Here is a 55,671-nt window from a genome sequence, read left to right on the forward strand (position 1 = left end):
AAACGCCCGGTCCCATTCCGAACCCGGAAGCTAAGCCCTCCAGCGCCGATGGTACTGCACTCGACAGGGTGTGGGAGAGTAGGACACCGCCGAACACAACTTCCCAGAACACCCCCAGACCACCCGGTCCGGGGGTGTTCTGCATTTCGAAACCACCAGACACCGCGCCGTCTCGCACACGATCGCACCCCGGACACCTACCATTTCCCACGCACTCGGCGAACGCGCGCGCATTCGCGGAACGGCGACCACCACCGCAGCCGGCATCAGCCTCCACCCGACCCGATGAGCTCACACCCACAGGGGGGCAAACGCGCGCGCAGTCGCCATCCGCGCGCAGAATCTCAGGCCGATCACTGACCATTTCCCGCGCACCTGACGAAGGCGCGCGCATTTGCCATCCGCCGAGGGCTGAACCCAGTACCCCGTATCGCGCCCCGGCCTGTCTTTGTGGGCTCCCACAGGATTGTGTGGCACAGTCGATGTCGATGAAACTCGCCGTCGTTCAGAAGCGTGTCAGCAGAATCCTGCTCGATTTCGATCTGAGTATCGAATTCGACAACGGTGCCAGCATGGCCTTCAGCGAGGTGATGATCGACGGACTCACTGTCGACGAGGACAATCAGTTCGAGGGTCTACGAGCGCTCGCGACACTGCACGGTCTCATATGCGACGACGCAGACTACGACGAATCCGGTGTTCTCCGTCTTACGTTCGAGGGCCGGCAGACAGTGGTGGCCAGTCCGCGAGACGAGGTCGAATCCTGGGAGTACACGGCTGCGGACGGCTCGACAGTGGTGTGTGGACCGGGCGGGGCCGTCGAGTCGTGGCCCGCACCCGAGCATCCAAAATCGGTGGCCCCGGCCGTCGAGGGGCTTCCTTCCATCGGTGCCACCGTGGTTCGGCTCTCGACCGGCGACGACCCTGCCGTCGAATTCTCGGATGGCACCAAGCTGTTGTTCGACCTCTCCCTCGACGCCGGGTACCTCGTGTTGCGGGAAAGTGTGACGTCGAGTTCTCTCGCCGACAGCGTCGCTGCTACACAAGAAGATTGGGTCGTCGAACTGTCCTCGGGGCACGTGATCTTCTACCGACCGCGCACTACGTAGGGTCTACCGAACTGGGTCTCGACACCGGGTGAGTACAGGACCGAGTCCGGTCGCCGGGTACTGACACCGGGTAGGCCTGCCGCTGCCACGAGCTCGTCCGAGCAGTGGGTGAGTTCTGCGTCGACCAAGGGCCAGTGCCGGTGCACGTTCGGGACGTACAGCAGGCGACCGGCCAGTGAGGTGTGCAATCCCCAACGCGCGGTGAGGAACACAGCGAGCGGATCCTCGGACAGGTCGCGTGATCCTCTGACGACGCCGAAGTCGGTGGTTGCGCCGCGGTGCGGGGGAGCGAGCCGTTTGCTGCGGTAGCCGATCGTGGTGCTGTCGTCGGCGATATCGATCGATGACCAGCGGTACGGAATGCGAGCAGCGTTGGTGCCCAGCACGACTGCGAGTCTGGTTGCTTCCAGGGATCGGAACACGACGCCGCGTCGCCCCTCCGCGTCGACCGAGTACAGCCGAACGTTGATCTCACCGAAGGTGCCGAAGTACGGCACGGGGTGACGGTAACCGAGGCCAGCACCGACCATGTGGAAGCCGATCAGCCCAACCCACGACGAGCCGTCGTATTCGTCGGGTACGCACCCTCGGGGCAACAGCGGGGCGACGTCGGAACTCGGAACCCGCCAGTGTAGAAAGACCAGCCGTTCCCATCGCTGATCCATCACGATCGGACGAGGCAGTAGCGGTGGCCGCGGCCAGAGGCGTCGGGCATCGTCTCGGTTCATGATCCGAGCGTAGGCGCGAGGCGTCAGGTGGCAGTGAATCGGGCGTGCACGCTCGCCGAGATGGTGATTTTCTCCGGCTTGAGTGCAAATCCGGCAGGCGCTGATTTCGCGGCGAACATACGTGCCGAGGATTCCGGTCCACCGCTCTCCGCGAACCCTGGCAGCAGACCGGGATCGGCCACCGCGACAGCGTGCACGCCCGATCGTCCCAGGCTCGACGCGTAGGCCTCGGCCTTCGAGACGGCGTCGCGCACAGCGAGTTCCCTGACGGACAAGGTGTGAGCGGTTCTGCTGGATTCGGTGAGGTCCCAATCGAAATGGTCGATCGACACTCCCTCGAGTGCTGAGGCTGCGTAGACGAACGCGTCCACCAGATCGAGCTGGCTGAACTGCACTTCCACTGACGCCTCGGCTTGATAGACGTACGGCAGTTGCTCTCCGTCGTGGTTGAACGGGCGGTGGCGCGAGTGGCGCACCTGGTCCACCGACCATCGATCGATGGGTCCCCCGTCACTGTTGTAGAGCGGCTCGACCAGTCTGGTGAGCTCCCGGACGAGTTGCTGAGCAGGCTCGGATGCGGACTCTGCAGTGCGACCGTCGGTGCGGACGGTCAGCGCGAGTGTGCACTGTTCGGGTGGGTAGGTGGCTGCGCCGTGACCGACGACGGTGATGTCGAGTGCTTCGGGGCTCATGACACTCAGTGTTGCATCCGGGTCGGGCGGTTTTACCGAACCTGAACACTGCTGGCCGACGCGTCGAGGGAGGAGGACAATCACGAACATGCTTCCCGTTCTCGATCTAGGTCTGGCCGACCACGACCCCCGCGCGTTCCAGTTGTCGCTGCGCGAAGCAGCTCACGGGTCCGGCTTCTTCTATCTCGTCGGACACGGGATCGAGATCGAACGAATGCACGAGGTACTGCGCCTCGCGCGAGAGTTCTTCGCCGTGCCGGACGATGTGAAGGAGGGAATCAGTCAGCTGAAGAGCCCGCATTTCCGCGGCTACTCCCGGGTGGGCGGCGAGCTGACCAACGGCCGGGTGGATTGGCGAGAGCAGATCGACATAGGTCCCGAACGCCCGGCGATCGAGGGAGCCGAAGGTTACTGGAACCTCCAGGGCCCCAACCTGTGGCCGTCGCAGCCGGCCGGGTTCAGAGAGACGTTCGAGCAGTGGGAGCAGTCCGTGTCGGGTCTCGGGCTCCGGTTGCTCCGGCACTGGGCGCAGTCATTGGGTGCGCCCGAGAACGTGTTCGACGACGCTTTTGCCACTGCGCCCGCGACGCTGATGAAAGTCGTGCGTTACCCGGGCACTGCTGATCACTCGCAGGGCGTCGGAGCGCACAAGGACTCCGGGGTGCTGACGTTGCTGCTCGTCGAACCGGACTCGGCCGGTCTGCAAGTGGAGACGACCGCCGATACGTGGATCGACGTACCGCCGCTGGACGGCGCATTCATCGTCAACATCGGCGAGCTGTTGGAGGTTGCGACCGGCGGCTACCTACGTGCGACGCGTCATCGGGTGGTCGCGCCGGGACCCGACACCGACCGGATATCGGTGCCACACTTTCTGAGCCCGGCCCTCGATGCCGTCGTACCGGTGATCGAACTGCCGCCCGAATTGGCGCGGCAGTCACGAGGAGTCGAGAACGATCCTGCCAACCCCATCTACAGCACCTACGGCGAAAACGCGTGGAAGTCCCGTACGCGAGCACATCCCGACGTGGCACAGTTGCACCACGGCATCGTTTCGGCCGGTCGGCAGTCTGCCTACTGATTCCTACTGTGGCCCTGACGTGATGCGCGAAACTGCGCCCATGCTCCGGTGCACCACAACGCCCATACGATCAGCAGTGGCTGGAACAGCAACCGGATCCCTCGGGCCGTATCTGAGTCGAGGCCGAACGCGTCGGTGTGCGTGACGAACTGCGAAATGTTGCCGGGAAAGACCGCGACGAAGAACGCCGCGACCACCCAACCGATGACCGGTGCGCGGGCGGTCCAGAACAGCAACGCCATCCCGAGCGCGATCTCGACGACACCCGACGCCAGGACGACGAAGTCGGTACTGATCGGAACCCAGGTCGGCACCTGGGCGGCGAAGGTGCTCCTCGCCCAGAAGAGATGACTGAGTCCGGCGAAGACGAGGAACGCTCCCAGTACTACTCGTCCGATGGTGCGAGAAATCGATTTCGTCATGGCGTCATGAGACACCACGGGCACACTGAGCACTATGACCGGGAGTACACCGACCGACCCAGCACGGCACCGATGGGTACTGCACGTCGACCTCGATCAGTTCATCGCTGCCGTCGAAGTGCTCCGCAACCCGGACCTGGCGGGCAAAGCCGTCGTGGTCGGCGGTAGAGGAGATCCGACCGAGCGTGGGGTGGTGTCGACGGCCTCGTACGAGGCGCGTGCGAAGGGCGTCGGATCCGGAATGCCACTACGCGTCGCCGCGAAGAAGATCCCGGACGCAGTCTTCCTCCCCGTGGACAAGCCGGCGTACGACGAGGCCTCGGCACTGGTGATGGACACTCTGCGGTCGTTGGGATTCGTGGTCGAGGTGATCGGATGGGACGAGGCGTTTCTCGGTGTGGAGACCGACGACCCCGAGGGCGTGGCAAAGACCGTCCACGACGCGGTGTTCGACGCGGCGGGGCTGCATTGCTCGGTCGGCATCGGGGACAACAAGTTACGAGCCAAGATCGCCACCGATTTCGACAAGCCTCAGGGCATCTACCGGCTTACGCAGGACAACTGGTTCGAGGTGATGGGCGATCGCGGTACCGATGCGCTGTGGGGGATCGGCAAGAAGATCTCGAAGAGGCTGACCGCCCTCGGCATCTCGACAGTCCGAGAACTGGCCGATGCCGAGGACGCGGACCTCGCCGCAGCGTTCGGACCGAAGATCGGTCCGTGGCTCGGTACCAAAGGGCGAGGTATCGACCTCGCACCGGTGACGTCCGAGCCGTGGGTCGCACGGTCGCACAGCCGTGAGGTCACGTTCCAGACCAACGTCGCCGATTGGGCGATCGTCCGAGACGAGGTCGCCGCGTTGACGTCGAAGGTGCTGGCAGACATCGAAGCCGAGAACCGGCCGGCCGTGCGAGCGGCATTGAAGATCCGCTACGCGCCGTTCGAGACCCATACCGTCAGTGCACCGATCATCGGAGCGCCCACCTTCGATCCGGCGATCCTGACCTCGGCCGCGGTGGCGCTCGTCGACCGCCTCGACCATACGAGAGAGGTTCGACTGATCGGCGTCCGGCTGGAAATGACTCCGCCGCAACCTCTCTGACTACTTGCGGCCCGCCGCCCAGCGCAGTCCCCAACCGTACTTCTTGTCGAGGTCGGCTTGGCTGCCCTGGATGTACTCGACTTCGCGGGTGACCGTGATACCGGCAGAAGTGTTCTCCAACAATGCGATCGAGCAGATTCGCGCGGAGTTCTCGGCCGAGTCGAGGCGTACCTCGACCTGTGGTCCGCTGGTGGGGTACAGCGTCACCACCCCGTCCACTGCTGCCCAGTTCGGCGCGCCGTCGTAGATCATCGCGAAGATCAGGATTCGAGCGAACTTCTCGGGATGGGCGAGGTTGATGTGCATGTTCTCGCCGCCGCTGACCGAACCGGAGCGATCGTCGCCGTCGAGCGCGATGAACGGGGCATCCTGCAGTGAACCGAAGCTGTTCCCGAGTGCCTGGACGACGCCCTTGGAACCGTCACGCAGTTCGTAGAGGCAGCCGAGGTCGAGATCGACACCGCCGGAGCCGTACGACGCCGCGCCCAACTTGGCCAGGAAGCCCTTCTTCTTCGGCTGTGCCGCAGGTGCGCCGGTCGACCAGTTCAGGTTGACCCGCATCGAACCCTGCTTTTCGCCGGACTTGGTGAGGCTGATCGTCGGCGACGCCTTGGACAGCGTCACTTTGCTCAGACTGACCGGAGCACCGGCCTGCGACGCCGAGGATTGCCCGGACGAGGGCTTGCGGGTGTAGTCGATGGCCATGGTTGTGCCTTCCGGAACGGTCGGTTACCGGATCGAGTGTCCGGTTTGGGCGGTGTGTCGACAATAACCGCCTGTCCGATCATCTCGATGATCGCATCGCTGCGTACGACAATTCGTCTACGGTCGAGGCACGTTACGCAGGTTCGACTTGGCCATTCGCATTGCCTCGCCGACGCCGCCGTTGAGCACAACCTTGCTCATCGCGAGCGCGAATCCCTTGATCTGCTCGCCGGTGATGGTCGGCGGGACGGACAGTGCCAGCGGATCGGTGATCAGTTGCACCAGCGCCGGTCCGTCGACCGCGAACGCGGTCTCGAGTGCGCCGCGGATGTCCTCGGGCTGCTCGACGCGTTGTGCGTGGATACCCGCGGCGGCGGCGATGCCGGTGTAATCGACCTGGGGCACGTCGACGCCGAAGTCGGGCAGACCGTCGACGAGCATCTCGGCCTTGACCATGCCGAGCGTGGAATTGTCGAACAACACGATCTTGACGGGCAGCTTGTACATCGCGACGGTCAAGAGTTCGGAGAGCAGCATCGAGAACCCGCCGTCGCCGGAGATCGACACGACCTGGCGGCCCGGATTGGCGAACTGCGCTCCGATGGCGTGCGGCAGGGCATTGGCCATGGAACCGTGCAGCATCGACGCGACGAATGCCCTTCTGCCGGTGGGGTTGATGTAGCGCGCGGTCCACACGTTGCACATGCCGGTGTCGGTGGTGAACACGGCGTCGTCGGCGGCGAGGTCGTCGAGCACCGAGGCAGCGTACTCGGGGTGGATCGGAACGAGCTTCTCGGCGTTGCGGGTGTACGCGCCGACGGTCTTCCCCATCAGGTCGTTGTGCTTGTCCACCCACTTCTCCACGTAGCGGCGGTCGGTCTTGCGAGTGATCAATGGCTGCAACGCATTCAGTGTTGCCCGAACATCACCGTGGATCGGGTACTGCACCGAGGTTCGACGCCCCAGCTTCGTGGGATCGATGTCGATCTGCGCGGTCGTGACGTCCTCGGGCAGGAACTGCTGATACGGAAAGTCGGTGCCGAGCAGGATGAGCAGATCCGCGTCGTGAATTCCTGCATGGGCCGCGCCGTAGCCCAGCAACCCTGTCATGCCGACGTCGTACGGGTTGTCGTACTGGATGAATTCCTTGCCGCGCAACGAATGTCCGACGGGGGCGCCGATGGTGTCGGCGAACGCGACCACCTCGTCGTGGGCACCCTTGACTCCGTAGCCGGCGAAGATGGCGACCTTCTCGGCATTGTTGATGGCGTCGGCCAGTTTCTGGATGTCCGCCGCAGGCGGGGTGACGACCGGTGTGGAGGGAATGGCTATCGGGTCCATCGATCCGGCGGCCGACAATTCGGCGATGTCGCCGGGGAGCGTCAGCACCGACACCCCACCACCGGTGATGGCGGCATTGATCGCCGCTCGGAACACCCGGGGTGCCTGCGCGGCGGTGGAGACGAATTCGTTGTAGAGCGAGCATTCACCGAAGAGGCGATCGGGGTGCGTCTCCTGGAAGTACCCCGAGCCGATCTCGCTGCTGGGAATGTGCGACGCGATCGCCAGAACCGGTGCGCCGGAACGGTGTGCGTCGTACAGACCGTTGATCAGATGCAGATTTCCGGGTCCGCACGAACCCGCACAGACGGCGAGTGTGCCGGTGGTCTGCGCGTCGGCAGACGCCGCGAACGCCGCGGCCTCCTCGTGTCGTACGTGAATCCAGTCGATACCGCCCTTGGCCGATCCGCCGGTGCGACGCACTGCGTCGACCACAGGATTGAGACTGTCGCCGACGATGCCGTAGATGCGTTGTACGCCGGCGTCGACGAGTCCTCGAACGAGCTGATCGGCCACTGTGGTGGGCATTTCACTGTCTCCTCAAAATTCGGTGACGCACCGATATGCCTCGGCTGCGCCTTCTCGACGCCTTCCCTGCACCGAGGGTCTGCCAAACATAGAAGTGCACGCAACGGAGGGTCGTCAAGGTGAACCTGCTGGTGAAGGCCCTCTACGATCTCCGTCACGTCGGGATGTTCCAGGCAGCACCCAGAGATGACTGCGGCTACCCGCCGACCGGCGAGAAGTGGCTGGGTGCAGTTCGTCCCGGAACCGTGGAGTCGCGGACGACCAGCGTCGGCGTGAGTGCCACCGAGGACACCGGCAGTCCGTGGGTGACGGCCAACAGCATTTCGGCTGCGCGTGTGCCGATTTCGCGGTGCGGGCTGTGCACTGTCGTCAAGGGCACCGTCAGCTCGCTGCAGATCGAGATGTCGTTGTAGCCGACGACCGCAACGTCGCGTCCCGGCTGCAATTCCGCTTCGCGCAGGACGCCGAGAACTCCGATGGCACTGAAATCGTTGGTCGCGAAGATCGCCGTCGGCGGTGTCGGCAATGCCAGAAGTGCTGTGGCCCCGCGTCGTCCGGCCTCGGGATCGAAGCCCTCTTCCCGTACGTACTCGTCCGGAACGTCGATGCCTGCATCGCGGAGGGCAGCTCGGCAGCCCTCCAATCGGTCGATTCCGGTGCTGGCCCACGCCGGGCCGGACACGATCCCCACTCGGGTGTGGCCGAGTCTGGCCAAGTGCTCACCGGCGAGGTAACCGCCCCGATGGTCGTCGCACGTCACCGAGGTCATCCCCGGGTATCTACGGCTGATGAGCACGAACTTGATTCCTCGGCGGTGCAGGTCCTCGAGGTTCTCGCTGTCGAGGCGAGCGTCCCCGAAGATGAGGCCGTCGACGTTGCGGCCGAGCAGCAGATCGATGCGTCGACGCTGCTGAATCGGATCGTCGTGGGTGTTGGCGACGAAGGTCTCGTACCCGGCACGGTTCGCTGTTTCCTCGATGGCGTCGTACATCGCCGAGAGCACCACGTCGGTCAATCGCGGGACGAGTACACCGAACGCGGTGGACTTCTTGGTGGTCAAGCTCGCCGCGTTGGGGTTGGGGACGTAGTCCATCTCGCGGGCCAGCTCGAACAATCGCAGGTCTCCTGCGCTGGCACCGGCCGGGTCGAGCGCAACGCGTCGCAGAGCTCGCGAAACGGTCGAGACATGAACTCCCGCAGCAGCTGCGACCGTTTTTAGCGTGACGCTTCCCGACGTAGTGCTGTCCACTGGCGGTTCCCCTCGATCCTCCGTCGGCGCTGCCCCGACCCCTGATGACCCCTAAGCTAGCACCGTGCGCAATCGTTTGCGCAACAAGTTGCCCTCGAGGAACGGACATTCGATGACAGGTTTGGGTGGTCTCAATCCGTCGCCGACGTCGCTCACGCTCGGCCTGGTTCAGCAGCAGATTCCGCTGATCACGAGCATGGACGATGTGAACGCGACGACCGATCGTGTGTGCAGGCAGTTACACGAGGCGAAGGCCGGCTTCTCGGCGCTCGACCTCGTGGTGTTCCCCGAGTACTCGCTGCACGGTCTGCGCAAGTCGTCGTGGGCGTCCGACGAGGTGATGTGTGACATGGACGGTCCGCAGGTGGAGCGATTGCGCGACGCGTGCCGTGAGTCGGCAGTGTGGGGGTGTTTCAGCATCATGGAACGTAACCCCGGCGGAGCGCCGTTCAACTCCGGAATCATCGTCGACGACCGAGGTGACATCGCGCTGTACGTCCGCAAACTGCATCCCTGGACGCCCAAGGAGCCGTGGGAGCCCGGTGACATCGGCCTACCGGTCTGCCCAGGTCCCAAGGGGTCGGTGCTGTCGCTGTTGATCTGCCACGACGGAATGTTTCCCGAGATGGCGCGGGAGGCGAGCTACCGCGGTGCCAACGTGCTGCTGCGCACGGCCGGGTACAAGTTTCCGCTGCGGCAGTCCTGGCGTATCACCAACGAGGCCAATGCTTTTCACAACCTGGCGTACACCGCGTCGGTGTGTCTGGCGGGGGAGGACGGCAACGGCATCCCGTCGATGGGCGAGGCGATGGTGTGCGACTACGAAGGAACGATCGTCGAGCGCGGCGATTCGACACCCGATCGGGTGGTGACCGTGTCGATCGAGCCGGCCAGGGCGGATGCGGCACGTCGCGAGTGGGGAGTGGAGAACAACATCTATCAACTGGGTCATCGTGGGTACACCGCACTCGATGGAGGGGCGCGCGATTGCCCGTACACCTACGTTCGCGACCTCGCCGACGGAACCTACCGAGTGCCGTGGGAGGACGAGGTTCGCATCGTCGACGGGACCCCGGAGGGGTACGGACCCCCGCGTCGGCTCGGCAGCGCAACCGATTCCGCGCGGGCCGGTCTGCGCGGGGAGTAAGGCGGAGGTTACGCGACCCGTGCCCGTGTAACGGTGCCATTAATTGGTTCCGGATTTGTCGCCCAAAGCTCGACATCGACCGAGAAACCCCTCTATCGTCGGAGCAACGCAATCGGTTGCACGACCGGTTGCACAGCAAGCGAAAGAAGGCTCGTTTCGATGACTTCCCAGGTAGGCGACTCTCTGGAGCTCACGGATCGCACCCGCCACGACATCGAATCGATGTCGTCGGGGGATGTGTACAAACTGCTGTCCTGCGCGGTGCAGCCTCGTCCGATCGCATGGATCTCGACCGTTTCCGGCGACGGCGTCCGCAACCTGGCACCGTTCAGCTTCTTCAACGTCGCGTCGCGCAATCCGGCAACGCTGATGATCTCCATCGGTGAACGCATCGGGTTCCCCGGTGAGTTCAAGGACACACTGGTCAACATTCGCGACACGGGCGAATTCGTCGTCAACATTCCGTCCGCAGACACCGTGGATGCGGTGACCGCGAGTTTCGCCACCGTCGATGCGGAGGTCGACGAATTCGAGCTCTCGCACATGACCGCGGTGCCGTCGGTGTCGGTCGAGGCCCCGTCGGTGCTCGAATCCCTGGTCTCTCTCGAATGCCGCACGATGCAGGAAATTGCACTCGGCACGGACACTCTGGTGTTGGGGACCGTGACGGCGGTGACCAGTAGGCCTGGCCTGCTCACTGCCGACCTGCACGTCGATACTCTCGAACACCGTTTTCTCGGCAGGCTGGCGGGCCCGTTCTATACCACCGACATGAACCGGGTGGCGCAGTGACCGCCTCGGCACGGCTGCGCGGCGTCGACACCGAGTCGGTTGTCGATACGTTCGATATCGCTGTGGTGCAGACCGGTTCGCGAATCGGAGCCTGGCAGCAGAACATCGACGCGGTGCGCGCAGAGGTGCAGGCTCTCGCCGCGAGCGGGTCGAAGGTGATCGTTCTGCCCGAATTGTTCGCCAGTGGTTACGATCTCGACGGCATCGAAACCATGGCAGAGTCCGTACCCGGTCGAACGTCGACCGCACTCGGAGCGCTGGCCGCCGAGACCGACACGGTTCTGGTGACGGCCATCGCGTTTCGTGATGCCGACGGAACCGTCTTCGACAGCTCGCTCGTCGTGGGCCCGGGCGGCCTGATCGCTCTGGGACACAAGCGCTTTCTGTGGGACCGAGAGAAATCGGTGTTCACTCCTGGCGCTGAGAGCGGACTGCTGGTCAGCACTCCGTTCGGCACCATCGGCGTCGTGATCTGCTACGAGGCAGGGTTCCCCGAGACGGTCCGAGACCTCGTCCAGCGAGGAGCCGATGTGATCGCCGTACCGTCGGCCTTCGGGCACGTCCGTTTGCACGTGTGGAAGCTGCTCACCCGCTCCCGCGCACTCGAGAACGGCGTCGTCGTCGCGGCCGCCGGACTCACCGGACAAACCGGCGACGGCCCACGGTTCGCGGGCCACAGCGTCATCGTCGGACCACAGGGGCGCACCATCGTCGAGATGGACGAGAGCGTCGGATCGGTGTCGGCAACAGTGACTCGCCGCGAGTTGCTCGACGCACGCGACGAAGTCCCCTATCTGAAAGACCTTGCCCAACTGGGCGGTATCACCGAGACACGAACGACCGAGAACGATCACGAGAGGAACCGAGATGTTCGATCTGCGATCAGCTGATCTGTTGCGCGCCTTCACCCGTCAGCTCGAGCTGTGCAAAGTTCGGCCCGGAGAGCAGGTGGTCATTCTGGCGGAACCGTCGAGCCGCGGTGATTACGTGTCGGCTGCGTTCGGGGCGGCTCAGAGTTTGGGCGCACAGGTACTCTCGGCCACCGTTCCCGGCGGCAGTCCGGCACCGATGCCGAGCACCCACACCGGTGCGGGCCCCGGTCTGGTGTCGGTCATGAACAGTTCGGTCGCACAGGACATGCTCAAGGGAGCCGACCTGGTGGTCGATCTGACCAGCGAGGGCTTCATCCACGCGCCCATCCAGCAGGAGATCCTGGCCGCAGGAACGCGCATCATCTTCGTGTGCGACGCCCCGGACGTGCTCATCAGGAACATGCCGCAGGACGGAGACAAGGAACGGGTGCAGGCCGGCGTCGATCTGATCCGCAACGGTTCGACCATGCGCATCACCAACGAGGCCGGCACCGATCTCACCGTGCAACTGAGCAATTCGCAGCCCGAGTTCCAGGTGGGCTTCGCCGACGACAAGGGACGCTGGGACCACTGGCCGTCCACCATGGTGCTGTGTTGGCCGGAGATCTCCAACGGACAGATCGTGTTGTCCGAGGGCGACATCTTGCTGCCGTTCAAGGAGTACGTCCGCGACAGGACGACACTCGCCGTCACCAACGGCCACATCGATGAGGTCACCGGCGGCGCAGAAGCGGCCTTGCTCAACATGTTCTTCGACGACTCCAACGACAAGTGGGCGCGCTACCTGTCCCACATGGGCTGGGGGTTGATGAAGACCGGCGACTGGTTCGCGGCCGCGATGTACGGCAAGGACGACATCATGGGCATGGACGCCCGAGCGTTCGCAGGCAGCTTCCTGTGGTCCACCGGCCCGCACCCCGTCCTCGGCCGAGACTCCTACGCACACCTCGACATCGGGATGCGCGCCTGCACCGTATCCATCGACGGCATCGACGTCGTCACCGAAGGTCGATTGGTGGAGAACTGACATGGCACCGATCGAAGTGGTCGTCGCAGGCGGCGGCCTGGGCGGGCTGACCGCGGCGCTCTCGCTGCGGCACAGGGGAATCCAGGTAACGATACTCGAAGCTGCCGCCGAGCTCGGCGAGGTCGGCGCAGGCATCCAGACCGCTCCGAACGCCAGCCGCATTCTCATCGCCCTCGGTATGCGCGAGAAGCTCGAAGCGATCAAGACCGAGCCGATGGATCAGGTGCGCAGGCGGTGGGAGAACGGCAAGGTCATCGCGCTCACCGCACTCGGCGAGTACTGCAAGAAAACGTTCAACGCGCCGTACTGGCACTACCACCGCGCAGACCTGCACTCCGCCATCCACGCGCAGTGCCTCGACCCCGACGGCCCGGGCCCGGTCGTGGTGTTCGAGACCGACGCGAAGGTCGTCGAGGTCGATCGCACCGACCCGATGCGGCCCGTCGCGGTCACCGGAGCGGGACGTCGGTACGAATCGGATCTGCTCATCGGAGCCGACGGAATCCGATCGACGGTGCGCGATCTCATCGGTCTGCCCGATACGCTGGTGTTCTCCGGCGAAATGGCATACCGCGCACTCATTCCGGGTGATCGCATCGTCAAGGATCCGGCCACCCGCTGGCTCGTCGACCGATACCAGAGCACCATCTGGTACGGACCCGACCGACACCTGGTGCACTACATGATTCGTGACGGCGAATACCTCAATGTCGTTGCGCTGGCACCGTGTACCGACGAGGTCCGCGACGGTGGACCACGGCTCGTCGGACCCGAGGAACTGATGGCGACGTTCCCGGACTGGGACGACCGTGCCCACGCGATGCTGTCCAAGGCCGACGAGAACGTGCTGTGCCAGGCGCTCTACTACCGCAGGCCCGACCCGCGTTGGACCGACGGCCGCGTCGCGCTGCTGGGCGATGCCTGCCACGCCATGCTGCCGTACCAGGCGCAAGGTGCGTCGCAGGCCATGGAGGACGCCGCCGTGCTGGCCGAGGAACTCGCGAAGGTGACCGCGAGCGGAATCGACGACGCGTTGGCGCGCTACGTCTTTCGCCGGGCCCGACACGCGCGGATGGTGCAGGACGCGAGCTTGCAGAACAAGACCTTCTACCACATACCCGATGGACCCGAGCAGCAGAAGCGGGACGCGACACTGGCGTCGTTCGATGGGGAGTCCGACATCTCGTACGACTGGCTGTGGAGCGGTACACCGCTCGACGACAGCGACGACGAGAAATTCCATTACTCGTTCGTCCGATGACGACCTCGGACCACAACACCGCGCCGGAGGCTGCGATGACGACCTCGGACCACAACACCGCGCCGGAGGCTGCGATGAAGACTGGTGATCAGGTAGTACAGGAACTCCCCTGGAAATGGGGTGTGCAGGGCAAGATCTTCATCATCGGCGGGCTGGGTTACATGTTCGACGCCTGGGACGTGGCGCTGAACGGCTTCTTGACGCCGCTGCTCGGAAGTTACTGGGATCTGTCCCAGGCCGAGCGCGGGCTCGTCGCCACCGGCAACCTGATCGGCATGGCCGTCGGAGCCGTCGTGTGGGGAACTATCGCCGACCGAGTGGGGCGAAAACGTGCATTCTCGTTGACGCTGTTGATCTTTGCGCTGTTCTCGGTCCTGGGTGCTTTCGCGCCGAGCTTCGAGATCTTCATCGTTCTGCGGTTCCTCGCAGGGTTCGGCCTCGGCGGCTGCATCCCGGTGGACTACGCGTTGGTCAGCGAATTCTCGCCACGCCGCATTCGCGGCAAGATTCTGTCCGCGATGGACGTCTGGTGGCCGATCGGTGCCACCATCTGCGGCGTCGTGGCAACACTTCTGGTCCCGATCGATGGTGATGTTCGCTGGCGCTACATGCTGCTGTTCATGGTTCTGCCTGCGCTGCTGCTGTTCTGGGTCCGACGCGGTATCCCGGAGTCGCCCATCTACCTCGCCAAGGTCGGCCGAGAAGCAGAGGCCCGCGCCGTCATCGACGACATGGTGACGCGCACCGGATCCGAGGCCGTCGAGTACGTCATCGTCGCCGATACCGCACCGAAGGGTCCGGGCGGCATGAAAGCTGCTCTGACACAGCTCAAATCGGTCTGGCGTTACAGCCCGCGCATCACCGCCGCAGCCTGGATGCTGTTCGTGTCCATCATGCTGCTCTACTACGCAGCGCTGAGCTGGATGCCGTCCATCCTCCGCGCCGAGGGCTACGGAGAGTTCGCAGCCTTCGCCGGTACGACGCTCATGACCGGAGTCGGCATCGTCGGTGTGCTCACCTCGGCGTTCATCGTGGAGATCTTCGGACGCAAGTGGGTCATCGGGCTGTCCGGCCCGATCGCGGGTAGCGCGCTGGTCATGTTCGCCGTGATGCTCGACATCCAATCGGCTGCACTGATCTGGCTCGGCATCTTCGGATTCGTCATCCAGCTGACCATCCCGGTGCTGTACTGCTACGTCTCGGAGTTGTATCCCACCAACATCCGTGCCTCGGGATTCGGGTACGCCTCCTCGGTCAGTCGGGTGGCCACCGGCTTCGCGCCACTGCTCTTCGGCTCGGTGATGTGGCCGATCCTGGGTCTGCCGTTGACCTTCGGCATCGTCACCGCGTTCGTGTTGTTCGCGGTCATCTGGATGGCGTACTTCGCACCCGAGACCAAGGGGCGCGAACTCGACACCCTCGTCGACGAACCCACCGAGGTAGTCGCAGGCGAGGCACGGGTCTGATGAAGCCCGCACAGTTCGACTACCACCGGGCGCGCGATGTCTCGGGTGCAGTGCGGCTGCTGTCCGAGCTCGGCGAGGACGCGAAGATCATCGCCGGAGGCCAGTCTCTGGTCGCCATGATGAACTTCCGCCTCGCCCGGCCCGGGCACCTGGTCGACGTGGGTGGGTTGACCACTCTGCAGTACATCCGCCGAGAATCCGACGGCCTGCACATCGGGGCGCTCACCACCCACCACGACGTCGAATCCGGCGACGTGGGAACGGACTTCGCCGTCCTTTGCGAGGCCATGCGGTGGGTGGGGCACTACCCGATCCGTACGCGCGGCACGGTCGGCGGCAGCATCGCTCATGCGGACGCCACCGCGGAATGGTGCTTGCTCGCCATCCTGCTTGACGCCCGCATCGTCGTCGAGAGCGTGCGGGGGCGGCGAACCGTCGAGGCAGACTCGTTCTTCTTCGGGTACTACTCCACCGATCTCGCATTCGACGAGATGATCGTCGAGATCGTGTTCCCGAACCCGGCACCGCACGCTGCGGTGACCGAATACGCCGAACGACAGGGAGATTTTGCGATCGTCGGCGCAGCAGTGTCCCTCGATCTCGACGGCGTGGCCGTGGTGGGCGGGCGCGTCGCCCTCGCCGGGGTCGGCGCGACCCCGATGCGATCTCCCGCCGGCGAGGCCGCGCTCGCGGCAGGAGGAACGTTTGCCGACTGCGCGGACGCCGCAGCCGAAGCACTGGAACTGGAGGACGAGGGCATGGTCACCGCCGAGTACCGCCGCGCCCTGGTGCGCACGTTGGTCGCCGAAGCCTGCAGTGACGCACTGGTATCGCAGGGGGTGCCCACGTGAGCGTCGATCAGGTTCTCACGCCGAAATTCGTCGGCACCTCGGTCGCACGCCGCGAGGATCCGCGGTTGCTCACCGGCCGAGGCAGATTTGTCGACGACATCGCGATGCCGGGAATGCTGCACGCGCAGTTCGTCCGAAGCACCGTCCCGGCCGGATCGATCACCGCTCTCGACGTCGGTGACGTCGCCGGAGTCGAGGGAGTGCGCGGCGTCTTCACCGCGGCGGACTTGGACCTGCGGCCGATCCGCGCCGAATTGTCGCGTCCGCTCAGCGAATTCGTGCCCACCGACATGCCCGTGCTGGCGCACGACGTCGTACGTTACGTCGGTGAGCCGCTGGCCATCGTCGTTGCCGCCGATGCGTACAGCGTCGAGGATGGGCTCGAAGCGGCACGAGTGTCGTACCGGACCGTCACCGCAGTCACCTCCGCAGATCAGGCCATATCCGAGGGCGTGCCCCTGGTGCACGATTCGGTGCCGAACAACACCGTCGTGGACGTGCAGATGTTCGCGACCGACGGCATCGACGAGATATTCGACGACGCGCACACCGTGGTGTCCGTGCAGTCCAGAACGGGGCGTCAGAACGCACTGCCGCTCGAGACCCGCGGATGCATTGCCTACTGGGACGACCGCGACGAACAGTTGATCATCTACATCTGCACGCAGGTCCCGCACCAGGTTCGCACCGTCACCGCGCTCTGCCTCGGTCTCGACGAACGCCAGGTTCGGGTTGTCGTGCCCGACATGGGCGGCGGGTTCGGGCAGAAGTGCGTCGTCGGTCGTGAGGAGATCGCCGTCGCGGCAGCTGCATTGAAGCTCCGTCGCCCGGTCAAGTGGATCGAGGACCGCAAGGACGCACTGACGGCCTCGTTCCTGGCCCGCGAACAGCAGTACGACGTGCGAGCCGCGTTCGATTCCGAGGGCCACATTCTCGGCCTCGACGCAGATGTCGTGTGCGACATGGGTGCGTACTCGTGCTACCCCTTCACCGCAGGCATCGAACCGCTCATGGCCTCGGCCGAAATGCCTGGGGTGTATCAGGTTCCGGCATATCGGGTGCGGGGTCGCTCCGTGTTCAGCAACAAGGCACCGACCGCGCCGTACCGAGGGGTGTCCCGGCCGCAGTACGTCATGGTGATGGAGCGGCTGTTCGAGCGAGCGGCTCGTGAACTGCAGCTCGATGCAGTGGAGATCAGGCGACGCAACGTGATCACCGCCTTCCCGTACACCGGCGTCAACAACATCACCTACGACCCGGGCTCGTACCTTGAGGCGCTGAACCTGTGCGAGCAGACCCTTCGCGACGGCGGTTGGTACGACTTCCAGGAGCGGGCAACCGCAGACGGCCGACACATCGGCATCGGATACTCGTGCTTCAGCGAGCGAACCGGGTACGGCAGCAGCGCATTCGCGGCTCGAAAGATGAACGTGGTGCCCGGGTTCGACATCTCGGAGGTCAGGATGGACACCTCCGGAACCGTTGTCGTGACCACCGGAACGATGAGCCACGGGCAGAGTCACGAGACCACGATGGCGCAGATCGTCGCCGACCGACTCGGCATCGGCGTCGAACAGGTCAAGATCGTGCAGGGCGACACCGACCGCATCACCTACGGCTTCGGGTCGTTCGCCTCCCGCTCGATCACCATCGGCGGCAGTGCAGTGGCGTTGGCGTCGAACAAGCTGGGAGACAAACTGTGTGAGATCGCGGCGCACCTGCTGGAGACTTGCGACGACAACGTCGAGCTTGCTTCGGGGCGCGTCCGTCAGCGCGACGACCATTCGAAGTACGTCACCTACCGGGACATCGCCGACGTCGCGTATCTGAAGGCGCAGCTGCTTCCGAAGGGGGTCGAGCCGGGTTTGTCGGCGACGGCGAGCTTCGACGTGTTCAACGACGGTACGTTCTCCAACGCCACGCACGGCGTTGTCGTGGAGTTGCACGAGGGCACCGGGCAGGTGGAAATTCTGAAGTACGTGTGCGTCGAGGACTGCGGAGTCGCCATCAATCCCAAGATCGTCGAAGGACAGTGCCGGGGCGGAATCGCCCAGGGCATCGCCGGTGCGTTGTTCGAGCAGGTGTCGTACGACGATCACGGAAATCCACTGTGCGCCAGCTTCATCGACTACAAGGTGCCCACTGCCTGCGAAATCCCGGACATCGAGATCCATCACCTCGAAACGCCGTGCCTGTTCACCGAATCCGGGGCCAAGGGAGCCGGTGAGGGCGGCACGATCGGCGCACCGGCCGCCGTGCTCAACGCCGTCAACGACGGATTGCGCTCCACCGGAGTCGAACTGAACGACACACCGATCACCCCCGTGGCGGTACAGACGGCACTGGCGAAGGGAAGGCCATGAGCAGCAAGCAACTGATCGAACTGAATGTCAACGGAACCATCCATGAGGTGATCACCGAACCACGCCGGACTCTGGTCGATGTACTGCGGCACGATCTGCAGCTCACCGGAACGCATGTCGGCTGCGAGCACGGCGTGTGCGGAGCCTGCACCGTGCTGATCGACGGCAAGCCGGCCCGTGCCTGTCTGACATTCGCCGCACAGGTGGAGAACTCCGATATCAGGACCGTCGAATCACTCGGCATCGATGGTGAATTGAACGATCTGCAGCAGGCCTTCGCAGACCACCACGGTCTGCAGTGCGGCTTCTGTACACCGGGATTCCTGATGTTGGCCGAGGGCTACCTCGCCGACAACCCCGATGCGACCAAGGAACAGATCCGCGAGGTGGTGGCGTCGAACTACTGCCGCTGTACCGGGTATCAAACCATCGTCGAGGCAATCGACTCGTGTGCCGAGCAGCGACGCTGCGCCGGCTGTGTGAACGGAGTTCGCAAGTGATACTGACCAACACGCTCGATATCGATGCCTCGGCCGAGGACGTGTTCCGGCTGATCAACGATGTCGAGAAAGTCGCGACCTGCGTACCGGGTGCTGCCATCACCGGTAAGGACGGCGAGACCTACCTCGGTGGAGTCAAGGTCAAGGTCGGCCCGATCAGCGCGTCGTACGCCGGCACGATTCGGTTCCTCGAGGTCGATGCCGAAACCCGGACGCTCTCACTCGAAGCCAAAGGAGCCGACTCGCACGGAAACGGCGATGCCGAGGCCCAGGTGAAACTGGCGGTCGAGGCGATCGGTGACCGTACGCGGTTGACCCTGAACACCGATCTGGTGATCAGCGGAAAGATCGTGTCGTTCGGTAAGGGCGCGATCGTCGCGGTGTCGAACAAGGTGCTGCAACAGTTCGCCGTCAATCTCGGTGCGCTGCTCAGTGGTTCGGCCACGGCCGATCCAACTACGCCTGCAGCGGTGAGGACTGCTGCTGCGAGCCCGGCCGGCGGCGAATTGAATGCGATGAGCCTGATGCCCGAACCGGTGCGCAAGTACGCACCGATCGCGGGCATCTTCCTCGCCGGAATGGTCGAGGGCTGGCTGGTGTCCAGGGCCTTCGGGCGACGGTAGAGAGCTAACTGCGCACCGCGCTCGAGATTCTGTCGACGACCATCGCAACGGCACTCGGAACCGGCTCGATGACATCCACGTCGGTGCGCAGCGCCAGCCGCCGGGCCGAATCGCTCAACGGTCCGCCGCCGATGACAACGGCGCTCGCTCCGGCTGCCACTGCAGCATCGACCGCCGTTCCCAGTTCGTCGACGCTCGACGCGAGGTCCTCGGCCAGGACCAACGGCGATGACGCGGTGAGGAACACACCCGCGAAATCGCCGTCGGGCACGGTGGCACGAGTCAGTGCATCGAGCTGGGCGGCGAGATCGGCTGTGGTGGTGGCGATCGCGAAGCAGCGACCGCCTCGTGCGGCGTGCAGGATTCCTGCCTCTCCGATCCCGACGACCGGAATGTCGACGAGGGCTCGGAGTTCGGCCGCACCGGGATCACCGAACGCGCCGACGATCACAGCGGCGGGGCCATGGTGCTCGATCGCGTCGAGGGCCGCCGCTACGACTTCCGGTCCGGCAGCCCGCAGCTGTTCGGTGCCGGTGATCATCGCCGGTCCGGTACCCGCGGTGATCCCGATGACGGTGAATTCCGTGTCGTGGAGCCAACGTCGAGCAACGTCGACGATCAGCTGCGTCGTTGCAGTGTTCGAGTTGGGGTTGACCATGAGAATCTTCACTGCTCAGCCATCTTCCGGCATGGGTTGTCCGAAGGTCTCTTTCGGGAACTGCACGGCAATGCCGCACACGATGAACAGGCCGGCCAGCATCGCGAACATGGCACCCACGCCGGACGAGTCCAGTACGGCTCCGGCAATGAGCGGGAACAGTCCGCCGGAGAGGGAGCCCAGCGCCAGGATCACCGATGTCGCGAGGCCACGGATTCGCGTGGGGTACTGCTCGGGCGCGAACAGCCAGATCGTCGTGTTGAGGATGATGACCGAGAAATTGAACAGTGCACCGAAGACCAGTACGAGGCCGATCGACGTTGCGAAGAAGCCGAATCCGAGCCCGGCGACGATACCGAGAACGGCACCACCGGTCAGAGTCACCTTGCGGGGAAGTTTGCGGGCGATCAGTGCGGCGGTCAGCGCGCCGATGAGCGATCCGGATTGCATCACGAGGGTGTACCAGAGCGCACTCGAGATCGACATTCCCCGCTCGGTCAGAATGACGGGAATGAGTGTGAGCATCGAGATCTGCGCTGCGTAGGACATGCAGACGGCAATGCCGAGGGCGAGAGTGCTTCTGCGGTAACGCTTGCCGAACATTTCCGTCCACCGTGCGCGCGGTACGGCGGGATCGTCGACCGAGGTGTCGACGTTCAAGTACTGAACCTCGGATTCGAGCGTGCCGCGAAGCTTGCCTTGCGCCAAGCGGTTGATGACGGTATTGGCCTCGGCCACACGGCCTGTCGCGGCGAGGAAGCGAGGCGTTTCCGGAAGCGAACGGCGGTAGAGCACGACCGCGAGTGCGGGCAGTACGAGTAGACCGAACAGCCATCGCCAGCGGTCGTCACCGGTGAAGATTGCGAAGACGATGACCCCGAACAGTGGGGCGAGCATGTTGCCCAGACCTGCAGCTGCGACGTTGATCATGCCGACCGCGGTACCGCGATGCTTGGCGGAGAAGAATTCGGAGAGCATGATCACCGCTACGGCGATCTCACCGCCGAGTCCGAGCCCGACCAGGAAGCGCGCGCCCACCAACACCTCGTAGTTGGGTGCGAATGCGCACAGTAGTGAGCCGAACGCGAAGACGAGAAGGTTTGCACCGAGGAGGGTTCGACGACCGAAACGGTCCATCACCGCTCCGGCCAGGATGCGCCCGAGTGCGACGGCGGTGAACGTCGCGGTGTTCAGCAGTCCGATCTCGGTTCCGCCGAGGCCCCAGGATTCACGCAGGAGCGGTCCGGTGATGCCGACGGCATTCTGTTCGATGGCGTCGAAGAAGACACCGAACAGGACCATGGCGACGATGCCGAAGTGCGCTGTGGTGAGGCCGATCTTCGAGTACGACGCCTCTATCTGTTCGCTGAGGCTGCCGGTCTCGGGTGGTGGGTCGATCGGTGACGGCTTCTCGTTCGTGGTCGGGACGCTCATCCCAGTGCCTCTCGCTCGGTGGTATACCAACAGCGGAGAATTTACGGAGCTACGCGCCGCGACAGGTTTCTCGGCGGTAACACTTGCGTTTCCAGATCCTCTCACCTGCTTCTTTTTGTCGAGGTGATCATTGGTCAACGTTCTGCCGATGGCCCCTGTGGATGCGCGGTATACCTGCGGTTCGCTGGTATACAAGCAACATGGCATCCACGGAAGGTCGCGAATCGCTGTCGCGTTCGGTGTTCGAAGCGATCAGAACACGCATCCTCGACGGCCGCCTCCGACCTGGTGAAACGCTGAGCGAGCGCAATCTGGGTACCGAGCTGCAGGTGTCGAGGGTGCCGATTCGTGAGGCACTTCCATTGCTCGAAGCAGCCGGGTTGGTGACGCTGTCGCCGAGACGCCCTGCCGTGGTGACGGGAGTGACCAGAAGTTCGGTCGACGAGTTGTACGACATCAGGTCCGCACTCGAGCCGCTCGTTGCTCGCCGGGCAGCGTCCGCTGTGTCGGCGGGAGCGGACTCGTCATCGTTGGTCGACGCCGTGTCCCGTGCAGGTGCCGCTCTCGAGCGGGGCGATCTACTCGAGTTCCATCACGCGAGCTCCGGAGTGCACTCGGGGATCGAGGAATTGTCCGCCAACCGACTGTTCCCGGTCATCATGGAACCACTGCGGGAGCGCAGTAACCGACTCAACATGGCCAATCTCGAACGAGATCCGTCGCTGCGCCACGGGGAGCATGTCTCCCTCGTCGACGCCATCGCCAAGGGGGACTCGGAGTTGGCGGCCGCGGTTGCGTTCGCGCACGTGGAATGGGGCAGAGCGCGAACGTTCGAGACTCTGACGCAAGTTCCGGGCTACGACCCACAGCACTGAGCCGACCGAGCCGTACTCATCGCGATGCGGTCAGTCGGGACACCCGTACGGCCCCGGCGGTCCCGAGGATCAGCACGCCGGTTGCGACTGCGAAGGCGATCGAATAGGAGTCGCCGATCGCAGGTGCAACGATCAGCGGGCCGAGAACCTGCCCGACGCCGTAGAACGCAGTCAGTGTTGCTGCGGTACGCCCGATGGGCAGTGTCTGGGCGGTGCTCATCGTCAACATCGTGATGCCCATGAACGTTCCGCCGAACAGCAGAGCCGAGAACACGGCAGCAACGGTGTTCCCGGTCAGAGCGGGGAGTACCGCTGCGATCGACTGCAACGCGAACGCTGCCACCAGGGCGTTGCGCGTGCTGGTTCGGCGGGCGACTGCCTGCCACAACACAGTCGCCGGTACCGCGGCGAATCCGACGACGATCCACACCGCCGGACCCACCGATGTGCTGCCGTGGCCACCGACCGCCGCCACGAGGAACGTACCGACGATGATGTAGCCGAGACCTTCGAGGAAGTACGCGAACAGCAACGTCCGCCAGACGGTCCGGGTCCTGCGGTCGATGTCGCCGGGTTCAGCCCGCGCTGCGGGCTCGGGATGCACCCGTAGCGTCCACGCCGGGGCGATGAGGACCGTTGTCAGGAGCGCCGAGCACACCCACAGCGCCTCCCATGACAGGTGCGGTCCGACGAGCAGGGTCAGAATTCCCGACGCCGCGATGCCTGCGCCGACACCGCCGAACGCGATACCGGGGGAAGCGCCGTCGGCGCGATGCTTCGTGACGGTGCTCGCGCACGCGATGAAAACCGCTGCGCTCGCCAGGCCCGCCAGGAACCTCAGTGCGGAGAACGCGGCGGTGGAATGGGCAGCGGCCATGGCCAACTCGCTGGCGACGAGTATCACTGTCCACAGACGGAACGATGTCGTCGTGTTGATCGACGGGCGCACGGACAACACGATTGCTCCGACGAGGTAGCCGGCGTAGTTCGCGGTCGCGATGACGGCACCGCTGCTCGGCGTGACCTCCGATGCATCGACCATGATCGGCAGCAGCGGCGTGAACACGAATCGTCCGACACCCATCGCGGCCGCGAGTCCGGCCGCGGCAGCGAACGACAGTCGACGGCCGTTCATGGCGAGCACCCCCTATATCGTTAGCCGGGCCAACGGTACCCGCCGCATTCACGACCCCGGAATCGGACCGGACGGAACCGATCCGAGCCCACAGGCGTCAAACCCCATGACGCCGAAACACCGGGCGTCGATACGGTGCGACTCGGGGGAGCGTCATGGCAGTGAATGTGGATCCAGTGATCCTGCGGCAGTTCTCGAATATGTTGTCGGCGACCGGCGGGGTGATCCGTGAGTTGGATGCTCTTGCTCCGTTCCGTGAATCGGAGAATGCGTTGCTGGGTAGCGACTTCCACGCAGCGTGCGCGGCGGCGGCGGCTGCAGCGGCGGGAGCTGTTGCAGCTCTGGCCGGGCGCGCGGAATGCGTCGCAGACATCGCCCGCGGCGTCGCGCAGAACTACGCGATCACCGACGACGAACTCGCCCGCCGGCTCGATGCGATGGACCGGCCGAAATGACCCCGACGGTCCCGCATGTCGCGGGGTGGGAGCCGGAGTCCATGCGCAAGACGATGATCGAACTCTCGGAGATCGTCGAGCGCGTCAACGGCCAGCGCACCGGAGTGCTCGAGGAGCAGGACGCGTTGGCCGAGACCTGGACCGGCGAAGCAGCCGACGCCGCAGCCGAACGCGTGGTGACCGAGTGCTCCCGGATGGGCTCGGTGTGCAGTGAGATCGATTCGCTCGGAAAGGCATTCGAGAGCGCAGCCGGAATCGTGGAAGCCGCAAAGGCGCACCTGCGGGCGCAGGTGTCGGCGGCGACGGCCAGCGGGTTCGCCGTACGAGCCGACGGTGTTGTGGATCCCGAGGGAATGATCGCGCTGATCCCCGACGTGCTCGGCGAGGAGAAGGAGCGACGGGCCGACGAACTGCGCTCTGCTGCAGCACAATTGACACGAGACATCCAAGGGGCGCTGTCGCAGGCCGAGCGCGCTGCGATCGACGCTGCGCTGCAGTTGGCCGAACCCACGAAGCACTTGGCCGAGCTCGCGCTCGGCAGCGCGACCGGGAACGTCGTGGAGAATCCGGACGGATCGTTCTCCTGGATGCCGGACTGGCCCAGCACCGTGGCCTCGTCGGTGATCTCGGGTATGAGCGACGTGACGAGAAGGGTGCTCGAATTTCCGGGTATCGATTCCGTCGACGATGTGGCAAAGAACATCGGACGCGGTCTGGGAGCGTTCGGCTCCGTGGCCGGAGCGATCCCCGGAATGGCCGACAAAATCGACGACGGCATGGACCCGACCGAAGCGGTCATCGTCGAGGCCACACCGATTGCCGCGGGAGCAGTTATGACCTGGGCGTTCGGTGTCCTGGGTGGCATGGCGGGTTCCGTCGTTCCGGGACCTGGGACCGTGGTCGGCGCTGCTGCCGGAATCGCTTTGGGTGGACTCGTCAGCTATGGAGTAGACAAGCTGTTCGAGGCGGCGGGAAAATGAGCGAATGCAGGGACGGTCGGACGCCACAGCGTGAGGACGTGCTGAGCAAAAGCGTGGTAGGACAGAAGTATCCACTGTGGGTGAAAACGTGGCGCAGTGTTCACCTGGGGTGGCTCGTAGCTCTCGGCGTTCTGTCTGCCGTCCTTGCGGCGACAATCGTGACTTCCGGGCTGCTGAGAACAATCGACGCGGACACACTCCTCTTCATGTCGTGGCTGACGTTGCTGATGCTCTTGCCGCTCACCCTCGCAGTATTGTTGTCCGGCATCGGATCTGCCCGGCTTTCACGTTTCGTGCGACCGGTGAACGTCGCCGGAGTCGGCCGAGGCGTGGCAGTGCCGGGGCGGGGAAATGTGTTGTACCGCAGCGGAATACTTGCATTCGCGTTGGTGGCCGGCGTGTCTTACGTCCAATGGGGAGCAGACGAACCCGTAGGTGCTGCGCGTCACCAGCTGAAGATCGTAGTCATGTCGCACTTCGGCGCTCCGATGTTGCTGCTGTTCTTTGCCCTCAGTGTGTTGATCGTCAACCGGACCAGAATTTCACTGCATCCCGATGGCATTGTGGAAGAGATCTATCGTCGCCGCGGGTGGAAGGTCACCACAGCCCTCACGGTCGTGCCGTGGGACGGGATCGTCGAGCTGCAACCGCAGACGCATCCGAATCCGGCCCTGTCACATCCGCACTGGTACCCCACTATCCGAGTCACGTACCGTGCAGCCGACAGCGAATCGGATCAGGAACTGACGCTGATGGTGTGCGAGAAGAAAGTCGAGCCCAACTCGTTGTATGCCCTGTTGCAATGGTGTCGCGACAATCCCTGGGCTCGTGCGCAACTGGGCCACGACGATGCGCGGGAGTTACTGCGTCCGCCCGGTCTGCTCGAGCGCATCCGAGCCGACCGCGCCGCGTCGACCTCCGCTGGAAGGGCTGCGGTCCGGTGACGGTTGCAGAAAGGACGATACAAACCTTTCTCCACGAGGAGGGTGTCGAACTGGTGCCGGTGCACCGCGACGAGTGCGACCGGTTCGGGCTCGAGCTCTCGACGCAACCAGGCTGGGAGGTCGTTGCCGAGCACCTGTTCCCGCATGCCACCGCGGTGCTGTGCTCGCCGGCCAACACAATCGACGGATTCGTTCCGAACGTGGTGGTCCTGGTCGGCAAGCTCAGTCGATCGGTTCATCCGGAATCGTTGCGGGACTGCGGCTTCGGTGACTCCCGGGCGCTGCCCGGATGGGTCGAGATCGGTCACGACCGAGACCCGTTCCGTGCTCTACCGGCAGTCTCGATCGCAGGTCGCTACGACTGCGACGGCCGGTTGCTCTTCGCCCGGACCCGCTACGTCGTGGTCCACCACATCGTCGATCAGTATCTGATTCAGGTGACGGTCACCGTGCCGGATTCGCTACGGCAGAAACTGTCCTGCGCCGCGGACGAATTGATCGAGGACATGCGTATCGGGCGACGCTAGTGCCTGGGCAGCTGGAGCAACAGTGCCGCCACGTCCTCCGTCGCACCGAGGGCATCGACGATGTGTTCGAGAACGGTGGTATCGGATTCGCCGACCAAGCGAGAGATCTTGGCTCGCAGCGCGGCGTAGTCCATCGGAAAATGGTCGATGTCGCCGACCGGATTAGGGGTGGTCGCGGAGACCGAACTTCCGTCCTCGAATTCGATCGTCACCTCGGCGGCTCGACGCTCGGGCAGTAGAGCATCCAGTTCGGGGGACGACGCGACGTCGACTCGAGCGCTGAACAACTCGGCCGACGCGAAAGTTGCACCTCGGGGATCGAGCGATTCGACGTCTATCGCGTCGGACACGAATGCGGCGGACACGACGAACGGCAGCGAGAACATAGCGCCCAGCCTGCTGGAAGGATGTCGGCGAAACAGTGGTTCTGCCAACGAATGCGTGCGCACCCGCACACGTTCGATGTCGTCTGCGAACCATTCGGCGTTCGAGCGCAGGCTCTGCACGGCGTCGACGGCGGCGTGCGTGTACGAGCAGCTCGCGTGCTGCTTCGTGTAGCCCTCGAGCGTGAGCCATCGATCGCCGAGGTCCTCGGTCAGTCGGGCGATGTTCAAGGTCCCGACGATCGCACCCAAGGTGTGCTCGATGGCACCCGAGTTGTGCACCACCCCCGATCGGGCCAGCCTGGCCGCGTTCAAGCCTGCCCGCGCTGCACCGCCGATCCACAGGTTGCGGGAGAAGTTTCCGTCGAGGACCACTGCCCACGGTGCCACCTGCACCAGAGCAGACGACGAGTCGATCGCCGCGGCAACCTCGCTGGCTCCGGCACCGTGGATGAATGCCGCCGCCGTGGCTGCACCGGTGGCACCCCAGTGGCCATGGGTGTGCCAGGAGCTGTTGCGGCTCAGTGCCCAGCCGAATCGAGCGGCGACTTCGTATCCCGCCACGATGGCCGTCAGAAAGGTCGAACCCGAAATCGGCGTTGGTGCCAGTCTGGTGGCAGCGATGGCCGCGGGGAGCACGTGCGCAGCAGGATGACCGGCGGCGTACTTGTTGCCCTCGTCCAGTTCGAGGCAACACGATGCGATCGCGTCGAGCTCGGACGCAGTGTCGACCGTAGTGCCTACGCTCCCGCCGATCGGGTGCGTCGATCCAGTTTCTGCAGTCCAGTTCCTTCGCAATTCGACCATCTCGGCGGAGCGGGCACCGGCGAGCGTGACACCCAGCAGATCGAACAGGACCAACCGGGCCCGGTCGTTCAGCGGTGCGGGCAACGGTGCGCCCCTGAGATCGACCATCACGGCAGCCAGGCGGTCTACCGCGGCAGTATGTTCCGTTGAGCGAAACGAATTGGAGCCATTCATTCGTGGACTGTAGAAGGTTGTAAATCGAAGAGTCAATGATCGAGACGGGTAGGCGGAGGACTGCTACGCTCATCCTGCCGCCGGTGCACTTCTCGGAAGCCTCAAAGCGTTCCGGCTAGCGAAACGACATTACGCTGGTGTGAGGTGACTGCTCAGCGTCGAACGAGGAGATGAAGCAATGTCCGATCAACTTCTTCGTGCCGTCCAGGGGGGCGTGCACGCAGTCGATCTCGGTAGGCAACTGAGGGTCGGCATGCCGCAGTCACCCAATCATCCGCAGTTCTGGCACACGTTGCCGCGCAGGCACGGTGACATGACCCGAGCGGATGGCGGCAGTGCCGCGAACGACATGATCACCACCGGAACGCATGTGGGTACCCATATCGACGCTCTTGCTCACGTCAGCCAGGACGGGAAACTGCACGGCGGGGCCGACGCAGGTCGGTCCTGCCTCGGTGGGAAATACGTCGAACACGGAGTACACACCATCGAGCCCATGATCCGCCGCGGTGTGCTGCTGGACATTCCGAGGCTCCTCGGTGTCGGCCGCTGCGAGGGTGGATACGAGATCACCGTCGACGATCTCGAATCGGCATGTGCAGCAGAGGGTGTCGAGATCGGGGCCGGCGATGTCGTCTTGATTCGCAGCGGCTGGGGGCAGTTGTTCGCCGAAGGGCTGCCCTACGTCGGCGGACCGTCCGGTGTTCCCGGAGTCGGAGAAGCAGGCGCGCAGTGGCTGGCGGACAGAGGCGTACACGCTGCAGGTGCCGACACGATCGCGTTCGAGCGGCTCGCTCCCGGCAGTGGCCACGGTCTGCTACCTGCGCATCGAGTTCTCCTGGTGGAGAGCGGAATTTACATCATCGAGGCGCTCGACCTCGAAGAGCTCGCGCAGCAGGAACTCTTCGAGTTCACGTTCCTCCTCGTGCCGCTGAACATCTTCGGCGCAACGGGTTCGCCGGTCCGGCCGTTGGCGGTGAGGTCCGCATGACCGAACGCACACTCGCGCAGCACATAGCGCATTTCGCCGCGACCACCCGCTACCACGATCTCCCCGAAGCAGTCGTCGCCTCGGTGGGGATGCGAGTACTGGACACACTCGGAATTGCAGTGGCTGCCACCGACCTCGATACCAGTCGGGCCGCGACCGCGTGGGCACGAGAACAAGGTGGGTCGGCAACGGCGTCCGCCGTCGGACTCGATGTTGCACTCCCGCCTGCCATGGCCGCCTTCGTCAACGGCGTGCTCGCGCACTCGCTCGATTTCGACGACACCCATCTGCCGTCGATCCTGCACCCGAGTGCCAGCGTGGTGCCTGCGGCACTCGCGGCCGCTCAAGAGCACGGAGCCGACGGCCGAGAACTCGTGCGTGGCATCGCGATCGGGCTGGAAGTGTGTGTGCGAATCGGAATGGCGGGGTTCGATCCGGAGACCAAGAATTCGGTGTTCTTCGAGCACGGTCAACACGCCACCTCGATCTGCGGTGCCATGGGCAGCGCCGTGGCTGCAGCCGTCATCGGTGGTGCATCCGAGGAACAGATCGTCGACACGATGGGTATCGCGGCCTCGATGGCGTCGGGCATCATCGAGGCCAACCGCACCGGCGGGACGGTCAAGCGTATGCACTGCGGATGGGCGGCGCACTCCGCTCTGTCTGCAGCCGGGCTTGCGCGACACGGGATCACGGGACCGCCGACCGTCCTGGAAGGACGGTTCGGCTTCTTCCAGGCCTGGTTGCACGAACCGGGCCGAGCCGACGAAATCCTGAACGGCCTCGGCTCCGAGTGGGCTGTTCCCGGAATCTTCTTCAAGCCGTACCCGGCCAATCACTTCACCCATGCTGCGATCGACGCGGGAGGAGCCCTTCGCGCGCGTGGAATCGGTCCGGAGCAGATCGAGAAGCTGGAGCTGGGGGTACCTGCGGCGAACCTGCGGACGATCGGCGAACCCATCGACGTCAAGCGCACGCCCGAGACCGGATACATGGCTCAGTTCAGCGGCCCCTACGCGGTTGTGGTCGGGCTGCTGGGCGGGGGAGGACTCGGTGCCGCGCTCGAGGACTACACGGACGAGTTGGCGAAGTCGGCGGATCGACGTGCGCTGATGGCCAAGGTCGACGTGGTGCCGGATGCCCGGTGTGATGCCGTTTTCCCCCATCAGTTCCCGGCGGTGCTGACCGCAACACTGACCGACGGAACGGTCGTGGTCGAAGAGGTGTTGACCACGCGCGGAGGACCAGAACGGCCGCTGTCGTTCGGTGAGGTCTCGACCAAGTTCACCAGCAATGCCGGGCCGTTCCTCTCCGACGTCGAACTGAAAGAATTGGCCGGTCGATGCGATCGGCTCGGGGACCTGACCGACATCGGAACACTGCTTGCTCCGTTGACCGATCTGAAATCGACCACGCAGCAATAGGACAGTCCTCGGGCACCGTCCACTCGTATGGCGGTGCCCGAGCTGCAGTGCGACCGGCTCAGGCCCGGGCGAGGATTTCCCGCGCGCCCCGTACCACTGCTTCGTCGACGAATCTGCCGTTGTCGTCGACGGTCGGACCACCCTGGGCCACGTCGTACAGTTCCACCAGTCGACGGGCTGCAGCCACGTCGTCCGTCGACGGCGTGAGTGCGGCATTGATGATCGGAACCTGGCTCGGGTGCAATGCCGTCCGGCCGCGGAAACCCATCTGCACGAAACGTGCTGTGGTGGTGACGAATCCGTCCAGATCACGGAAGTCGGTCGACGTCGGAGCGATCGGTGCGGCCAATCCCGCTGCAGCGCAGTCGATCACGACGTTCAACCGAATGGCGTCGATCATCGATTCGGTGTGCTCCGATCGTGTGATCCGCAGGTCGGCGAGGAGGTCGACCTCGCCGACCCCGAAGGTTCGAACCCTGTTGCATCGAGCCATCTCCGGCACAGCGCGCAAGGAGTGAGCTGTTTCGATGAGGCCGATCAGCTCGATGTCGGGGAGATTGCGCATGTCGAGGAATCGGTCCGCACGTGTCAGGGACTCGGTCGAACACTTCGCCACCATGATGCCGGTGACTGCGGTTCCGGCGACGGCCTCGAGATCCTGCGTCATGAACTCAGGGGTGACCCGAATCCAGATCTGGGTGTCGGTGGATGACCTCGACGCCAACCACTGTGCGACCTCGTTGCGCGCTCGGTCCTTGTCCGGCAGCGGAACTGCGTCCTCCAAATCGATGATCACCGCGTCGGTCTCTCCGCGCACCGCCTTGTCGAACAGCTGCGGCTTGTTCGCGGGGACGTAGAGGAACGATCGGGCGGATGTAGGGATCATCGGGCTGCTCGCGCTTCCAGGATGGTGGTGATCGATCGAGCCGCGGCGACGACCTGGCCGGCGTGGACGATGTGCTCGTCGTCCGCTGAGGAGGAGTAGCGAAAGGCCGGACCGGACGAGCTGACCGAACCGAGGACGTGGCCCGCGGCGTCGAAGAAGGGAGCGGCGATCGATGCTGCACCGGTATTGCGCTCGTTCGTCGAGGTCGCGTACCCGTTGGTGCGGATGTCGTCGAGGCGAGCGCGGAAGCGGGTCTCGTCGGCGTCAGGGGTGGTGCTGCGGAGTTCCTGGAAGGCTTCCTCCGCGAATCGGTCGGGGAGGAACGCCAGGATCGCTCGGCTCGACGCTCCCGAGTGCAATGCGTACTGCGGGCCGATTTCGACGACCATCTTCACTTCCTGCGGGCTCTCGTACTGATCAAGATAGACGCGGCGGTGCCCGACGAGTACCGACAGCGTGGCAGTTTCACGTGTGTTCGCACGGAGCGCACGCAATACCGGAGCGGCGATGGACCGCACGTCGAGTTGGCTCCAGGCCTTGGTTCCGAGTCCGATCGCGGCGGGACCGAGGGAATACGTCGACTCGCCCGCGACGGGCTGCACGATCGACCGCGATGCGAGCGATTGCAGAATGCGGTGCACCACAGCCTTGCTCAGCCCAAGCGTTCGAGCGATCTCCGATACGCCGAGTGCGCGATCGGATTGGGCGAATGCGATGAGCACGTCGGCGACACGATCGGCCGACTCGGTGCCGGTCGATGTCTCCAGTACTGGCCTGCTGACCATAAGTGCCACCTTTCGGATGTGCATGCGTTCCGCTGAGCGAACCATACCCGTAACAAGAATTTGACGGAAGAGCCTGTTCTGAGCCCGTGATGCGTGCCATACTCGATTCCAGCGAGATCAATCATCAATCTGATGGTGCGCTCAGCGGAACGGTTGGTTCCGCCCAGTGGTTCGACTCGGCGCCGGTAGGCGCGGAAGGCAGATTCGACAATGAAGAAGCTCGTAGGTGTGCTGACGGCCGTTGCCGTCGTGGGTGCTGCAGCGTGTGGTTCGTCCACCGGTTCGGACGACTCCGGCCCCATCAAGATCGGATCGGTTCATCCCACCACCGGAGCGCTGGCAGGTGTGGGCGGTCTGATGAACGACGGTGCTGCACTGGCGGTGGCCGATATCAATGCAGCAGGCGGCATTTCGTCCCTCGACGGTCGGCAACTGGAATTGGTATCGGGTGACAGCCAGGGCAAAGCAGAGGTCGGACAGAGCGAGGCGCAGCGACTGATCGACGACGGCGCGGTGTCGCTCATCGGCACGTACCAGAGCGATGTCACGCAGAATGTCGCCTCTGTCGCCGAACGATCGCGGGTACCGCTTGTGATCGACGTGGCCGTGGACGACAAGATCCTGGACCAGGGGTACCAGTACTCCTTCCGCATGCAGCCGAACGCCTCCAGCATGGGAACCGACGGTGCAAAGGCGCTCGCCGCGATCGAAGAGCAGACCGGTCAGGCCATCGATCGAGTCTCCTACCTGCACATCGAAGGATCGTTCGGCGACAGTGTCTTCAACGCATTCGAGGCCGAGGCTGCGAACCAGGGAATCTCGTCGGTGCAGGAAATCACCTATCCCGCAACGAATTTCTCCGACGCCACCACACAGGTGCGTGAGGCTGCAGTATCCAACCCCGACGTCATAGTCGCCACCGGCTACTACCCGGACGGTCTGTTGATCGCCCGCGCCGTCGAGCAGCTGAATCTGAACGTCAAGGGTGTCTACGGAATTGCCAACGGCGCTTTCGACGACAGCTCTTTTCCCGGCGACGCAGGCGCGGCCGGCGACGGTGTGTTGAGCGCCAACTACCACTTCGACGCCACCAGCGACCGCGTCACCGACATTCGTACGCGGTTCGAGGCCCAGTACGGACGCCCGATGGAGACGGCAGCGATGCTGTCCTACCAGGCGGTCGAGGTCATCGCGGCGGGTCTCAACGACGGAGCCTCCAGTGACCCGGAAGATCTGCGCGAGGCGATTTCCGGCGTCTCGATCGACGACCCGCTCCTCGCGTTCAGCGGACCGATCGAATTCGACGAGACCGGTCAGAACAAGAACGCAACCGTCATTGTCATGCAGGTCCGCGACGGTGCAATCGCACAGGTCTTTCCCGAGGAGTTCGCAACGGACGCAATCGAATTCCCCGTGGGAGCCGGCCAGTGACGGCGGCTACCTCGACTGCGGAGAAGACGGGTAAGCGAGGTCCGGCCGGGATCGACCCCGGCATCCCGGTCGCAGCAGCGATCGTCGTCATCATGGCGGTGATCTACCTCGTCGGTGGTAAAGATCAGGGCTTGGTCACGCAGTCGGTCGTCTCCGGGCTTCTGCTCGGCGGCGTGTACGCACTGATCTCGGTCGGACTGACGCTCATCTTCGGCGTTCTCGGCATCGTGAACTTCGCTCAGGGCGCGATGCTGACGATGGCGATGTACATCGTGTACGCGCTATCCACTGCCGGGTTGCCGGTCTACGTCGCGACACTGCTGGCAGTTCCGGTGATGTTCCTGTTCGGCATGGTCGTTCAGGCAACTCTGCTGACGAAGCTGACCATCAGTGGCAGCCACGACGGCCCTTTGCTCGTCACCCTCGGCCTGTCTCTGCTCATCATCAACGTGCTGCTGATGATCTTCGGCGGGCGACCACAATCGGTCCAGGCACCGATCGACGGTTCCCTCGACGTTCTCGGTGCGGTGGCGTCGTGGCCGCGCGTGGTGGCGTTCATCGGTGCCGCTCTGGTCGCCGTCGCGCTCAGCGCGGTGCTGAAGCGGACGCCGCTCGGATTGTCCATTCGCGCAGTCGCATCCAACTCCGAAGGCGCGAAACTCGTGGGCGTCGACATCGGCAGGGTCTATGCGCTCACCTTCGGTATCGGTGCCGCGTGCGTCGCCGTCGCCGGCGGGTTGATGACACCGTTCACCAGTCTCACGCCGTCGGTCGGAGAACAGTTCACCATCCTGGCGTTCGTCATCGTGGTTCTCGGTGGACTCGGAAGTGTCGTGGGAGCGATGGTCGGTGGCCTCGTCATCGGCCTCGTGCAGACCGTCGGTGCGCTGTATCTACCGGGAACAGGCTCGCTGATCCTCGTCTTCGCGGTGTTCGTCCTCGTCCTGTTTCTCAAGCCCGAAGGATTGTACGGAGCTCGCCGATGACAACGACAACAAGCGCACCCACTCCGGTGCAGCACGATCCACGGTTGAAGGACACCTGGCTCCGACGCCAATTGATCACGCTCGCCATCGGTTTCGTCGTGGTTGCGGCATTGCCGCTGATGCTCGGTGAGCAGGCACAGACCGTTGCCGTTCGCACGCTGATCTTCGCCGTGATGGCCGTGGCGTGGAACATCATGAGCGGGTTCGGTGGCATGTTCAGTTTCGGGCACGCCGCCTTCTTCGGAATCGGTGCCTATACCGGTGCGTATCTCTTGGTCGAACGCGGCGTCTCGCCGTGGATCTCGATGATCCTCGCGGCGATCATCTCGGCGGTGGTGGGAACGCTCATCGCCTACCTGTGTCTGCGCTACCGATTGGCCGGGTCCTACTTCGCATTGGCCACATTCGCCTTCGCGCAGATGTTTCTGCTGCTGGTGCAGAACCTCGAAGTCTTCAACAAGACCGAGGGATTCAACGTGCCGATCCTGCCACGGGATTCGTGGTGGATGCTGCAGTTCGAAAAGGGCAGCCCCAACTACGTATGGATTCCACTCGTCATTCTGGCCCTCGCCGTTCTCGGCACGATCTTCTACACCCGTTCGCGGGCCGGGCAGTTCGTCCAAGCCACCCGCGACGACGAAACCGCCGCAGCCTCACTCGGTATCGACACGATGAAGTACCGGTTGATCGCCGTAGCGGCGAGTTGTGCGCTGACCGCCGTCGCAGGTGTCTATTACACGCAGTACTACTTCTTCGTCGGACCGGAGCAGGCCTTCGGTTCGGCGGTCTCCGTCGAAGCGATCGTTCCGGCCGTCATCGGTGGCATCGGCACGATCTGGGGACCGGTCATCGGTGCTGCGGTGATCGGGCCGCTGTCCGAGTTGATCAACGAACTGCTACGAAACCCACCCGCCTTCCTCGAATTCCTGCAGGGAACAATCGGATTGGACGTTGCCGCGTACTCGGTGATTCTGATCGCGATCGTGATCTTCCTACCCAAGGGAATCTTCGGCACGATCCGTGAGAGGTGGAACCGATGAGCCTGTTGAGCATCGAGAACCTGAGCAAGTCGTTCTCGGGTATCCATGCGGTGCGCGATGTCAGCCTCGATGTGCCCGAGCACGAATTCCTCGGGATCATCGGCCCCAACGGGGCAGGTAAGACGACCTTGTTCTCCTTGTTGTCGGGTGAACAGCCACCGACCACGGGCCGAGTGATCTTCGACGGTACCGACATCACGGGTTGGCCGGCCAGCAAGATAGCGCGCGCCGGACTGGTCCGCACGTTCCAACTGATGCGCCCGTTCGAGTCGATGTCGGTGTTGGAGAACGTCACCATCGCCGCGTTGTCGAAGCGCAAGTCACGCAGGGATGCGCGGCGTCATGCCCTCGATGTTCTCGATCGTGTGCAGTTGTCCGATCAGGTCGGCGGCAAGGTCTCGGCCATGTCGACCGCGGGATTGAAGAGACTCGAGCTCGCGCGCGCACTGGCCATGGAGCCGCGCGTCGTGCTCCTCGACGAGGTTCTCGCCGGGCTGGTCCCAGCCGAGCGTGCACCGATGATCGAACTGCTGCGCACAGTGCACCAGGAGGGCCAGACGGTGCTGTTCGTCGAGCACATCATGGCCGCGGTGATGGCCCTGTCCGAGCGCCTGGTGGTCATGCACGAAGGTGCCGTGCTCACCTCGGGTGACCCACGCACGGTGGTTGCCGACGACCGTGTCGTCGAGGCGTACCTCGGTGAGGAGAAAACAGCATGATGCTCGAGATCGACAACCTGCACGCCGGATACCGTCGTCTGGAAATCCTGCACGGGCTGAACCTCGCGGTCGACCGACACGAGATAGTCTCTTTGATCGGTGCCAACGGGGCAGGCAAGACGACGACGCTGCGCGCACTGTCCGGTATGGTCTCCACCTCCGGCGGTACGATCATGCTGGACGGCAACGCCATTCACGGAATGCGGGCGGATCGAATCGTCCGGGCAGGACTCGTGCACGTCGCACAGGACCGAGCTCTGTTCGGCAGTCTCACCGTCGCCGACAACCTGGAGATGGGTGCGTACACCCAGAAGCGCAGCGGCGTCAAGGAATCCCTCGACCAGGTCTACGCACTGTTCCCGATTCTCGCCGAACGACGAGAACAGCGGGCCGACACCATGTCCGGCGGTCAGCAGCAGATGCTCGCCATCGGTCGCGCGATGATGTCGAAGCCGCGAGTTCTGACGCTGGACGAACCGTCGGTCGGGCTCGCTCCCAAGCTCGCTGCTCAAGTGCTCGACGCTATCGTGCGAATCCGTGATTCGGGCGTGACCGTGCTGATCGTCGAACAGAACGCCGCACAGGCGCTCGCGATCTCCGATCGCGCTTACGTCATCGAGAGCGGATCGATCGTGTTGACCGGCACCGGATCCGAATTGGCACACGACGAGCGGGTCAAAGCTGCCTACCTCGGTATTTAGGAGTTCACTTCACATGCATCTCTTGGCCTTCACCCCGATCGACGTCGACGCGGCAGAATTGCAGCGGCGCCAGGGTCGGTACGACCACCTTTCTCCCGCAGGGATCACCGTCGAGCTCCGCAACATCGGGTCCGACGCGCCGAGTGCACTGGACACCGAACGTGACGTCAGACGGTCGGAGGAGGTGCTGTCTGCTGCATTTCGGTCCGTGCACGACACGGAAGCGGATGGGTTTCTGCCCGACTGCGTGCTCGATCCCTGTGCCGAAGAGGCGGACTCGTTCATCCGGCCCCTCTACGGCCTGACCCGGCTGACGGCATCGTTCTACGCGTCCCAGGGGCATCGAATCGGCGCGCTCGCCCGCAACGACGTGATCGCTGCGGAGATGGATCGCCGGCTCGCGTTCTACGGGGTCGTCGCCGAGGCAACCCAGGTACTCGGGCTCGGTGTGCACGATATCGCCGACACCCGGGCCTGGGGGAGAGCGGTCTCGGAGCACGCGAGGAAGCTCCGGTGCACCATCGCAATCAATGCGTGCTCGGCCGTCGATCTCGTCGATCCACCCGCGTCGCCGCAAGTGGTGGACCCGACCGCCACTGCGCTACGGCTACTGGGTCTGCGATCCGAACTGCAGGTGTCCGCATGAGCGAGGACGGCCCGGACCTGATCGTGGCCGGCGCGGGCGGCGGCCTCGTTGCTGCGCTCCGCGCCGCCGAGCTCGGCCTCGACGTGCTGGTCGTCGAGGCCAGTGCGCACTTCAAGCGAGGCAACAACACCGCGATGTCGACCGCGATGATTCCCGGCGCGGGGTCACGATGGCAGCGGGAGGCCGGAATCGAGGACTCGCCGCAGCAGTTCCTCGACGACGTGATGCGCAAGACGAAAGGCAGTGCAGACCATCGGCTGGCGTCGGCGCTCGCCGAAGTCAGTGCCACTTTGGTCGAGTGGCTCGCCGATCACGTCCGACTGCCGCTCTCTCTCGTGACCGACTTCTCGTACCCGGGGCACTCGCAATTGCGTTGTCACACAGTCGAAGGCCGCCACGGTAGTGGGATGCTCGAGCACCTCGCGCGAGCGGTCGCCGACGAGCCGCGCATCGATATGTTGACACCCGCGCGACTGACCGACGTGTCAGTCGATTCCGACGGGGTTGTCGACGGAGTGACGATCACGATGCCCGACGGCAGCGTCGACGGCGTTCCTACCCGTGCAGTTCTGTTGGCCACCAACGGCTACGGTGCCAACGCGGCCATGGTGGCGGAGCACGTACCGGAGATCGCCGCTGCGAGGTATCACGGCAGCGAGCACTCCGCGGGCGATGCACTCACCATCGGCCGTCGTCTCGGTGCCGAGTCGGCGTATCTCGATGCCTACCAGGGGCATGCTGCACTGTCCAAGCAGGCCACGACGCTCGTCGGATGGGCGACGGTGATGCACGGCGGCATCGTGCTCGACACCTCCGGACGCCGGTTCGGTGACGAGACGACAGGTTACTCGGAGTACGCGGCCATTCTGGCCGCCAGACCCGGATCCGAGGGCTGGGTCGTCATCGACCGGGCGATCTACGACAAGTGCTTGTCGTTCAAGGACTTCCAACAGACCGTCGACTCGGGTGCGGCAGTATGGGCTGACGATATGGACGGCCTGGCGGCCGCAACGGGGCTCCCACCTGCGGCGGTGGTGGAGGAACTCACCGCTGTGCAAAGGTATGCCTCGGGAGAGGCCTCGGATCCGTTCGGCCGCAGCTCATTCGAGCACACGCTCACCGGTCCGTATGCAGCCATCAAGATCGTGCCCGCCTTGTTCCATACGCAGGGCGGGCTCGTCGTGGACCAGAACGCACGTGTTCTACGAACCGACGGCTCGGCGATCACCGGCCTGTTCGCCTCGGGCGGTGCCGCGATGGGCATCTCCGGCCACGGTGCTGCCGGGTACCTCGCCGGTAACGGATTGCTCCCGGCACTCGGACTGGCCTACCTCGCGGCAAGCTCACTCAGAATCAACGAACTCTAGTGAAGAAATTCGAAAGGACCATCATGTCAACGCTTTTGATCACCAATGCGCGCGTAGTCCGGCCAGGATCCGACGCCCCCGACGAGGGTGAGTTTCTGGATCTGCTGATCGAAGACGGCAAGTTCACCCGTATTGAGGCGAACATCGATGCAGGATCCGCAGAGACCGTCATCGACGCTGCCGGCAAGGTCGCATTCCCCGGTGTGGTGGACGCACACCAGCACTGGGGTATCTACAACTCGCTCGGCGACGATGCCGAGACCGAGTCGCGGGCGTGTGTCCAGGGCGGCGTGACCACCTCACTGTCCTACATGCGGACTGGCCAGTACTACATGAACACGGGTGGTTCCTACGCCGACGTGTTCCCGAAGGTTCTCGACGCCACCGAGGGGCGCCCGTACGTGGACTACGCGTACCACCTCGCGCCGATGTCCAAAGAACACATCGACGAAATCCCCTCGCTGATTGCCGATCACGGCGTCACCTCGTTCAAGATCTTCATGTTCTACGGCAGCCACGGGCTCCACGGCCGGTCGACCGATCAGAGCGAATTCCTCATGACTCCAGAGGGGGAGCGCTACGACCTGGCGCACTTCGAGTTCGTCATGCGCGGCATCCAGGCTGCCCGAGAGCAGATGGGCGACAAGGCCGATCACATCTCGCTGTCGCTGCACTGTGAGACCGCCGAGATCATGAGCGCGTACACCAAGATCGTCGAAGAAGAAGGCACCCTCGAGGGCCTGGCTGCGTACAGCGCGTCACGGCCACCGCACTCGGAGGGCCTCGCCGTCACCATCGCGTCGTTCCTGGCCGACGAGACGCAGCTGCCCAACATCAACCTGCTGCACCTGTCCTCGCGCAAGGCGTTGACTGCGGCGATGCGGATGGCAAAGGCGTTCCCGCACGTCAACTTCCGCCGTGAGGTCACGATCGGGCACCTGTTGGCCGATATCGACACCGCATACGGTCTCGGCGGCAAGGTCAACCCGCCGCTGCGTCCGCGCGACGACGTCGAAGCGCTGTGGGAGCACCTGCTCGCAGGTGACATCGACTGGGTCGTCAGCGATCATGCGTGCTGCAAGGACGAGAAGAAGTTCGCCGAGGACCGCGGCGACATCTTCGCCGCGAAGTCCGGCTTCGGGGGTGCCGAGTATCTGCTTCCAGGGCTGGTCAGCGAAGGACGCAAGCGCGGCCTGAGCTGGCGGCGTATCGCCGAGCTCACTTCGCTCAACCCGGCCCGACGCTACGGCCTACCGGGCAAGGGCGACATCGCCGTCGGGATGGACGCAGATATCGCCCTGATCGACCCGGACCACACCTGGACCGTCCGTCCGGAGGATTCCGAGTCGGCGCAGGAGTACACACCATTCGAGGGATTCGAGCTCGGTGCCAAGGTGACCGACACGTTCGTCCGTGGTCAGCGGGTACTCGCCGACGGTGCCGTCGCCGGTGCGCCCGCCGGCCGCTACCTGCACCGCCCGTACCTGTGACGGGGCCACTGGAGGGCATCAAGGTACTCGACATCTCGACGATTCTCGCAGGCCCCCTCGTCGCGCAGATCCTCGGCGACTTCGGGGCAGAGGTCATCAAGATCGAGCACCCCACCAAGCCCGACGGTATGCGCGGGCACGGCTTGGACAAGGACGGTCACCCGCTGTGGTGGACGATGATCGGGCGGAACAAGCGCACGGTTACCCTCGATCTCGGAAACTCCCGAGGCGGAGCCGTATTCCGACGCCTGGCCGCAGAAGCCGACGTGGTGGTCGAGAACTTTCGGCCGGGAACCCTCGAACGCTGGGGGCTGGGATACGACGTTCTCTCCGAGCTCAACCCTGGTCTGATCCTGTTGCGTGTCACCGGCTTCGGCCAGACCGGACCGTACGCGACCAGGCCGGCCTTCGGAACGCTCGTCGAATCGATGAGTGGTTTCGCGCACCTGACCGGCGAAGCCGATGGGCCGCCGACGCTTCCGGCGTTCGGCTTGGCCGATTCCCTTGCCGGGATCGCGGGCTCGTCGGCCGTGTCGATGGCTCTACTGCACCGCACCAACAACGGCGGCAAGGGGCAGCAGATCGACCTGGATCTGTTGAGCCCCATCATGGCTGCGGTCGGGCCGGGCGTCATCTATGCCGATCAACTGGGCATCGATCAGGAGCGAACAGGGAACCGGTCGAGCAACAACGCGCCCCGCAATCTGTACAAGACCGCAGACGGGCATTGGTTGGCGATCTCCACGAGCGCCAACTCGATAGCCGAACGTGTGCTGGTGCTGGTGGGTCACCCCGAGGTGCTGGACGAACCGTGGTTCGCCACCGGGCGTCAGCGCGCCGCCCACGCCGACCTTCTGGACGAGTACGTCGGCGGCTGGATTGCCGAGCGGACCAAGGACGTGGTGATCGACGAGTTCGAAAAGGCAGGAGCGGCAGTCGCTCCCGTCTACAAGCCGAGTGACCTGTTGTCCGATCCGCAGGTGAACGCCATCGAGATGGTGACGACCGTCGAGGACGACGACCTCGGCCCCGTGCGCATGCAGAACGTCATGTGGCGGATGGGTGGCAGTCCCGGCCGGATCAGATACACCGGCCGCAAGCACGGTGCCGACACCGACCAGGTGCTCACCGAAATAGGGTGCAGCGCCGACGAGATCGAGGCCATGCACCGCGACAGCATCGTGTAGAGCGCGGCGGGTGGTCGCGGTGTCCGGTCACCCGCCGAGTTCACTCGGGAATCTGCTGCACCACGGCGGCGACGGCTTCCACCTGGTCCGCGATCCGTGGCCCCCATCTACTCGACAGGTCCTCGTCCATCGGGAAAATCCTGCCATCTCGGACGGCGGTCATCGAACCCCACCCCGGTCGAGCCGCGACCGATTCGGCTGTGACTCCACAGCACTGTGCGTCGGCGAGGAACACGATATCGGGATTGGCGGTGATCACCGACTCGGCGGACAGCTGCGGGTAATCACCAGCCCCGGATCCGTCGGCGATGCTCTGCAGACCGAACAATCCGTAGATCTGGCCGACGAAGCTCTGGCTGCTCACGGTGTACAGGGTGTCGTCGAGTTCGTGGAAGTACGTCAACGGCTGATCGCGTGTCGGCACGCTCGCGACGGCAGCATCGATGCGGTCACGCATCTGCGCGACCACCGCATCACCTTCGGCCTCGTGCCCGGTCGCGTCTGCCACTTGTTCGATCTGCGAGTACGCGTCGTCGAGGCTCGTCGCGGCCGGGACCAGCAGCGTCGGAATGCCTGCCTCGGCCAGGGTGGACGTCACCAGGCCGAGGTCGGTGGAGGTGATCACCAGATCGGGGTCGTACGCGACGATCGCCTCGAGGCTCGGCGTGAACGCAGACAGCCCGGTCTTCGGGGCATCGGCGGGATAGTCCGACTGATCGTCGACGGCCGCCACCTGCTCACCCGCTCCGACGGCGTACAGGGTCTCTGTCGCCGTCGGGCTCAGAGAAACGATCGAACGGGGCATCGCGTCGATGGTGACGGTCTCGCCGTCCGAGCCCGATGCGATCGTCCTCGGGAACTCCCCGCTCGACGCCGTGGTGGAGGAAGCGGTCGGCGGGGAGTCCGTGGTCGTGCTGCCGCATCCGGTCGCGACCAGCGCGATGACCGCGAACCCGGCTGAGATCATTCGTGCCGATCGACGCTGCACTGCCACTCCTGTGTTTCCGGTACCTCGTGGAGCGCCAACACTATCGGGTCGCGGTCAGCGAGCGAGGCTCCGTGCCAGGTACGTGCCGGTGTGGGTGTCGGAGACCACCAACTCGTCGACGGTTCCGGTGAAGGTGATCAGTCCGCCGTTGTGTCCGCCGTCGGGGCCGAGGTCGATGACCCAGTCGGCCGCGGCGATGACGTCGAGGTTGTGTTCGATGACGATCACCGACCTGCCCTCGTCGACCATCCCGGACAGCAACGCGATCAGGTTCGACACGTCCGATGGGTGCAGACCGGTCGTCGGCTCGTCGAGTACCAGCACCGGCGACGACCCGACCAGTTCGGTGGCGAGCTTGAGCCGTTGCCGCTCGCCGCCGGAGAGCGACGACAGGTTCTGGCCGAGCGAGAGGTAGCCGAGCCCGACATCCCGGCACCGGCGGAGGATGTCACGGATCTTCTTGACCTCGAAGAAGTCCTGCGCGTCCTCGACGGACATCTCGAAGATGTCGGCGATGCTGACGCCGTCGACGGTATGCCGGATCGCACCCGACCGAAAACGCCTGCCCTGGCACGTCTCGCAGGTGCTCGTCACCGGGTCGGTGAACCCGAGATCGGTGAAGATGACGCCGCTGCCCTGGCAGTCGGGGCACGCGCCGTCGGAGTTGGGCGAGAACAGAGACGGCGGCTGGCCGGTCTTCTTGGCGAAGTATGCGCGGATCGGGTCGAGCAGACCGGTGTACGTCGCGGGGGAGGAGCGGCGCGAACCGCGGATGGGTGCCTGGTCGATGATGACGGCGTCCGGCGCTGCCTCCCGGAGGTGGCCGTGGATGAGGCTGGATTTGCCGGAACCGGCGACCCCGGTGACGGCGGTCAGGACTCCGAGCGGGACGTCGACGCTGACGTCGCGCAGATTGTGGGTGTTTGCTCCGGTGATGCTCAGCCAACCCGAAGGGGTACGGGGAGTGCGCAATTCGACGCCCTCGCGCCGCAACGCGGCACCGGTCCTGGTGTCGGCGCTGCGGAGTTGGTCGTAGGTTCCCTCGAACACGACTGTGCCACCGGCTTTTCCGGCGCCCGGGCCGATCTCGACGATCCGATCGGCGATCGCCATGACCTCGGGGTCGTGCTCGACGACGAGGACGGTGTTGCCCTTGTCGCGCAGCGCGAGCAACATGTCGTCGAGGCGGTGGACGTCGCGGGGGTGGAGGCCTGTGGTCGGCTCGTCGAACACGTAGAGCATGTCGTTGAGGGTGGCGCCGAGGTGTCGCACCATCTTGATGCGCTGGGATTCACCGCCCGACAGCGACGACGTCGCCCGGTCCAGGCTGAGGTAGCCGAGACCGAGATCGACGAGTCTTCGCAGCTGCGTGACGATTTCGGCGGTGACAGTGCCCAAGCCGCTGATCTGCCACCCGTCGATGCGGTCGGCGAGTTCGGACACCTGCATCGCGAACGCGTCGGGCAGAGACAGGCCCTGGAGGGTCGCGCCGCGGATGGCCTCGTTGTAGCGGGAGCCGCCGCAGGACTCGCAGACGCCGCGCGTGACGATGCGCTCGAACGCGAGCTTGGCTTTGCCCTTGAGGGCATCGGCGTCCTTGGTCAGGTAGCTGCGCCGGAACCGGGACACGATCCCCTCGTAGCTCTTCATGACGGCGTCGGGGTTCAGCACTTCGACCTCGCCGGGCTTGGCGTCGAAGAAGATGTGGCGCTCGCGGGCGGAGTACTGCTCGATCGGGACGTCGAGATCGAACAGGCCCGAGTCGGCGAACACCCGATACGGCCATTTGCCGACCTCGAAGTCCGGGTGGCGGAACGGCCCCTCGCGCAGGGACTTCGACTCGTCCACCAGTTCGCCGATGTCCACGACCTTCGCCTCCCCGAGCCCTTCGCACTCGAGGCACATGCCGGCCGGATCGTTGAACGAGAACGCGTTCGCGAACCCGATCGTCGGGGTGACGCCGCGGGACCAGAGCATGCGCAGCCAGTCGCCGATGTCGGTGATGGTGCCGACCGTCGACCGCGGGCCACCGAACAGGCGCTTCTGGTCGACGATCACGACTGCCGACAGGTTCGCGATCAGATCGGCGTCGGGGCGACCGTAGGACGGCAGGAAGGTCTGGGCGAACGCGGTGAACGTGGAATTGATCTGCCGTTGAGCTTCGGCAGCGATGGTGTCGAACACGAGTGACGACTTCCCCGACCCGGAGACGCCCGCGAAGACGACGAGCGAGCGCTTGGGCAGGTCGAGGTCCACGTCGCGGAGATTGTTCTCGCGTGCTCCGCGAACGATGATCGTGGACAGTTCGTTGCTGGATGGCTGGGCTGGGGTGGTCGGCTGGGCCTGGGTCATGTGCGCTGAGGTCGCCTTTCGCCGCCCCCGACGCTGGTTCGTCCGGGGCCGACGCAGTCTACCGTACGCCGTACGGAAATGCCGTTCATGCTTCCGCAGTAACAGACTTACCGGTCTGGCGATCTCACATGGGCGCCGATTGCATCAGGCCATCGGTCGTGTCGAAAGGTATTCATGACCAGTAGTAGTCGTTTCCGCGTGCGGTCGGCCATCGTGCTCGCCCTCCCGGCGATCGTCCTCGCGGGCTGCGGATCGCGGGACTCCACCGAGCCCGAAGTCCGCACCGAAGTCCGGACTGTGACCGTCGAGGCAACGGCAACCCCACCGACGATCGCGCCGACGTCGATCGACAGGATCGTCCTTCCGGACACCACTGCGCCCGAGCCGTCCACATCGGAACCGGCCGCGCCGGTCCTCGTTGCCATGCCTCCGGTCGTATGCATGAATTTGCAGTCCGCGCAGAATGCGATCCAGGCAGCCGGGGTCTTCTACTCCCGCAGCGCCGATGCCTCCGGCGAAGGTCGGATGCAGGTCAACGACTCGAACTGGATTGTCGTGGCGCAGGATCCGCCCGCAGGGACGCTGATCGGTGAGGGAGATGCTCTGCTGTCCGCGGTGAAAATCGGTGAGCCGAACAACTGCTGATCTAGCGGCGAAGGCTGTGCTTGCCCGCTGGAGCCGGTTTCTGCTCGGTCGAGCTGTACGCGAGGTGGCCGCCGATGAGACCGCCGACGCTCGCTGTGGCGAGACCGGCTGCAGCCAGGGCCTTGGCGATGCCATCGGTCTGTTTCCGGCGACGTAGGTAGGAGCCGAGAAAGAGGAAGACGCCGGTCGCGTTGGAGGCCGCGTGGATGATCCCGACTCGTCGCTGGCGGGTGTTCATCGTCGACCAGTCGGCCCATCCGGTGGCGATGGCGGTCGGCGCGGACACGAGCCCGATGGAGATCACAAGCTTGCTTGCTCTCGACTGGTGATTCAGCAGGTCCAGAGCAACGGCGCTGGTCCAGCTGCCGATGGTGACGTTGACCAGAGCCGGGTGGATGGGGTGGCCGATCCACTGTCCGCGGAGCGCGCCGCCGACGGTGCTGTCGTCGAGTGCGGGCTCGAGGACGTCGTTGATCGCGTTGCTCGCTCCGTCGAGGAACGATGCCGATTCGAGGCTGTCGAGTGCTTGCTTGAGTGTCATACGTTGCCGCATGCCCCGCTGACGCTGCGCGAACCGTAAGGGCAGCCAAACACGGGACGAGATGCTTGGACGTCCTATAACGTCGGGTGATGAGCAGCGGAACACGAGTGAACACCGTCGACGGCGTCCTGCGGCGGTCGGCCGCGAAATTCCCCGACCGTCTCGCCGTGACCTTCGAGGGACGCAGCCACACCTACGGAGAACTCGATACCGCCGTCACCCGCGCCGCCCGACGACTGATCGCGTTGGGGTTGAACAAGGGTGACCGCGTCGCGGCGTACGGCGTCAACTCGGATGCGTACGTTGTTGCGTTTCTCGCCTGCGCGCGAGCCGGATTGGTGCACGTTCCGATCAACTACGCGCTGGTGGGCGACGAATTGCAGTACTTGCTCGATCAGTCGGGCTCCCGCGTGGTTCTCGTGGATCCGGCTTTGACGGCCACCCTCGACTCCGTTCGTGCAGACCTGACGATCGAGCACGTGGTTTCCCTGCCCGATGTACTGGGCACGGACGGCGACGGCTCCGAACTCGAACCCGCCGCCGATTCGACCGACCTCGCTCAGTTGCTCTACACCTCCGGAACGACGTCGAAACCCAAGGGCGCGATGATGTCTCACGGAGCACTCGTCGCGGAGTACGTCTCGTGCGTGATCGCGCTCGGGTTCACCCAGGACGACGATCCGCTGCTCGTGATGCCGATGTATCACTCGGCTGGGATGCACGTGTTCATGCTGCCGTATTTGTCGGTGGGTGCCACGGTCCGCTTGATGCGCAGGCCCGACGTTCCGGAGATCCTGCGCCGCATCGAAGAGGAGAAGATCAAGTCTCTGTTCCTGGCCCCGACGGTGTGGGTTCCGCTCGCCAATCACCCCGACCTGGCCACGCGTGACCTGTCGTCGCTGAAGAAGGCGCAGTACGGTTCGTCGATCATGCCCGTCACCGTTCTCACTCGGCTACGTGAGCGCTACCCGGACATCGAGTTCTACAACTGCTTCGGGCAGTCCGAGATCGGTCCACTGGCAACGGTATTGCAGCCCGAGGAGCACGAGGCACGGCCGGCGTCGTGCGGACGTGCGGTGTTCTTCGTCGAGACCCGTGTCGTCGATGCCGACGGCAACGACGTGCCGGACGGCGAGCCCGGGGAGATTCTCTATCGTTCTCCTCAGCTGTGCGACGGCTACTGGGACAAGCCGGAGGCGACGGCAGATGCGTTCTCGGATGGGTGGTTTCATTCAGGCGACCTGGTGACACGCGACGCCGAGGGTTTCATCACCGTGGTCGACCGGATCAAGGACGTCATCAACACCGGCGGCATTCTCGTCGCGTCACGCGAGGTGGAGGATGCGATCTACACCCATCCGGCGGTCGCCGAGGTTGCAGTGATCGGGACGCCCGACGACAAGTGGATCGAAGCGGTGACGGCAGTCGTCGTGCTCAAGGACGGCAGTGCGCTGTCGTCGCAGGCGTTGATCGATTATGTGAAAGGTCGTATAGCGCCGTTCAAGGTGCCCAAGACCGTCACCTTCGTCGACGAATTGCCACGCAATCAGAGCGGAAAACTGCTCAAGCGTGAGCTGCGCGGTTGACCTGTCGTCAGGCTGCTCGTTGTTTTCGTCGGTGGTAGCTGGGGATGGGTTGGCGTGTGGGGTCGACGGATTCGGGTGGGATGGCGTAGGGGTGTCCGTCGTCGCCCATGAGCAGTTGCCAGTGGCCGTGGTGGACGAGGCGGTGGCATTCGCCGCAGACCAGCGCGAGGTTGTTCAGGTCGGTTCTGCCGCCGTGTTCCCAGAACTTCACGTGGTGGGCGTGGCACCACTGTGCGGGGCGGCCGCACATGACGCAGCATCGGTCGCGGATGGTCAGGGCGATGCGTTGGTCGTCGGTGGCGAGTCTGGTGGTGCGCCCGAGCGCGAGCGGGACGCCGTGGTGGTCGACGATCACCGGGGTGAGGTCTGCGTCGCAAGTGAGAAGTTCGGCGAGGGAGCGACTGATCGGGCCGGTCCAGTCGAGGTGGAACGGCCAGTCCGCATCGCCCGGCTCGGGAACGGACTTCTCCCTCGCATCACTACCACCGGCAGCGTCACAACCGTCGGTGCTGCGACCGACACGACTCTCGGGAGAGTCACCGGTGCATGAACGGTCGCCGGCACCAGAACTCCCTCTGGCGCGTTGACCGCGGCCCGTGGCTCGATCGGGACCGGCGTCGGTGTCTTCGGTTCGTGAACCGCCGTCGATACCAACACTCTCGCTGACGCGGTGACCGCCGTCAGCACCACCATCGGGACCGGCGTCGGCATTACTGGTTCGTGAGTTGCCGTGGGCACCAGCACTCTCGCTGGCGCGGTGGCCGCCGTCAGCACCGGTAGCGTGTGTTGTCGAACCCGTTGGTGCGCTGGCAGTTTCCTTGTTTGTGCGGTCGCTGAGCAGGTCGCGCAGCGGAACGATCAGGTGCACCGACGCCCGCGACCCACCCGACGCCCCGCGGCTGCCACCGCGTAGGTGCCGGTCGTGAATCCGATCGAGTGCATCGGCCCGGCGTTTCGACGGACTCCGCGGGTCACGTTCCCCGCCCGGGCCCGGTTGCGGTGCGGTCAAAGTCGACAACACGGTGAGCAGCTTCTCGGCGAGGAGCCGGTCGACGTCGCCACCGAGCTGGAAGCGGCCACTGGCCAGCCGGTGAACATCGAACCGGTTCAGACCCGGGTTCTCCGCCATCGGTACCGGCGGCGGCCCCAACGAAACAGGCTCGGGTCCAGCAGGTTCGGGCCCACCCGAACCACCGGCATCACCGGAGCCACCGGCATCATTCGAACCACTGGCATCGGCTCGGCCCGCCTGCTCTTGCTCGCGCGCTCGTTCCTGCTCTAGTCGTTTCTTCTCGGCCTGCTCGTGTCGAGCTCGGGCGTCCTCTGCCGCAGAATGCGCGAGTGCCTGAGCACGGGAGCTGACCTGCCCGGCGGTGCTGCGCATCGCGGTCTCGAGCAGTTCCGCGACGACGGCGTCGCGGCGCTGCTCGTCGAGGGTGGGGTCGGCGACCACCACGGTGGCGTAGCCGTCGGCGATCGCCGAGGCGTGGCCGGCGTGGATGTCACCACCTGCGAGGGCGTCGAGCACGCTCGGCCACTGGGTGAGCCATTGCCCGAGTTCCATCTGACGCGCCGCGGATCCGTCGGTGATGCGCACCGACTTCGCGTACCAGCGGGTGACGGAGGAGTGCCCGAGTTTCATCGCCAGGCCACGCCGGTCGATCTCGGCGAGCAGTGCCAATCTCGCTGCAGCCAAAGCGTTTTCGTGGGACGACACGTCGGCGAGCTCGGAGGCCAATTCCTGATCCCCGAGCTCGAACACATCCCCCCATGTCTTCACCCCACGAAAGCTATACCCACCCACCGACACGTTTCTGCGACGCCGGTCAACGCTTCCAACGAATACGGATTGGGCCCTTCGCAGTCGAGGGATCGACCACGGATCCCTTCTGGGTGATCTCGACTTCTCCCGCGTCGACCATCCGGCGGGCGGCGCGGCGGACCGGTTCCATCAACTCCCGCCAACCGTCGTCGGACAGGGCTCGTGCGACGTCGGAAGGGCAGATCGTGGAGTCGCGGGACCGGGCGTCGAGCAGAGAACGGATCTTGTCTTCGAGTTCTTTGTCGGTGGCGCACACCTTGTGTCGCCGGCACGCATCGCTGCAGTACTTGATGTCATTCCAGTTCTTCTCCCACTTCTTGCGCCACTCGATTCGTCGCCCACAGGAGGCGCAGACCTTGTCGGCGGGCTGCGCAGTGGAGGAGCGACGAGAATGAGCCATGCTTCGACAGTAACCTCGTTGCATGGCGATTCGACCCATTCTCGTTGCCGGTGACCCGCGGCTGACGACGGTCGCCGAACTCGTCACCGTGTTCGACGCCGATTTGGTGGCGTTCGTGAAGGACCTGTTCGAGACCAACACCGCGGCGCACGGGGCCGGACTCGCTGCCAACCAGGTCGGCGACCCGCGTGCAGTGTTCGTCTACGACCTCAGGGACGGCGGGGTCCGTCACCGCGGGCACGTGGTCAACCCAGTGCTCGAGACGTCGGCGATCCCGGAGACGATGCCGGACCCCGGAGACGGTGAAGGGTGTCTGTCGGTACCGGGGGAGCGGTACCCGACCGGCCGCGCGGACTGGGCCCGCGTGACCGGTGTCGATGTGGAGAACGCTCCCGTCTCGGTCGAGGGCCACGGTTACCTGGCTCGGTGTCTGCAGCACGAGTCCGACCATCTGGCCGGTCACCTGTACCTCGACCGCCTGATCGGCCGCAATCAGCGTGCTGCGAAGAAGATGATCAAGGCACGAGGATGGGTCGGCCCCGGCAACAGTTGGCTGCCCGGGTCCGATGCGGACCCGTTCGGCTGGTGAATCGAACCGGCGATCAACACGCGCCGGTGAGTGCGCATGCCGCTGCGCGTTCCAGCGTCCAACGGCCCTCGGAGACAACGAAACCGATCGAGGACACTCGCCCGACGGGAGTGCCGCTCGCCTCCACCCGTCCGGGTGCTACGGCGTCGACGCGGGCGAACGTCACGTCCGACATGACCCCGCCGCTGTCGAACAACGCTGCGTTCTCCTCCAGTGTGCCTTCGAGCGCGTCGGCGCGGTCGGACCGCTCTGCGGTCCAGTCGAAAACGGTACGGAAGATGGCGGTCGCTTCCTCCTGGGTAGGGATGGCTGTGGGCGCGACGGAGGGAGGAGGGGGCGGGAACGACGACGGCGCAACGTTTACCGCGGCGTCGATGCCCGGCTCGGGTTTCGTTGCGGCACAACCGGTGAGCACGACCAGAGCTAGTCCGCAGAGCACACGGCCGACGATCATCAGAACGGGTTGTAGACGTAGAGCATCCGGTAGTCCCACTCCGAGGATCCGGCCGGGATTCGGGTCTCCGTCAGGACCCGGCCGTTCTGGGAGCACGAACCGCGGGCGTGAAACGACCAACAATCGATCTGCCGACTCGTGCCGAACGGGCTGACGATCAACGATTTTGTGCTCGCCGCACCGTATGCCGCAGGGTCGAAGGCGCTGACGAAACTCGAGGTGGAGTCCTTGGGCCCGAACGGGTTGTCGTCGGGAGCGGCGGAGGCTGTCGGCGCGACGAGCACTGCGCCGCCGATCGCCAGCGCGACTCCGGCGAGGATCTTTTTCGGCATGGTGGCTCCGTTCGTTTCGAGCACGACTACTCAGTGCTCATGGGATCGGCCGCAACCGACCGCGCGTTACGAACCGGCTCCTTCCTCGAACGCGGCACACTGGAGTCCATGACAGCACTCGAAGCGCCCATCGTTGCCCAGCGGCTCGGCCGTCGTCTCGCGATGTGGGGCGGTGGAAGTGTGCTCGTCGGAACGGTGTTGGCGTTGCGCGGGTCGTCGCCTGCCCGGCGGGCGTTCGGTCAGCAGACTGCGGGGTGGGGTGCGATCGATCTGGCGATCGCGGGTGTGGGCGCGCTGAGCTCGAAGCCTCCGACTGCCGCGAGCTTGAGCCGGCTGCTGTGGATCAATGCCGGTCTCGACGTCCTCTACATCGCGACCGGTGCGCACATCGCCGTGAGAAAGCCTCGGTTCGGCGGCCGGATCACCGCTGACCAGGCGCTGGGCCACGGCTCTGCCGTCGTTGTGCAGGGCGGTGCGCTTCTCGCATTGGACACGACACACGCCCGCATGATTGCCGGCTAATCACACGAGTGTCATTCTCGCCGTAGGCGTTTTGTCAAGTACCGACACGTCTGATTTGTTGCGCGATCAGTAGATTTGCGTAACACTCGTCCCATCAGTCACATCAGTATCGTGGGTCACACGGGAAACGGTGGGTTCGTCCATGCGTGTACGTAGTCGGCAGATTGCTGTCGGGGCTGTCCTGGCACTGGCAGTGAGCGGACTCAGCGCTCTGACCGCGCCCACCGTGTCGGCCGAACCGTGCGGTGGGCTCGGTGGGCCGGGCTCGTCTCCGCTGTTCGGGTCGTCGGGTAGCGCCGGGATGTCGGGCAAGAACCCGCAAGGCCCTCAGGGGCCGCTTCCTCGGATCACCGGCAACACCCAAAGCATCGCCTGGGTCACCGGTCCGCAGAGCGTGAACAACACCTACAACGACCTCGCGATGTCCGGCACCGACCTCGGGATCAGTTGGGACAACGGGGCCGGCCAGATCCTGATGGCGTTCGGTGACACGTTCGGAGACTGCTCCTCCGGAAATGCGCAGTGGCGCAGCAACGCGCTCTTCCGGTCGGACAAGGCGTCGACGAATCTGGCGCAGGGAGTCGAGATCGGTCCAGCCGACCCAGCGGACAACACCTCCGGTGCCGTCGTGCGGGCCGGTAGTCCCAACTATGCAGCCGAGATCATCTCCAGCGCAAAGCTGCCCAGCGTCGAGGACACGACGATTCCCACGGCGGCCATAGCGATCGGCAACACCCAGTACATCAACTACATGTCGGTGCAGAGCTGGGGCAGCCCCGGGCGCTGGATCACGAACTACTCGGCGACGGCGAAATCCACTGACAACGGTCAGAATTGGTCGACCGACCCCAAGACGATCCGCGTCAACAAGGGTGTCACCATTCCGGGCTTCACCAACGTCCACGAAAGCCAGGGCAAGTTCCAGCAGAGCGCCTACGTGCTGGGTCGAGACGGCAAGTACCTGTATCAGTTCGGCACACCCAACGGACGATTCGGCGATGCCTTCGTCTCACGGGTGGCACCGAGCGAGATCGAGAACCTCGACGCGTACGAGTATTCGACGCAGGATCCGGATCCGACGAAGCAGTGGTCGAAGAACATCGGCGACACCGTTGCGATCGTCAAGGGCCCGGTCAGTGAGATGTCGGTTGCATGGAACGACTACCTCGGCCGCTACGTGATGATGTACGGGGACGAGAACACTCGCACATTGGTCGCTCGCACTGCCGACAATCCCGAGGGGCCCTGGAGTGCGCCGAGGACCATCCTCGATGCCAATCAGACCGCCGGCGGAATCTATGCGCCGTTCATTCACCCGATGTCGAGCGGAAAAGACCTGTACTTCACCGCTTCTCGGTGGTCGGACTACAACGTGTTGCTGTTGAAGACGAATCTCGACGCGCTGAAGTGATCTCCGCGGAGCGTTCGATCGCCGCCTGCAGGTAGGCATCCACCTCGAGATCTTCCGGGGCGGAAAGTAATCCGCGCCGGATCGTCGAGAGGTATCTGCTCGACGGTTCGCCGGGCTCTCGGGCGATCGAACTTGTCAGCGTGAACGCGGGTCGTCCGTCGATGTCCGGAAGACGGAGTAGTGCATCGTATTTCCCACGGAAGCTCTCACCTTCGCGATCCACTGCCAGCTGCGACCATTGTCCGATGGCAAGTGTCTCCGTCGCCCCGACATCGATGGACGCGACGACGTTCTCGACGGCAGCCAGGTGAGCGAACTGGACGCCGTCGAGTAGATAGCCATGTGCTACAGACCGATTCGCGGCATCTGCCGTCGTCGAGACGAACGCGGACGCTCCGGTCCAGCGCCGCGAGACTCCGGCGAAGTACAGCGGATAGTCGATCCACAGCCATTTTTCCCCGGCAGGCAACGCTGTCGAGGGTGCCGGTGGGTGCGCACCGAATTCGGAGCTTTCGTCGGATCCCGTCAGGTAGCTGAAAAACCTCTCGCGCAGGAGATTCGACCCGTACGAGACGTACCAGAGCCGACCGTTCACTCGGTCTCGAACAGCTGCCGGTATGCCTCGGCGAGCAGGTCGGCCGCGAAGTCGTGGTTGTGTGACGCTGCGCCCGTCCAGTTGCCGGATCGCATCAGCCTGGCGTTGAGGCCGTAGGCGAGGTCGTCGAACGTGTCGTCGTCGATCCCGAGGTCGACGTCCACGTCTTCTTCCAGCAAGGCACCGAGGTCGATCGACCACGACCACACACGTTCGTCCCGGTAGGGGCCGCGCCCGGCGCTGACGGTCTCGTTGGAGACCTCGAGTTGCTCGTCGGTCCGGTCGCGCGGAACGTTGGTGTTGATGCGCAGGTCGAGTTCGATCGTGTCGTCGTCGTGCACGATCTCGTCGACGCGCAGCGTCTCGAAGCCGCCGCACGTCAGCGTCAGCAAGCGCCGAGGCCCGGTGTCGACGTGTTCGTCGGACAGGGCGGCGATCTGCCACAGGTACTTCGCGGTGTTCGCCGGGTCGGGGATCGAAGAGTTGATGTAGTCGGCCACGATGCTGCGGATGGCCGGGTATGCGATGTGGTCGGACAGTTCCCAGAACTGCTTGCGCGCCTTGCCGACAGACGTGTCGAGCAATGTCGCCCGCTTGGCCCTTTCCTTCGGCAGCGCAGATTTCGCGCTCGGAACGTCGCCCAGGGAGGCCGGCTCCGAGGGGCGTTCACGTAGACGGGTCAGGTGCGACACGAGATCTCGCAACTGCTCGAGCTGATCGGCAGTCCCGGCTGCGAAGTCGAGTGCTTCGATGTCGGTCCACGCGTCGAGGTCGGCGATGAACTGTGCCGCGACCGAGTCGGAGTACCCGACGTAGGCCTCGTTGTCGGCGAAGTGCAGAACGTAGAGCCCGGCTCGGTGTTCCTTGGCCGCGAAGACCGTGGCGATGGATCCGGCGTCGGTGACGTCGTATCGCTCGAAGGTGAATCCGTCGGATGTGGAAGCTGTCGGCATGGCTGTGAATCTACCGATGTGAGTCGATAGCACCTATTTTCGGCCGTGTCCGCAATGTCGGGAATTCGTTCCAGAAACCAATGATTTAGGTGAACCTTCGTAAACTGGATGTTCAGACTTGTTCTGGCACCGCGTGTTCCGCATTGTCCGATGTACCGGAAGTACTTCCGCTACCGTGAACGAAAGTTGAATTCGTGGTGCTATCTTGTGGAATGTCTGTTTCCATCGCTAACGAAACAAGCAGGTAACACGCGGTGTGAACAATGCCGAGAGCAGTGCCATCGGGCACGGCCGTGGTGCTCGATGGAAGGTGGTTGCGCGTGGGCGGTTATCTTGCGCGGAGGTTGCTGAACTACGTCGTCCTGCTGCTCATCGCGACGTTTCTGACCTACCTTCTGGCGTCGCTCACGTTCGATCCGCTGTCCAATCTCCTCAGTCGCAACCCGCCGCCGTCGAGCGCTGTACTCGACGCGAAACGCGCGGCGCTGCATCTCGACGACAACCCCGTGTTGCGCTACCTGAAGTGGCTGTGGGCTGTGCTTCATGGTGACTTCGGTCAGACCATCGCGGCCGGCTCCGTCAACGACGAGTTGTGGC

56 protein-coding genes, 1 rRNA gene and 1 pseudogene (1 of these 58 only partly in view) are annotated in these 55,671 nt (G+C 64.5%); 36 read left to right on the forward strand and 22 right to left on the reverse strand.

What is annotated here, in order from left to right:
• Both rrf and CH276_RS12625 read left to right on the forward strand, forming a co-directional pair.
• Positions 1 to 95 (forward strand): 5S ribosomal RNA (rrf, locus tag CH276_RS12620); the annotation flags it as partial.
• A gap of 393 nt (positions 96 to 488) precedes the next feature.
• Entirely contained in the window at positions 489 to 1,109 is a 621-nt protein-coding gene (locus tag CH276_RS12625; RefSeq protein WP_176459233.1) for a DUF6188 family protein, read from the forward strand.
• On the opposite strand, the gene CH276_RS12630 is transcribed toward CH276_RS12625, so the two are convergent.
• Both CH276_RS12630 and CH276_RS12635 read right to left on the reverse strand, forming a co-directional pair.
• A complete protein-coding gene (locus CH276_RS12630) occupies positions 1,088 to 1,837 on the reverse strand; it encodes a YqjF family protein (protein WP_254923928.1) in 750 nt (249 codons plus the stop codon). The two genes, CH276_RS12625 and CH276_RS12630, sit on opposite strands and share 22 nt — an antisense overlap.
• Before the next feature lie 23 nt (positions 1,838 to 1,860).
• Positions 1,861 to 2,529, reverse strand: coding sequence for an SIMPL domain-containing protein (locus tag CH276_RS12635; protein WP_094629345.1), 669 nt, complete (start codon positions 2,527 to 2,529; stop codon positions 1,861 to 1,863).
• An 88-nt stretch (positions 2,530 to 2,617) separates the two neighbouring features.
• Here CH276_RS12635 and CH276_RS12640 point away from each other — a divergent pair, with 88 nt between their 5' ends.
• Entirely contained in the window at positions 2,618 to 3,610 is a 993-nt protein-coding gene (locus CH276_RS12640; protein ID WP_094629344.1) for an isopenicillin N synthase family dioxygenase, read from the forward strand.
• Here the strand turns inward: CH276_RS12640 and CH276_RS12645 are convergent.
• On the reverse strand, positions 3,604 to 4,032 hold the full coding sequence (locus CH276_RS12645) for a DoxX family protein (RefSeq protein ID WP_094629351.1): 429 nt from the start codon (positions 4,030 to 4,032) through the stop codon (positions 3,604 to 3,606). The genes CH276_RS12640 and CH276_RS12645 overlap by 7 nt on opposite strands.
• A 34-nt stretch (positions 4,033 to 4,066) precedes the next feature.
• Between CH276_RS12645 and CH276_RS12650 the strand changes: the two genes are divergently transcribed.
• The gene (locus CH276_RS12650) at positions 4,067 to 5,134 is read left to right on the forward strand and encodes a DNA polymerase IV (protein ID WP_094629343.1); all 1,068 of its coding nucleotides are present in this window, start codon (positions 4,067 to 4,069) and stop codon (positions 5,132 to 5,134) included.
• Here CH276_RS12650 and CH276_RS12655 read toward each other — a convergent pair whose 3' ends face one another.
• The 3 genes from CH276_RS12655 to CH276_RS12665 all read right to left on the reverse strand — a co-directional run bounded on the left by CH276_RS12655 (position 5,135) and on the right by CH276_RS12665 (position 8,957).
• Positions 5,135 to 5,839 carry a TerD family protein gene (locus CH276_RS12655; RefSeq protein ID WP_094629342.1) on the reverse strand — a complete coding sequence of 235 codons (705 nt, stop codon included), beginning with the start codon at positions 5,837 to 5,839 and terminating at the stop codon, positions 5,135 to 5,137. It lies immediately after the preceding gene.
• A 117-nt stretch (positions 5,840 to 5,956) separates the two neighbouring features.
• Positions 5,957 to 7,708, reverse strand: coding sequence for a pyruvate dehydrogenase (locus tag CH276_RS12660; protein WP_094629341.1), 1,752 nt, complete (start codon positions 7,706 to 7,708; stop codon positions 5,957 to 5,959).
• A gap of 196 nt (positions 7,709 to 7,904) precedes the next feature.
• Positions 7,905 to 8,957, reverse strand: a complete 1,053-nt coding sequence (locus CH276_RS12665; protein WP_037190705.1) for a LacI family DNA-binding transcriptional regulator — start codon at positions 8,955 to 8,957, stop codon at positions 7,905 to 7,907.
• Between the two features lie 112 nt (positions 8,958 to 9,069).
• Here CH276_RS12665 and CH276_RS12670 point away from each other — a divergent pair, with 112 nt between their 5' ends.
• The 10 genes from CH276_RS12670 to CH276_RS12715 all read left to right on the forward strand — a co-directional run bounded on the left by CH276_RS12670 (position 9,070) and on the right by CH276_RS12715 (position 19,859).
• The gene (locus CH276_RS12670) at positions 9,070 to 10,104 is read left to right on the forward strand and encodes a formamidase (protein WP_094629340.1); all 1,035 of its coding nucleotides are present in this window, start codon (positions 9,070 to 9,072) and stop codon (positions 10,102 to 10,104) included.
• A 159-nt stretch (positions 10,105 to 10,263) separates the two neighbouring features.
• Positions 10,264 to 10,896 carry a flavin reductase family protein gene (locus CH276_RS12675; protein ID WP_094629339.1) on the forward strand — a complete coding sequence of 211 codons (633 nt, stop codon included), beginning with the start codon at positions 10,264 to 10,266 and terminating at the stop codon, positions 10,894 to 10,896.
• A complete protein-coding gene (locus CH276_RS12680) occupies positions 10,893 to 11,786 on the forward strand; it encodes a carbon-nitrogen hydrolase family protein (RefSeq protein ID WP_094629338.1) in 894 nt (297 codons plus the stop codon). Before CH276_RS12675 ends, CH276_RS12680 begins: the two co-directional genes overlap by 4 nt.
• The gene (locus tag CH276_RS12685) at positions 11,764 to 12,795 is read left to right on the forward strand and encodes a hypothetical protein (protein WP_037190708.1); all 1,032 of its coding nucleotides are present in this window, start codon (positions 11,764 to 11,766) and stop codon (positions 12,793 to 12,795) included. Before CH276_RS12680 ends, CH276_RS12685 begins: the two co-directional genes overlap by 23 nt.
• A 1-nt stretch (position 12,796) precedes the next feature.
• Positions 12,797 to 14,056: an FAD-dependent monooxygenase gene (locus CH276_RS12690; RefSeq protein ID WP_094629337.1), complete on the forward strand. Its 1,260-nt coding sequence runs from the start codon at positions 12,797 to 12,799 to the stop codon at positions 14,054 to 14,056.
• Entirely contained in the window at positions 14,053 to 15,522 is a 1,470-nt protein-coding gene (locus CH276_RS12695) for an MFS transporter (RefSeq protein ID WP_254923926.1), read from the forward strand. Before CH276_RS12690 ends, CH276_RS12695 begins: the two co-directional genes overlap by 4 nt.
• Positions 15,522 to 16,373, forward strand: a complete 852-nt coding sequence (locus CH276_RS12700) for an FAD binding domain-containing protein (protein WP_094629336.1) — start codon at positions 15,522 to 15,524, stop codon at positions 16,371 to 16,373. The genes CH276_RS12695 and CH276_RS12700 overlap by 1 nt, the downstream gene beginning before the upstream one ends.
• Entirely contained in the window at positions 16,370 to 18,736 is a 2,367-nt protein-coding gene (locus CH276_RS12705) for a xanthine dehydrogenase family protein molybdopterin-binding subunit (protein WP_254923925.1), read from the forward strand. The genes CH276_RS12700 and CH276_RS12705 overlap by 4 nt, the downstream gene beginning before the upstream one ends.
• On the forward strand, positions 18,733 to 19,236 hold the full coding sequence (locus tag CH276_RS12710) for a (2Fe-2S)-binding protein (protein ID WP_094629335.1): 504 nt from the start codon (positions 18,733 to 18,735) through the stop codon (positions 19,234 to 19,236). The genes CH276_RS12705 and CH276_RS12710 overlap by 4 nt, the downstream gene beginning before the upstream one ends.
• Positions 19,233 to 19,859, forward strand: coding sequence for an SRPBCC family protein (locus CH276_RS12715; protein WP_094629334.1), 627 nt, complete (start codon positions 19,233 to 19,235; stop codon positions 19,857 to 19,859). Before CH276_RS12710 ends, CH276_RS12715 begins: the two co-directional genes overlap by 4 nt.
• A gap of 4 nt (positions 19,860 to 19,863) precedes the next feature.
• On the opposite strand, the gene CH276_RS12720 is transcribed toward CH276_RS12715, so the two are convergent.
• Together CH276_RS12720 and CH276_RS12725 are read right to left on the reverse strand one after the other, a co-directional pair.
• Positions 19,864 to 20,529 carry an aspartate/glutamate racemase family protein gene (locus tag CH276_RS12720; RefSeq protein WP_254923923.1) on the reverse strand — a complete coding sequence of 222 codons (666 nt, stop codon included), beginning with the start codon at positions 20,527 to 20,529 and terminating at the stop codon, positions 19,864 to 19,866.
• A gap of 3 nt (positions 20,530 to 20,532) precedes the next feature.
• Positions 20,533 to 21,951, reverse strand: coding sequence for an MFS transporter (locus CH276_RS12725; protein WP_094629333.1), 1,419 nt, complete (start codon positions 21,949 to 21,951; stop codon positions 20,533 to 20,535).
• A gap of 200 nt (positions 21,952 to 22,151) precedes the next feature.
• On the opposite strand from CH276_RS12725, the gene CH276_RS12730 reads away from it, so the two are divergent.
• Positions 22,152 to 22,826, forward strand: a complete 675-nt coding sequence (locus CH276_RS12730) for a GntR family transcriptional regulator (protein WP_094629332.1) — start codon at positions 22,152 to 22,154, stop codon at positions 22,824 to 22,826.
• 16 nt (positions 22,827 to 22,842) lie between these two features.
• Here CH276_RS12730 and CH276_RS12735 read toward each other — a convergent pair whose 3' ends face one another.
• Positions 22,843 to 23,961, reverse strand: a complete 1,119-nt coding sequence (locus tag CH276_RS12735) for a YbfB/YjiJ family MFS transporter (protein ID WP_094629331.1) — start codon at positions 23,959 to 23,961, stop codon at positions 22,843 to 22,845.
• 155 nt (positions 23,962 to 24,116) lie between these two features.
• On the opposite strand from CH276_RS12735, the gene CH276_RS12740 reads away from it, so the two are divergent.
• From CH276_RS12740 to CH276_RS28490, 4 genes are all read left to right on the forward strand, one after another.
• On the forward strand, positions 24,117 to 24,416 hold the full coding sequence (locus CH276_RS12740; protein ID WP_094629330.1) for a type VII secretion target: 300 nt from the start codon (positions 24,117 to 24,119) through the stop codon (positions 24,414 to 24,416).
• Positions 24,413 to 25,396 (forward strand): WXG100 family type VII secretion target, encoded by a 984-nt coding sequence (locus CH276_RS12745; protein WP_094629329.1) that lies wholly within the window; start codon positions 24,413 to 24,415, stop codon positions 25,394 to 25,396. Before CH276_RS12740 ends, CH276_RS12745 begins: the two co-directional genes overlap by 4 nt.
• Positions 25,397 to 25,602: 206 nt before the next feature.
• Positions 25,603 to 26,340, forward strand: a complete 738-nt coding sequence (locus CH276_RS28485) for a hypothetical protein (protein ID WP_176459234.1) — start codon at positions 25,603 to 25,605, stop codon at positions 26,338 to 26,340.
• Positions 26,337 to 26,867: an LpqN/LpqT family lipoprotein gene (locus tag CH276_RS28490; protein WP_176459235.1), complete on the forward strand. Its 531-nt coding sequence runs from the start codon at positions 26,337 to 26,339 to the stop codon at positions 26,865 to 26,867. Before CH276_RS28485 ends, CH276_RS28490 begins: the two co-directional genes overlap by 4 nt.
• Here CH276_RS28490 and CH276_RS12755 read toward each other — a convergent pair.
• Positions 26,864 to 28,231 carry an MmgE/PrpD family protein gene (locus tag CH276_RS12755; protein ID WP_094629327.1) on the reverse strand — a complete coding sequence of 456 codons (1,368 nt, stop codon included), beginning with the start codon at positions 28,229 to 28,231 and terminating at the stop codon, positions 26,864 to 26,866. The two genes, CH276_RS28490 and CH276_RS12755, sit on opposite strands and share 4 nt — an antisense overlap.
• 178 nt (positions 28,232 to 28,409) lie before the next feature.
• Here CH276_RS12755 and CH276_RS12760 point away from each other — a divergent pair, with 178 nt between their 5' ends.
• Positions 28,410 to 29,222 carry a cyclase family protein gene (locus tag CH276_RS12760; protein ID WP_094629326.1) on the forward strand — a complete coding sequence of 271 codons (813 nt, stop codon included), beginning with the start codon at positions 28,410 to 28,412 and terminating at the stop codon, positions 29,220 to 29,222.
• Positions 29,219 to 30,646: an MmgE/PrpD family protein gene (locus CH276_RS12765; protein ID WP_094629325.1), complete on the forward strand. Its 1,428-nt coding sequence runs from the start codon at positions 29,219 to 29,221 to the stop codon at positions 30,644 to 30,646. Before CH276_RS12760 ends, CH276_RS12765 begins: the two co-directional genes overlap by 4 nt.
• A 58-nt stretch (positions 30,647 to 30,704) precedes the next feature.
• On the opposite strand, the gene CH276_RS12770 is transcribed toward CH276_RS12765, so the two are convergent.
• Positions 30,705 to 31,532, reverse strand: coding sequence for an HpcH/HpaI aldolase/citrate lyase family protein (locus CH276_RS12770; protein ID WP_094629324.1), 828 nt, complete (start codon positions 31,530 to 31,532; stop codon positions 30,705 to 30,707).
• A complete protein-coding gene (locus CH276_RS12775; RefSeq protein WP_045199332.1) occupies positions 31,529 to 32,317 on the reverse strand; it encodes an IclR family transcriptional regulator in 789 nt (262 codons plus the stop codon). The genes CH276_RS12770 and CH276_RS12775 overlap by 4 nt, the downstream gene beginning before the upstream one ends.
• A gap of 210 nt (positions 32,318 to 32,527) precedes the next feature.
• Between CH276_RS12775 and CH276_RS12780 the strand changes: the two genes are divergently transcribed.
• The 9 genes from CH276_RS12780 to CH276_RS12820 are packed head-to-tail and all read left to right on the forward strand — an operon-like array spanning position 32,528 to position 41,884.
• Entirely contained in the window at positions 32,528 to 33,748 is a 1,221-nt protein-coding gene (locus CH276_RS12780; protein WP_094629323.1) for an ABC transporter substrate-binding protein, read from the forward strand.
• Complete coding sequence (locus tag CH276_RS12785) at positions 33,745 to 34,734, forward strand: branched-chain amino acid ABC transporter permease (RefSeq protein ID WP_094629322.1); 990 nt, start codon at positions 33,745 to 33,747, stop codon at positions 34,732 to 34,734. Before CH276_RS12780 ends, CH276_RS12785 begins: the two co-directional genes overlap by 4 nt.
• Entirely contained in the window at positions 34,731 to 35,774 is a 1,044-nt protein-coding gene (locus CH276_RS12790; RefSeq protein WP_052049407.1) for a branched-chain amino acid ABC transporter permease, read from the forward strand. Before CH276_RS12785 ends, CH276_RS12790 begins: the two co-directional genes overlap by 4 nt.
• Positions 35,771 to 36,493 (forward strand): ABC transporter ATP-binding protein, encoded by a 723-nt coding sequence (locus CH276_RS12795; protein ID WP_032395095.1) that lies wholly within the window; start codon positions 35,771 to 35,773, stop codon positions 36,491 to 36,493. The genes CH276_RS12790 and CH276_RS12795 overlap by 4 nt, the downstream gene beginning before the upstream one ends.
• Positions 36,490 to 37,194, forward strand: coding sequence for an ABC transporter ATP-binding protein (locus tag CH276_RS12800; protein WP_032394949.1), 705 nt, complete (start codon positions 36,490 to 36,492; stop codon positions 37,192 to 37,194). Before CH276_RS12795 ends, CH276_RS12800 begins: the two co-directional genes overlap by 4 nt.
• Before the next feature lie 13 nt (positions 37,195 to 37,207).
• A complete protein-coding gene (locus CH276_RS12805; RefSeq protein ID WP_094629320.1) occupies positions 37,208 to 37,840 on the forward strand; it encodes a hypothetical protein in 633 nt (210 codons plus the stop codon).
• Positions 37,837 to 39,207 (forward strand): FAD-dependent oxidoreductase, encoded by a 1,371-nt coding sequence (locus CH276_RS12810; RefSeq protein WP_094689112.1) that lies wholly within the window; start codon positions 37,837 to 37,839, stop codon positions 39,205 to 39,207. The genes CH276_RS12805 and CH276_RS12810 overlap by 4 nt, the downstream gene beginning before the upstream one ends.
• Positions 39,208 to 39,230: 23 nt before the next feature.
• Positions 39,231 to 40,697 carry a dihydroorotase gene (locus CH276_RS12815; RefSeq protein WP_094629347.1) on the forward strand — a complete coding sequence of 489 codons (1,467 nt, stop codon included), beginning with the start codon at positions 39,231 to 39,233 and terminating at the stop codon, positions 40,695 to 40,697.
• Positions 40,694 to 41,884, forward strand: a complete 1,191-nt coding sequence (locus tag CH276_RS12820) for a CaiB/BaiF CoA transferase family protein (RefSeq protein WP_094629318.1) — start codon at positions 40,694 to 40,696, stop codon at positions 41,882 to 41,884. Before CH276_RS12815 ends, CH276_RS12820 begins: the two co-directional genes overlap by 4 nt.
• Before the next feature lie 40 nt (positions 41,885 to 41,924).
• Here the strand turns inward: CH276_RS12820 and CH276_RS12825 are convergent, their stop codons facing one another.
• Both CH276_RS12825 and CH276_RS12830 read right to left on the reverse strand, forming a co-directional pair.
• Entirely contained in the window at positions 41,925 to 42,851 is a 927-nt protein-coding gene (locus CH276_RS12825; protein ID WP_094629317.1) for an ABC transporter substrate-binding protein, read from the reverse strand.
• A gap of 75 nt (positions 42,852 to 42,926) precedes the next feature.
• On the reverse strand, positions 42,927 to 45,224 hold the full coding sequence (locus CH276_RS12830; RefSeq protein WP_094629316.1) for an ATP-binding cassette domain-containing protein: 2,298 nt from the start codon (positions 45,222 to 45,224) through the stop codon (positions 42,927 to 42,929).
• A gap of 174 nt (positions 45,225 to 45,398) precedes the next feature.
• Between CH276_RS12830 and CH276_RS28985 the strand changes: the two genes are divergently transcribed.
• Entirely contained in the window at positions 45,399 to 45,869 is a 471-nt protein-coding gene (locus CH276_RS28985) for a PASTA domain-containing protein (protein ID WP_254923921.1), read from the forward strand.
• 1 nt (position 45,870) lies between these two features.
• On the opposite strand, the gene CH276_RS12840 is transcribed toward CH276_RS28985, so the two are convergent.
• Positions 45,871 to 46,410: a DUF2231 domain-containing protein gene (locus tag CH276_RS12840; RefSeq protein WP_094629315.1), complete on the reverse strand. Its 540-nt coding sequence runs from the start codon at positions 46,408 to 46,410 to the stop codon at positions 45,871 to 45,873.
• A gap of 89 nt (positions 46,411 to 46,499) precedes the next feature.
• Between CH276_RS12840 and CH276_RS12845 the strand changes: the two genes are divergently transcribed.
• Positions 46,500 to 47,996, forward strand: a complete 1,497-nt coding sequence (locus CH276_RS12845) for an acyl-CoA synthetase (RefSeq protein WP_094629314.1) — start codon at positions 46,500 to 46,502, stop codon at positions 47,994 to 47,996.
• Positions 47,997 to 48,003: 7 nt separating this feature from the next.
• On the opposite strand, the gene CH276_RS28990 is transcribed toward CH276_RS12845, so the two are convergent.
• From CH276_RS28990 to CH276_RS29000, 3 genes and pseudogenes are all read right to left on the reverse strand, one after another.
• Positions 48,004 to 49,776 (reverse strand): DUF222 domain-containing protein, encoded by a 1,773-nt coding sequence (locus CH276_RS28990; protein WP_254925920.1) that lies wholly within the window; start codon positions 49,774 to 49,776, stop codon positions 48,004 to 48,006.
• A 46-nt stretch (positions 49,777 to 49,822) separates the two neighbouring features.
• Positions 49,823 to 50,074 (reverse strand): DUF3253 domain-containing protein, encoded by a 252-nt coding sequence (locus CH276_RS28995; protein ID WP_254924240.1) that lies wholly within the window; start codon positions 50,072 to 50,074, stop codon positions 49,823 to 49,825.
• A 15-nt stretch (positions 50,075 to 50,089) separates the two neighbouring features.
• A pseudogene (locus CH276_RS29000) lies at positions 50,090 to 50,257 on the reverse strand (DUF2256 domain-containing protein); the annotation flags it as partial.
• On the opposite strand from CH276_RS29000, the gene CH276_RS12865 reads away from it, so the two are divergent.
• On the forward strand, positions 50,241 to 50,807 hold the full coding sequence (locus CH276_RS12865; RefSeq protein ID WP_094630834.1) for a peptide deformylase: 567 nt from the start codon (positions 50,241 to 50,243) through the stop codon (positions 50,805 to 50,807). The pseudogene CH276_RS29000 and the gene CH276_RS12865 overlap by 17 nt on opposite strands.
• A 13-nt stretch (positions 50,808 to 50,820) precedes the next feature.
• On the opposite strand, the gene CH276_RS12870 is transcribed toward CH276_RS12865, so the two are convergent.
• On the reverse strand, positions 50,821 to 51,261 hold the full coding sequence (locus CH276_RS12870; protein WP_094630832.1) for a hypothetical protein: 441 nt from the start codon (positions 51,259 to 51,261) through the stop codon (positions 50,821 to 50,823).
• Positions 51,261 to 51,593: a hypothetical protein gene (locus tag CH276_RS12875; RefSeq protein WP_094630887.1), complete on the reverse strand. Its 333-nt coding sequence runs from the start codon at positions 51,591 to 51,593 to the stop codon at positions 51,261 to 51,263. The genes CH276_RS12870 and CH276_RS12875 overlap by 1 nt, the downstream gene beginning before the upstream one ends.
• A 39-nt stretch (positions 51,594 to 51,632) precedes the next feature.
• Between CH276_RS12875 and CH276_RS12880 the strand changes: the two genes are divergently transcribed.
• Complete coding sequence (locus CH276_RS12880; protein ID WP_217901400.1) at positions 51,633 to 52,115, forward strand: DUF6992 family protein; 483 nt, start codon at positions 51,633 to 51,635, stop codon at positions 52,113 to 52,115.
• A gap of 142 nt (positions 52,116 to 52,257) precedes the next feature.
• Positions 52,258 to 53,526 carry a DUF4185 domain-containing protein gene (locus CH276_RS12885; RefSeq protein ID WP_094630884.1) on the forward strand — a complete coding sequence of 423 codons (1,269 nt, stop codon included), beginning with the start codon at positions 52,258 to 52,260 and terminating at the stop codon, positions 53,524 to 53,526.
• On the opposite strand, the gene CH276_RS12890 is transcribed toward CH276_RS12885, so the two are convergent.
• Both CH276_RS12890 and CH276_RS29005 read right to left on the reverse strand, forming a co-directional pair.
• Positions 53,459 to 54,121 carry a hypothetical protein gene (locus CH276_RS12890; protein WP_094630830.1) on the reverse strand — a complete coding sequence of 221 codons (663 nt, stop codon included), beginning with the start codon at positions 54,119 to 54,121 and terminating at the stop codon, positions 53,459 to 53,461. The two genes, CH276_RS12885 and CH276_RS12890, sit on opposite strands and share 68 nt — an antisense overlap.
• Complete coding sequence (locus CH276_RS29005; protein ID WP_254924238.1) at positions 54,118 to 55,074, reverse strand: hypothetical protein; 957 nt, start codon at positions 55,072 to 55,074, stop codon at positions 54,118 to 54,120. Before CH276_RS29005 ends, CH276_RS12890 begins: the two co-directional genes overlap by 4 nt.
• A 320-nt stretch (positions 55,075 to 55,394) precedes the next feature.
• Here CH276_RS29005 and CH276_RS12900 point away from each other — a divergent pair, with 320 nt between their 5' ends.
• Positions 55,395 to 55,671, forward strand: partial view of an ABC transporter permease gene (locus tag CH276_RS12900; RefSeq protein ID WP_032394960.1) — the start only. The gene runs 704 nt beyond the window's last position; only the first 277 of its 981 coding nucleotides appear in the window; the start codon lies at positions 55,395 to 55,397; its stop codon lies off the right edge, out of view.

Source organism: Rhodococcus sp. 06-470-2, assembly GCF_002258235.1.
Lineage (GTDB): Bacteria > Actinomycetota > Actinomycetes > Mycobacteriales > Mycobacteriaceae > Rhodococcoides.

What these genes read in the sequence shown, in the direction of transcription:
- CH276_RS12845 (WP_094629314.1), top strand. Translation starts at nt 46,500, where the DNA reads ATGAGCAGCGGAACACGAGTGAACACCGTCGACGGCGTCCTGCGGCGG.
- CH276_RS12880 (WP_217901400.1), top strand. Translation starts at nt 51,633, where the DNA reads ATGGGATCGGCCGCAACCGACCGCGCGTTACGAACCGGCTCCTTCCTC.
- CH276_RS12815 (WP_094629347.1), top strand. Translation starts at nt 39,231, where the DNA reads ATGTCAACGCTTTTGATCACCAATGCGCGCGTAGTCCGGCCAGGATCC.
- CH276_RS29005 (WP_254924238.1), bottom strand. Translation starts at nt 55,074, where the DNA reads ATGCCGACAGCTTCCACATCCGACGGATTCACCTTCGAGCGATACGAC.
- CH276_RS12650 (WP_094629343.1), top strand. Translation starts at nt 4,067, where the DNA reads ATGACCGGGAGTACACCGACCGACCCAGCACGGCACCGATGGGTACTG.
- CH276_RS12800 (WP_032394949.1), top strand. Translation starts at nt 36,490, where the DNA reads ATGATGCTCGAGATCGACAACCTGCACGCCGGATACCGTCGTCTGGAA.
- CH276_RS12810 (WP_094689112.1), top strand. Translation starts at nt 37,837, where the DNA reads ATGAGCGAGGACGGCCCGGACCTGATCGTGGCCGGCGCGGGCGGCGGC.
- CH276_RS12630 (WP_254923928.1), bottom strand. Translation starts at nt 1,837, where the DNA reads ATGAACCGAGACGATGCCCGACGCCTCTGGCCGCGGCCACCGCTACTG.
- CH276_RS12805 (WP_094629320.1), top strand. Translation starts at nt 37,208, where the DNA reads ATGCATCTCTTGGCCTTCACCCCGATCGACGTCGACGCGGCAGAATTG.
- CH276_RS12795 (WP_032395095.1), top strand. Translation starts at nt 35,771, where the DNA reads ATGAGCCTGTTGAGCATCGAGAACCTGAGCAAGTCGTTCTCGGGTATC.
- CH276_RS12625 (WP_176459233.1), top strand. Translation starts at nt 489, where the DNA reads ATGAAACTCGCCGTCGTTCAGAAGCGTGTCAGCAGAATCCTGCTCGAT.
- CH276_RS12870 (WP_094630832.1), bottom strand. Translation starts at nt 51,261, where the DNA reads ATGATCGTCGGCCGTGTGCTCTGCGGACTAGCTCTGGTCGTGCTCACC.
- CH276_RS28985 (WP_254923921.1), top strand. Translation starts at nt 45,399, where the DNA reads ATGACCAGTAGTAGTCGTTTCCGCGTGCGGTCGGCCATCGTGCTCGCC.
- CH276_RS12675 (WP_094629339.1), top strand. Translation starts at nt 10,264, where the DNA reads ATGACTTCCCAGGTAGGCGACTCTCTGGAGCTCACGGATCGCACCCGC.
- CH276_RS12735 (WP_094629331.1), bottom strand. Translation starts at nt 23,961, where the DNA reads ATGAACGGCCGTCGACTGTCGTTCGCTGCCGCGGCCGGACTCGCGGCC.
- CH276_RS12865 (WP_094630834.1), top strand. Translation starts at nt 50,241, where the DNA reads ATGGCGATTCGACCCATTCTCGTTGCCGGTGACCCGCGGCTGACGACG.
- CH276_RS12760 (WP_094629326.1), top strand. Translation starts at nt 28,410, where the DNA reads ATGTCCGATCAACTTCTTCGTGCCGTCCAGGGGGGCGTGCACGCAGTC.
- CH276_RS12840 (WP_094629315.1), bottom strand. Translation starts at nt 46,410, where the DNA reads ATGACACTCAAGCAAGCACTCGACAGCCTCGAATCGGCATCGTTCCTC.
- CH276_RS12770 (WP_094629324.1), bottom strand. Translation starts at nt 31,532, where the DNA reads ATGATCCCTACATCCGCCCGATCGTTCCTCTACGTCCCCGCGAACAAG.
- CH276_RS12765 (WP_094629325.1), top strand. Translation starts at nt 29,219, where the DNA reads ATGACCGAACGCACACTCGCGCAGCACATAGCGCATTTCGCCGCGACC.
- CH276_RS12670 (WP_094629340.1), top strand. Translation starts at nt 9,070, where the DNA reads ATGACAGGTTTGGGTGGTCTCAATCCGTCGCCGACGTCGCTCACGCTC.
- CH276_RS12690 (WP_094629337.1), top strand. Translation starts at nt 12,797, where the DNA reads ATGGCACCGATCGAAGTGGTCGTCGCAGGCGGCGGCCTGGGCGGGCTG.
- CH276_RS12725 (WP_094629333.1), bottom strand. Translation starts at nt 21,951, where the DNA reads ATGAGCGTCCCGACCACGAACGAGAAGCCGTCACCGATCGACCCACCA.
- CH276_RS12655 (WP_094629342.1), bottom strand. Translation starts at nt 5,839, where the DNA reads ATGGCCATCGACTACACCCGCAAGCCCTCGTCCGGGCAATCCTCGGCG.
- CH276_RS12635 (WP_094629345.1), bottom strand. Translation starts at nt 2,529, where the DNA reads ATGAGCCCCGAAGCACTCGACATCACCGTCGTCGGTCACGGCGCAGCC.
- CH276_RS12885 (WP_094630884.1), top strand. Translation starts at nt 52,258, where the DNA reads ATGCGTGTACGTAGTCGGCAGATTGCTGTCGGGGCTGTCCTGGCACTG.
- CH276_RS12660 (WP_094629341.1), bottom strand. Translation starts at nt 7,708, where the DNA reads ATGCCCACCACAGTGGCCGATCAGCTCGTTCGAGGACTCGTCGACGCC.
- CH276_RS12700 (WP_094629336.1), top strand. Translation starts at nt 15,522, where the DNA reads ATGAAGCCCGCACAGTTCGACTACCACCGGGCGCGCGATGTCTCGGGT.
- CH276_RS12825 (WP_094629317.1), bottom strand. Translation starts at nt 42,851, where the DNA reads ATGATCTCAGCCGGGTTCGCGGTCATCGCGCTGGTCGCGACCGGATGC.
- CH276_RS12755 (WP_094629327.1), bottom strand. Translation starts at nt 28,231, where the DNA reads ATGAATGGCTCCAATTCGTTTCGCTCAACGGAACATACTGCCGCGGTA.
- CH276_RS12685 (WP_037190708.1), top strand. Translation starts at nt 11,764, where the DNA reads ATGTTCGATCTGCGATCAGCTGATCTGTTGCGCGCCTTCACCCGTCAG.
- CH276_RS12830 (WP_094629316.1), bottom strand. Translation starts at nt 45,224, where the DNA reads ATGACCCAGGCCCAGCCGACCACCCCAGCCCAGCCATCCAGCAACGAA.
- CH276_RS12775 (WP_045199332.1), bottom strand. Translation starts at nt 32,317, where the DNA reads ATGGTCAGCAGGCCAGTACTGGAGACATCGACCGGCACCGAGTCGGCC.
- CH276_RS12640 (WP_094629344.1), top strand. Translation starts at nt 2,618, where the DNA reads ATGCTTCCCGTTCTCGATCTAGGTCTGGCCGACCACGACCCCCGCGCG.
- CH276_RS12695 (WP_254923926.1), top strand. Translation starts at nt 14,053, where the DNA reads ATGACGACCTCGGACCACAACACCGCGCCGGAGGCTGCGATGACGACC.
- CH276_RS12745 (WP_094629329.1), top strand. Translation starts at nt 24,413, where the DNA reads ATGACCCCGACGGTCCCGCATGTCGCGGGGTGGGAGCCGGAGTCCATG.
- CH276_RS12875 (WP_094630887.1), bottom strand. Translation starts at nt 51,593, where the DNA reads ATGCCGAAAAAGATCCTCGCCGGAGTCGCGCTGGCGATCGGCGGCGCA.
- CH276_RS28485 (WP_176459234.1), top strand. Translation starts at nt 25,603, where the DNA reads ATGTCGTGGCTGACGTTGCTGATGCTCTTGCCGCTCACCCTCGCAGTA.
- CH276_RS12790 (WP_052049407.1), top strand. Translation starts at nt 34,731, where the DNA reads ATGACAACGACAACAAGCGCACCCACTCCGGTGCAGCACGATCCACGG.
- CH276_RS12780 (WP_094629323.1), top strand. Translation starts at nt 32,528, where the DNA reads ATGAAGAAGCTCGTAGGTGTGCTGACGGCCGTTGCCGTCGTGGGTGCT.
- CH276_RS12710 (WP_094629335.1), top strand. Translation starts at nt 18,733, where the DNA reads ATGAGCAGCAAGCAACTGATCGAACTGAATGTCAACGGAACCATCCAT.
- CH276_RS12645 (WP_094629351.1), bottom strand. Translation starts at nt 4,032, where the DNA reads ATGACGAAATCGATTTCTCGCACCATCGGACGAGTAGTACTGGGAGCG.
- CH276_RS12730 (WP_094629332.1), top strand. Translation starts at nt 22,152, where the DNA reads ATGGCATCCACGGAAGGTCGCGAATCGCTGTCGCGTTCGGTGTTCGAA.
- CH276_RS12740 (WP_094629330.1), top strand. Translation starts at nt 24,117, where the DNA reads ATGGCAGTGAATGTGGATCCAGTGATCCTGCGGCAGTTCTCGAATATG.